The sequence below is a fragment of the Flammeovirga sp. SJP92 genome (assembly GCF_001583495.1).
Taxonomy (GTDB): domain Bacteria; phylum Bacteroidota; class Bacteroidia; order Cytophagales; family Flammeovirgaceae; genus Flammeovirga.
In genome coordinates, this window is record NZ_LQAQ01000090.1 from 173,015 (window position 1) to 230,685 (window position 57,671).

General features: G+C 34.8%; 39 protein-coding genes and 1 pseudogene (2 of these 40 running past the window's edge). 22 read left to right on the forward strand and 18 right to left on the reverse strand.

Annotation, left to right across the window (positions count from 1 at the left end):
- Window positions 1-2,478, forward strand: the 3' portion of a protein-coding gene (locus tag AVL50_RS19570; protein ID WP_062618176.1) for an ATP-binding protein. The gene continues 1,245 nt to the left of window position 1, outside the view; 2,478 of the gene's 3,723 nt are visible here — the last part of the coding sequence; its start codon lies off the left edge, out of view; it ends in the stop codon at window positions 2,476-2,478.
- A gap of 99 nt (window positions 2,479-2,577) precedes the next feature.
- Here AVL50_RS19570 and AVL50_RS19575 read toward each other — a convergent pair whose 3' ends face one another.
- Window positions 2,578-4,746 (reverse strand): hypothetical protein, encoded by a 2,169-nt coding sequence (locus tag AVL50_RS19575; RefSeq protein WP_062618177.1) that lies wholly within the window; start codon window positions 4,744-4,746, stop codon window positions 2,578-2,580.
- Between the two features lie 153 nt (window positions 4,747-4,899).
- Here AVL50_RS19575 and AVL50_RS33070 point away from each other — a divergent pair, with 153 nt between their 5' ends.
- The 7 genes from AVL50_RS33070 to AVL50_RS19605 all read left to right on the forward strand — a co-directional run bounded on the left by AVL50_RS33070 (window position 4,900) and on the right by AVL50_RS19605 (window position 10,837).
- Window positions 4,900-5,070, forward strand: coding sequence for a hypothetical protein (locus AVL50_RS33070; RefSeq protein ID WP_157491453.1), 171 nt, complete (start codon window positions 4,900-4,902; stop codon window positions 5,068-5,070).
- A gap of 388 nt (window positions 5,071-5,458) precedes the next feature.
- On the forward strand, window positions 5,459-6,349 hold the full coding sequence (locus AVL50_RS19580; RefSeq protein ID WP_062618178.1) for an MBL fold metallo-hydrolase: 891 nt from the start codon (window positions 5,459-5,461) through the stop codon (window positions 6,347-6,349).
- Window positions 6,350-6,376: 27 nt separating this feature from the next.
- On the forward strand, window positions 6,377-7,546 hold the full coding sequence (locus AVL50_RS19585; RefSeq protein WP_062618179.1) for a sodium:calcium antiporter: 1,170 nt from the start codon (window positions 6,377-6,379) through the stop codon (window positions 7,544-7,546).
- A gap of 109 nt (window positions 7,547-7,655) precedes the next feature.
- Entirely contained in the window at window positions 7,656-7,991 is a 336-nt protein-coding gene (locus AVL50_RS19590; RefSeq protein WP_062618180.1) for a hypothetical protein, read from the forward strand.
- Complete coding sequence (gene xseA / locus AVL50_RS19595; RefSeq protein ID WP_062618181.1) at window positions 7,978-9,339, forward strand: exodeoxyribonuclease VII large subunit; 1,362 nt, start codon at window positions 7,978-7,980, stop codon at window positions 9,337-9,339. Before AVL50_RS19590 ends, xseA begins: the two co-directional genes overlap by 14 nt.
- Before the next feature lie 45 nt (window positions 9,340-9,384).
- The gene (gene xseB / locus AVL50_RS19600) at window positions 9,385-9,588 is read left to right on the forward strand and encodes an exodeoxyribonuclease VII small subunit (protein ID WP_062618182.1); all 204 of its coding nucleotides are present in this window, start codon (window positions 9,385-9,387) and stop codon (window positions 9,586-9,588) included.
- Window positions 9,589-9,598: 10 nt separating this feature from the next.
- Window positions 9,599-10,837: an ABC transporter permease gene (locus AVL50_RS19605; protein WP_062618183.1), complete on the forward strand. Its 1,239-nt coding sequence runs from the start codon at window positions 9,599-9,601 to the stop codon at window positions 10,835-10,837.
- Window positions 10,838-11,061: 224 nt separating this feature from the next.
- Here the strand turns inward: AVL50_RS19605 and AVL50_RS19610 are convergent, their stop codons facing one another.
- From AVL50_RS19610 to AVL50_RS19620, 3 genes are all read right to left on the reverse strand, one after another.
- Complete coding sequence (locus AVL50_RS19610; protein WP_062618184.1) at window positions 11,062-13,473, reverse strand: thiamine pyrophosphate-dependent enzyme; 2,412 nt, start codon at window positions 13,471-13,473, stop codon at window positions 11,062-11,064.
- 175 nt (window positions 13,474-13,648) lie between these two features.
- Window positions 13,649-15,130, reverse strand: coding sequence for a transglycosylase SLT domain-containing protein (locus AVL50_RS19615; protein WP_062618185.1), 1,482 nt, complete (start codon window positions 15,128-15,130; stop codon window positions 13,649-13,651).
- Window positions 15,131-15,202: 72 nt separating this feature from the next.
- Window positions 15,203-16,744, reverse strand: a complete 1,542-nt coding sequence (locus AVL50_RS19620; protein ID WP_062618186.1) for a SpoIIE family protein phosphatase — start codon at window positions 16,742-16,744, stop codon at window positions 15,203-15,205.
- Between the two features lie 226 nt (window positions 16,745-16,970).
- Between AVL50_RS19620 and miaA the strand changes: the two genes are divergently transcribed.
- Entirely contained in the window at window positions 16,971-17,915 is a 945-nt protein-coding gene (gene miaA / locus AVL50_RS19625) for a tRNA (adenosine(37)-N6)-dimethylallyltransferase MiaA (protein WP_062618187.1), read from the forward strand.
- A 153-nt stretch (window positions 17,916-18,068) separates the two neighbouring features.
- Here miaA and AVL50_RS33405 read toward each other — a convergent pair whose 3' ends face one another.
- Entirely contained in the window at window positions 18,069-18,209 is a 141-nt protein-coding gene (locus AVL50_RS33405; protein WP_172826885.1) for a hypothetical protein, read from the reverse strand.
- Between the two features lie 284 nt (window positions 18,210-18,493).
- On the opposite strand from AVL50_RS33405, the gene AVL50_RS19635 reads away from it, so the two are divergent.
- The 4 genes from AVL50_RS19635 (at window position 18,494) to AVL50_RS19650 (ending at window position 21,102) form a co-directional block, all read left to right on the forward strand.
- On the forward strand, window positions 18,494-19,186 hold the full coding sequence (locus tag AVL50_RS19635) for a pseudouridine synthase (protein WP_062618189.1): 693 nt from the start codon (window positions 18,494-18,496) through the stop codon (window positions 19,184-19,186).
- Window positions 19,179-20,024, forward strand: coding sequence for a S1 RNA-binding domain-containing protein (locus AVL50_RS19640; protein ID WP_062618190.1), 846 nt, complete (start codon window positions 19,179-19,181; stop codon window positions 20,022-20,024). Before AVL50_RS19635 ends, AVL50_RS19640 begins: the two co-directional genes overlap by 8 nt.
- 160 nt (window positions 20,025-20,184) lie before the next feature.
- On the forward strand, window positions 20,185-20,709 hold the full coding sequence (locus AVL50_RS19645; protein WP_157491454.1) for a SiaB family protein kinase: 525 nt from the start codon (window positions 20,185-20,187) through the stop codon (window positions 20,707-20,709).
- A 12-nt stretch (window positions 20,710-20,721) separates the two neighbouring features.
- Window positions 20,722-21,102 (forward strand): DUF1987 domain-containing protein, encoded by a 381-nt coding sequence (locus AVL50_RS19650; RefSeq protein ID WP_062618192.1) that lies wholly within the window; start codon window positions 20,722-20,724, stop codon window positions 21,100-21,102.
- A 49-nt stretch (window positions 21,103-21,151) separates the two neighbouring features.
- Here AVL50_RS19650 and AVL50_RS19655 read toward each other — a convergent pair whose 3' ends face one another.
- Entirely contained in the window at window positions 21,152-22,498 is a 1,347-nt protein-coding gene (locus tag AVL50_RS19655; RefSeq protein WP_062618193.1) for a hypothetical protein, read from the reverse strand.
- A gap of 258 nt (window positions 22,499-22,756) precedes the next feature.
- On the opposite strand from AVL50_RS19655, the gene AVL50_RS19660 reads away from it, so the two are divergent.
- Entirely contained in the window at window positions 22,757-23,782 is a 1,026-nt protein-coding gene (locus tag AVL50_RS19660; RefSeq protein WP_062618194.1) for a rod shape-determining protein, read from the forward strand.
- Window positions 23,783-23,988: 206 nt separating this feature from the next.
- Here AVL50_RS19660 and AVL50_RS19665 read toward each other — a convergent pair whose 3' ends face one another.
- The 3 genes from AVL50_RS19665 to AVL50_RS19675 form a co-directional block, all read right to left on the reverse strand.
- Window positions 23,989-24,846, reverse strand: coding sequence for an IS3 family transposase (locus AVL50_RS19665; protein WP_216639051.1), 858 nt, complete (start codon window positions 24,844-24,846; stop codon window positions 23,989-23,991).
- Window positions 24,847-24,872: 26 nt separating this feature from the next.
- The gene (locus AVL50_RS33560) at window positions 24,873-25,268 is read right to left on the reverse strand and encodes a transposase (RefSeq protein WP_062617403.1); all 396 of its coding nucleotides are present in this window, start codon (window positions 25,266-25,268) and stop codon (window positions 24,873-24,875) included.
- A 145-nt stretch (window positions 25,269-25,413) separates the two neighbouring features.
- The gene (locus AVL50_RS19675; RefSeq protein ID WP_062618195.1) at window positions 25,414-26,379 is read right to left on the reverse strand and encodes a M48 family metallopeptidase; all 966 of its coding nucleotides are present in this window, start codon (window positions 26,377-26,379) and stop codon (window positions 25,414-25,416) included.
- Window positions 26,380-26,510: 131 nt separating this feature from the next.
- Between AVL50_RS19675 and AVL50_RS19680 the strand changes: the two genes are divergently transcribed.
- From AVL50_RS19680 to AVL50_RS19690, 3 genes are all read left to right on the forward strand, one after another.
- Window positions 26,511-29,108: a BamA/TamA family outer membrane protein gene (locus AVL50_RS19680; RefSeq protein ID WP_062618196.1), complete on the forward strand. Its 2,598-nt coding sequence runs from the start codon at window positions 26,511-26,513 to the stop codon at window positions 29,106-29,108.
- A 109-nt stretch (window positions 29,109-29,217) separates the two neighbouring features.
- Window positions 29,218-29,712, forward strand: coding sequence for a 2-amino-4-hydroxy-6-hydroxymethyldihydropteridine diphosphokinase (gene folK, locus AVL50_RS19685; RefSeq protein WP_062618197.1), 495 nt, complete (start codon window positions 29,218-29,220; stop codon window positions 29,710-29,712).
- 521 nt (window positions 29,713-30,233) lie between these two features.
- Window positions 30,234-30,695 (forward strand): hypothetical protein, encoded by a 462-nt coding sequence (locus AVL50_RS19690; RefSeq protein ID WP_062618198.1) that lies wholly within the window; start codon window positions 30,234-30,236, stop codon window positions 30,693-30,695.
- Window positions 30,696-31,442: 747 nt separating this feature from the next.
- Here AVL50_RS19690 and AVL50_RS19695 read toward each other — a convergent pair.
- Window positions 31,443-31,739 (reverse strand): DUF4469 domain-containing protein, encoded by a 297-nt coding sequence (locus AVL50_RS19695; RefSeq protein WP_172826886.1) that lies wholly within the window; start codon window positions 31,737-31,739, stop codon window positions 31,443-31,445.
- An 8-nt stretch (window positions 31,740-31,747) separates the two neighbouring features.
- Window positions 31,748-31,918 (reverse strand): annotated as a pseudogene (locus AVL50_RS33075) (hypothetical protein); the annotation flags it as partial.
- Window positions 31,919-32,139: 221 nt separating this feature from the next.
- On the opposite strand from AVL50_RS33075, the gene AVL50_RS19700 reads away from it, so the two are divergent.
- The 4 genes from AVL50_RS19700 to AVL50_RS19715 all read left to right on the forward strand — a co-directional run bounded on the left by AVL50_RS19700 (window position 32,140) and on the right by AVL50_RS19715 (window position 39,667).
- Window positions 32,140-32,718 (forward strand): DUF2971 domain-containing protein, encoded by a 579-nt coding sequence (locus AVL50_RS19700; RefSeq protein WP_062618200.1) that lies wholly within the window; start codon window positions 32,140-32,142, stop codon window positions 32,716-32,718.
- Window positions 32,719-33,467: 749 nt separating this feature from the next.
- Window positions 33,468-34,877 (forward strand): 23S rRNA (uracil(1939)-C(5))-methyltransferase RlmD, encoded by a 1,410-nt coding sequence (gene rlmD / locus AVL50_RS19705; protein ID WP_062618201.1) that lies wholly within the window; start codon window positions 33,468-33,470, stop codon window positions 34,875-34,877.
- A 502-nt stretch (window positions 34,878-35,379) separates the two neighbouring features.
- Window positions 35,380-38,157 (forward strand): bifunctional aconitate hydratase 2/2-methylisocitrate dehydratase, encoded by a 2,778-nt coding sequence (locus AVL50_RS19710; protein ID WP_062618202.1) that lies wholly within the window; start codon window positions 35,380-35,382, stop codon window positions 38,155-38,157.
- A 343-nt stretch (window positions 38,158-38,500) separates the two neighbouring features.
- Window positions 38,501-39,667, forward strand: coding sequence for a hypothetical protein (locus AVL50_RS19715; RefSeq protein ID WP_062618203.1), 1,167 nt, complete (start codon window positions 38,501-38,503; stop codon window positions 39,665-39,667).
- A gap of 411 nt (window positions 39,668-40,078) precedes the next feature.
- Here the strand turns inward: AVL50_RS19715 and AVL50_RS19720 are convergent, their stop codons facing one another.
- The 5 genes from AVL50_RS19720 to rpsA form a co-directional block, all read right to left on the reverse strand.
- A complete protein-coding gene (locus AVL50_RS19720) occupies window positions 40,079-41,593 on the reverse strand; it encodes an NADP-dependent isocitrate dehydrogenase (protein ID WP_062618204.1) in 1,515 nt (504 codons plus the stop codon).
- Between the two features lie 169 nt (window positions 41,594-41,762).
- Complete coding sequence (locus AVL50_RS19725; protein ID WP_062618205.1) at window positions 41,763-44,315, reverse strand: TonB-dependent receptor; 2,553 nt, start codon at window positions 44,313-44,315, stop codon at window positions 41,763-41,765.
- A gap of 456 nt (window positions 44,316-44,771) precedes the next feature.
- Window positions 44,772-46,211 carry a hypothetical protein gene (locus AVL50_RS19730; RefSeq protein ID WP_062618206.1) on the reverse strand — a complete coding sequence of 480 codons (1,440 nt, stop codon included), beginning with the start codon at window positions 46,209-46,211 and terminating at the stop codon, window positions 44,772-44,774.
- 24 nt (window positions 46,212-46,235) lie between these two features.
- Window positions 46,236-48,761 carry a TonB-dependent receptor gene (locus AVL50_RS19735; protein WP_062618207.1) on the reverse strand — a complete coding sequence of 842 codons (2,526 nt, stop codon included), beginning with the start codon at window positions 48,759-48,761 and terminating at the stop codon, window positions 46,236-46,238.
- A gap of 795 nt (window positions 48,762-49,556) precedes the next feature.
- Window positions 49,557-51,341 carry a 30S ribosomal protein S1 gene (gene rpsA / locus AVL50_RS19740; RefSeq protein ID WP_062618208.1) on the reverse strand — a complete coding sequence of 595 codons (1,785 nt, stop codon included), beginning with the start codon at window positions 51,339-51,341 and terminating at the stop codon, window positions 49,557-49,559.
- A gap of 257 nt (window positions 51,342-51,598) precedes the next feature.
- On the opposite strand from rpsA, the gene AVL50_RS19745 reads away from it, so the two are divergent.
- On the forward strand, window positions 51,599-52,207 hold the full coding sequence (locus AVL50_RS19745; RefSeq protein WP_062618209.1) for an NADAR family protein: 609 nt from the start codon (window positions 51,599-51,601) through the stop codon (window positions 52,205-52,207).
- Between the two features lie 128 nt (window positions 52,208-52,335).
- On the opposite strand, the gene AVL50_RS19750 is transcribed toward AVL50_RS19745, so the two are convergent.
- Window positions 52,336-55,611 (reverse strand): amidohydrolase family protein, encoded by a 3,276-nt coding sequence (locus AVL50_RS19750; RefSeq protein WP_062618210.1) that lies wholly within the window; start codon window positions 55,609-55,611, stop codon window positions 52,336-52,338.
- 164 nt (window positions 55,612-55,775) lie between these two features.
- Window positions 55,776-57,671, reverse strand: the 3' portion of a protein-coding gene (gene nadE, locus AVL50_RS19755; RefSeq protein WP_062618258.1) for an NAD(+) synthase. It continues 96 nt past the right edge of the window; 1,896 of the gene's 1,992 nt are visible here — the last part of the coding sequence; its start codon lies off the right edge, out of view — the gene reads right to left on this strand; its stop codon occupies window positions 55,776-55,778.

Here is a 57,671-nt window from a genome sequence, read left to right on the forward strand (position 1 = left end):
ATTGCACTTTTGATTTCAGTATTGACAGTATTTATCCTTCAGTTTTTCTTTGAGCCTTTCGATCTGATATTGATCAACCTTGTTGCAATATTTATTGGCGTTTCTTTAATGCTAAAATCACCAAATTATTATTCTACAGGAAGATTTCCGGCGATTATGTATCTCATTTCACATATAGTTCTGTTTTCAACTATGGGTGCTATTGTGATTGAAGGAGTTCAGACCAAGAAAGATGAAACATTCAAGCAGAAGTTCGCACTCAAATTGATGGACAATGATGACTTTGTGAAAACTCTTTTGGAGAAAACAATTGTACAGATACAAGAAGACAACAGCGTGATTGATGCTATGGCTTTCCTTAATAAACCATATGGTATTGAAGTCTCTAAAAATATCAAATTAGAATTAGTGGAATGGCTAGGCAATAGATTTGATATCAAAGTAAATATGTTGTTTGATAATGGTGAAAACGTATCAGGAGAATACGACTATGATCAATTACTTACTTCATTTCAAGAAAATAATGATGAAGCCATAAAGTATGGATTGAATACCAAAATGGATTTGCAAAAGGGTACATACAGCTACCTTTGTAATATTCCAATTGTAGATAAATTTGAATCGACGGATACCTTAGGTTATTGTTTAATTGAACTCTATCAGAAATCAATTGGCGGTAAATACTTTAGGTCAACGCTTTTAGACGAAGACTTTATTATAGGAAATTCACAAGAAGACTATTCTTATGCGATCTTCTTCAAAGGTGAATTAATATTCAGTGCTGGAGATTACAATTATTCGAATAACTTCCTTGAAGAATCCTTCAAAGAAGGAACCATTTATTTGCTTTCTAATGTGAAATTCAATGGATATGAACACTTATTATTGCCAAATACAAATAATAGGATCGTAGTAATTTCTTCCAAGGAATTTAATTACTTCAATTATTTTAAAGCTTTTTCTACGTATTTCACAGTTCTAGTATTTATTGTTTTTCTTACATTCAATTTTACTAATTACTTGAGGAACCCTTCTGAGTATTCCAGAAGTTTCTCAACTAAAGTACAGATTTACTTAAACCTCTCCATTTTCTTTCCCATCTTTTTATTGGCTATTGTAATGGGTTCAGTGATGGTAACTACGGCTAAAATGGAAGTGGAACGGCAATATTTAGAGAAAGCTCAAATTGTGGCAAGCAACCTTTTCAAAAACCATGAGTTATCAAAGAACTATACCGAAAATGAGGCCATAAAATTAGATGTGTTTATTGAAGAGTTATCTGATATTATGCAGGCCGATATTCGTTTTTACAATAAACAAGGGATATTACAGTCAGCATCGGATAATGAAATTTTTGATGAAAATATCCTCTCACATGAGATTAATCCTCAAGCATATGTGGGTATCGTTGAAGAAAAGAAAACAAGAGTTGTACTGAAGGAACAAATTGGTACATTAGAATATAATACATCGTATATAGGTGTAAAGGCATTCAATACAGGTAAGGTAATGGGAATTGTAAGTATTCCTTTCTTTAAGTCGCTGAATAGGCTAGATGATAGGTCATTAGAGGTAATTACGACCATCATGATGATTTTCACTATTTTGTTCTTGACTTTATTACCTATTGTCCATTATGCCGCTCAGGGGCTTTTAAGTCCAATTAAGCTGATTATTCCTGAATTGAATAGGATTACGCTGAGTAAGAAAAATGAGCCTATTCAATACAATGCCCATGATGAATTTGGACAGCTTGTGGGGGAATACAATAAGATGCTTGCAAAGCTGGAGGAATCTAAAAAAGAACTAGAACAAAGTCAAAGAGAGAGTGCATGGAGAGACGTTGCAAAGCAAGTGGCTCATGAAATTAAAAATCCTCTGACGCCAATGAAATTGTATCTTCAACAATTGGAAAGGGTAGCTCAACATGATGATAATCCAAAATTGATGAAAGCTACCAAAATGCTCATTAATCAAGTGGATACATTAAGTGGTATTGTTACCTCATTCTCATCATTTGCAACAATGCCTGTTCCTAAGCGAGAGGAATTCAATCTTTCCAAAGTGATTCAGCAAACAATCCTCTTACACTCAAGTAAATCAAATATACATTTTTCAAATACACAGGTTGGAGTGGATGTAATTGTTGAAGGTGATGAAAAATTAACTGCTAGGATTTTGAGTAATCTTATTCTGAATGGTATACAAGCCATAGATGACGGGAGAGACTCTAAGATCATTATAGATCTCTATGAAAATGGAGAAAAAGCGATTGTAACGGTAATTGACAATGGTAAAGGAATTCCAGAGGACGTTCAAAATAAGGTGTTTGTTCCAAACTTCACCACGAAGGAAACAGGTTCTGGTATTGGATTAGCTGTTGCAAAAAGGGGAATTGAACAAATGGGAGGAAGTATTTGGTTTGAAACTACAGAAGGTGATGGTACTTCATTCTTTGTAGAATTCTTGATGGCGTAATCAATCAAGAATTATACTTTGCTTAAAAAATAATTAACCCCTCTTTTTATGGAAAATGATAAAAAGAGGGGTTTTCTGTATAAATTGAGAATGACCTGATTAAAAACTAACACTAATACCTGGGCCGAGCATCCAGAAAAAAGTATCCGCTTTTAGAAAATAACCAAAACCAATATAGAGAGGTAAGGATAATTTTCGTCCTGGCCGTTGTAAAGGGTGGACACTGCCCAAGGCTACAATTCCCAAATCGCGATCAATATCTGCATTGTCGCTTAAATTAAAGGCATTGAGGGCAATTGAGCCAACACCAATTCTGTAAGGCCTCACCTTACCAATGGTACCTGGTTTGAAAAATTTGAATTGTGCAATTGCAGAAATACTAATACCGCTAATTCCAGAGGAAATATCGTCCTCATTAGTTTTCTTTACTAATAAACCTGCAGGAAAAGAGAGGTCCACATCAAACTGTGATTTTCTAGCTGCATAGATTTCAATTTTCTTTGTATAGATTTGTTCAGAATATTTATCCTTCTGATGTCTAATGTAAATTTCTAATTTAGACCAATCTTCCAATCGATGAGTTTTTATTCCCAAATATTTATTGAGTGTGATAAGAGGGTCAGTACAATTGTTTTTTTCATAGTTATGGTACCTCGGGGAAGAACTGCCAGGACATATTACAATATTTTCATCTTTTGCAATTTCAACAAGCTGACCAGCAGGGCCAATGACTCTTACATCTAGCGTTATGTATTGTTTACCATATAGTAATCCGTCGTCAATCCAGTCGGGATTGAAGCGTAGAATTACGTCAGTCATTGCTTTGAAATAAAAGATGGGCTTCTCAATTTCTGAGACTAGTTTTGGTGCATTGCCATAATCTATCGTCACAAAATCAAAATTCCTTGGAGATTGTTTTTCTTTAATTTTCAAAGAGTGTCCTGTAAACTCATCCCCATTGAATATTTTAAGTTCTTTTCTATTGATATTGATGGGTATTGAAATCTGCATGGTTTGCATGTCCTTTGTGATATTGACAGAATCGATGCTTAAATTTCTTAATCCATCAAACATAAAACGAGCATGTTGCATTTGTTCACCTTCAAATTTAATGGAAACAGTTTCTCCTGGGTAAATGTCCAAATTACTGGTCCAGTTTTTACCCGCATGTAGTACTTGTATACTTTTGATGATGGTTTTTGAGATGATACTGAAATTGGTAATAAATACAGGGTCATCACCATCTTTGATATAGAGGTAGCCATCTTGGAAGTTATGATAATCATAAACCCTCAATGCACACATCGTTCGATTATTGCTTAAATTATTTTTAGTGAAAAGCTCAGCGACTAATTTCCCTCCTTTTTCTTCTTGAGCCTCTATTCTATAGGTTTTATTCAATAATAGTTTTCTATTCTGCTGGATTTGGATCTCAATACCATCTTGACCGTGTTCCTCTGCATCATAAATTACTTCACTTTTATCAGTAGAAAGGAACGTCAATCGGGGTGCTTTTACAGTAAATCTAAGATTGAGGGGTAATGTTTCGTATTGTGGTTGCCCAAATAGAAAGTTAGGAGCAAAAGTTTCTAAAGATATTTCTGTTGAAAAAGTATTTAATGATTTGGGCAATACACCAAGGTAAATCTTATTCTCTCTTCTTGAAACTCTCCATGACATATATTCCTGTTCATGCCAAATATTATCCACTCTAATATTCATAGGTTGGTTGGTCAAGATCTCGTATTCTTTTTCCTCGCCTATATAAAGTTCTCTCGTTTCGTTTCCCTTTTTATCAATTACTTCAATAGAAGTGTTTGTGTAAGGCATTAATTGCTGTTCATAAGGTAACTCCTTTCCGTCAGCAGTCCACAGCGCTATTATAATTGATGGTCGTAATGTCGCTGTAGCCTTATTAAATTGAATCCGAAACTTATAAATGTTGTCTGCTACAGGAAGAGGATAATCAACCACTTTTATTTCAGAGGTTGGAATTAATTTTAGATCAACAATGTTGTCGTCATTTTTTAAATAGACCCTTACTTCAAAGACCTGATCTACACTATTGAAATGAAAAGGTAATGTTTTTTCGTTTCTTCTCTTTCGGTTAAGAACTATACCATGAGAGGTGAGATTGGTAATTGTGGTATCACTAATAATCTCAATATCTTTAATGTAATGATTTACTTTTTGAGCGTAAACATTATCTCCCAAACAAGAAAAAAAAAGTAAAGCGAATATGAAAAAAATCCTTTGCGAGTTATTCATGCTATTTAACTAATAAGCTCTAAAGTTACATTAAAGAAGCAATTAATTACAATATACAAAAAAGAATGAGGTTGGATATTATTGATTTTAAAGAATCTATTGTTAATTTAACATGACTTTAAACACAAGAAAATTAAACTAACAAAATAATCTATGGTAAAATCAATAATCGAAAAAATTAAAAAGCGATTTGGTAATGATATTGAACGCTATTCTTATTCAGAAACTTATAAAACTTTTACATCATCCAATAAAGTAAGTTTAAAAGGTATTGCCTCAATTGCTCATCTAACAAATATAGAAGAAGATGAAAAAATAAATTAAGAAACAAAATTGAATCAATTCTATATCACTCTCTAATGTTGATTTTAGTCAATTAAGGCTAATTATTGAAATAATGGAATTAAATCTCATATGAATTCTGTTAACTTACATTGAAGTATTTAATGCAATGTAAACTAAGTTTTTAAATAGTTGTAAATATGAAGATCTATGTTGATCGTTTTAGTACACGAATGAAACTACTAACGCTTAACATTTACACCAATGGGTTTCTGCCCAAATGGTTTGGTAGTACTTCCTGGGTCTTGAAGGGAAAAGCTTGAAAGTAAATCATAAACAATTTGTAAGAAAGTCGACTGAAAGTTGGCGTTAATTTAGTTCACAATATGCTTAAGTACTCTGAATAATAACTTATCCTAATTCATTTTTAATGTTAACTGTACATACTTTAGATTTAAACTTCCTGGAAAATGAAGAGGCTATTGCTTCTTATTTGATTGAAACTTCAAATGGTCCAATCTTAATAGAAACAGGTCCATTTTCCACTTTCAAAAATTTAGAAAACCAACTAAGTAAACGTGGGTATAAACCACAAGACATACAACATGTTTTTATTACTCATATACATTTAGATCATGCTGGTGCCGCCTGGAAATTTGCAGAATATGGAGCAAAAGTTTATCTTCACCCTTTTGGGGAAAGGCATATGGCCGACCCAAGTAAACTTATGGCTTCCGCGAAAATGATTTACAAAGATGACATGGATCGTCTTTGGGGGGACATGAAGTCTATTCCGGCTAATCTATTACACGCTACTGAACATGAAGAAGTAATTACTGTTGGTGAGGTAGAAATCAAATCTTGGCATACACCTGGACACGCCAATCATCATATAGCATGGCAAATTGGTGATAATCTATTTACTGGTGATGTGGCAGGAGTGAAAATTGAAAATGGCCCCGTGGTGGCTCCTTGTCCTCCTCCAGATATTAATTTGGAGAAATGGCAAGCTTCAATTGATCTAATTCGTAAAATATCTCCTTCTAATTTATACTTAACTCACTTTGGAGCCGTTAGTGATATAGAAAGCCATCTTATTGCACTTGAAAAAGACCTTTATGATACCGCAGAACTAATTAAAGGTTATATTGACCAAGAATTGTCCCTCCCAGAAATGGAAGAACTTTTTATTAATCATGTAGATAGTGCATTAAGGGCATTAAATTTGACAGAAGAAATGCTAAAACAATATGATGCTGCTAACCCACCGTTTATGAGTGTGGCAGGGTTATTAAGGTATTGGCATAAAAAATTGAACTAGAAACTTTTTAATAGGTTAAACAAAATAATGGAGATAATCTCAGGTCTTGTTATTATATTTTTTGCATGTATTATTATCTGGAAAGCATGCGATGGTTTTGAAGATGCATCAGGATTCTTAGGCCGTAATATGAAGGGAGGAGTAAAAGGAGCGACAATCGATGCTATCGGTAGTTCAATGCCAGAGCTTTTTACTACTTTTTTCTTTTTAGTATTGACGGGCGACGCTGCTGGCTTTGCAAGTGGTATAGGAACAACCTCAGGTAGTGCAGTTTTTAATATTATGATTATTCCAGCTGCAGTAATCATGAGTGTGATTGTAGTTAATAGAAAAGTTCAATACATTAATGTGAACCCTAAGGTGATTCTAAGAGATGGTATTGCTTTGATGCTTGCTATTCTATGTCTTATTATATTCGTTTCAGAAAAAACATTGGAATGGTACCATGGTGTATTCTTAATGTCATTATATGTCGTTTATGTGCTTTCTTTATTCTTTGTGAAAATGGATTCAGAAGGAGATGACGATGACGAGTATGAATATGAAGCAGGTTCAGGAGGTAGACTGAAAGCATTGTTGAAGTTGGATTTATCTCATGCCATTTTAGGGAATAATGATATGAGTTCATCAAGAGCTTGGGTATTGCTAATTTTGTCAACTTCTATTGTTGGAGCATCTTGCCACCTACTTGTAACAGGCTGTGAAATGCTTGGAGATGGTTTGAACTGGAATACTTATGTGGTTGCACTGATCTTTGCAGCAGCGGCAACTTCAGTGCCTGATACTATTATCTCGGTAAAAAGTGCGAACAATGGAGCTTACAATGATGCAATTTCTAATGCATTAGGAAGTAATATTTTTGATATCTGTTTTGCTTTAGGTATGCCATTGACAATTTACACCTTGTTTTATGATAAAAATATTGTGATGACAGGTGGAAATGACGAGATGGACTTTATTGGTCAATTTAGAGTATTGCTTCTTTTCATGACTTTCTTTGCAACAGTGATTTTTTACATTGGAGCTAAAAGGAAGAAATTGGGTGCAAAGAGTGGCTATTTTTTAATGCTCCTTTATGTTCTCTTTATTGTGTACACATTAGCATATACTTATGATGCATCATTTATAAAAGGTTTAAGCGAAGGCCTAATCAGTATTAATGATTTCCTTGTCAACTTAAGTCCTTTCCATAAATAGAAAGAAAACTTATTATGATATGAAGGTCAGTTCTTTAAAAAAGAGCTGACCTTCTTTTGTTTGATGAAAAAATGAAATTATTTATCTTTCGTTTTAAAGAATAAAAAAAATGAACAAAGATAGATTAGATCAGTTATTTGCTTTTTATAAGGAGGATCCCTCAGACCCATTTGTAATTTATGGGATTGCTACTGAATACGCCTCTGCAGAGAATTGGGAAGAGGCAATAAAGTATTATGAAATTCTTTTGAAAGAGCATGTAACCTATACTGGTACCTATTATCATGCAGCCTATGCTTACGCTGAAAATGATCAGCCTGATAAAGCGGAAGAGACTTATAAAGTAGGTTTGAAAGTCTGTATGGAGCAAAAAGATCATCATGCTCATAAAGAATTACAATCAGCTTATACTAATTTTCAATTAGAAGAAGATGACGAGTGGTAAAAGTGTTTATTCTCTTTCACAACTCAATAGAAGTATTGAGCTTCACTTGTCAAAAGTACCCTCTTCGTTTTGGATAAAAGCTGAAGTTGCTCAATTGCAGTTTAACGCTGGTTATGCCTTTTTGGAATTGATAGAAAAGAAGGATAATCAAATCATTGCCCGAAACAAAGCTACGATTTGGGGAGCGGAATTAAAGGTGTTTCAACATCGATTAAAATCTGTTTTTAATGAAGTGCTAAAAGTGGGAGTAAATATTTTAGTAGAAGTTTCTATAAAATATCATGCTGTTTACGGTCTTTCTCTTCAAGTGGAAGATATTGACGAGTCTTTTAGTATTGGAGAGTTAGAACGACTTCGAAAAGAAAGTATTGCAAAGTTAGAAAAGTTAGGTGCTTTTCAATGGCAGAAACAACTTCGACTAGCTACTGTTCCACAGAAGATTGCTATTATATCTTCAGAAAAGGCGGCAGGTTTTGAAGATTTCAAGGAGCATTTGTTGTTGAATGAGTATCAGTATAAATTTTCTGTACAGCTTTTCAAAACATCTGTACAAGGACAAAATGCCAGTGAGCAACTGATAACCGCTCTTCATCGTGTCAATGAAAAAGATTTTGATGCAGTGGTGATTATTAGAGGAGGAGGAGCCAGAGCAGATTTGGCGGTTTTTGATGATTATCATTTGTCTTACGCTGTCTCAAAATGTGAAATACCTGTTCTTACTGGTATTGGCCACGAAAGAGACCTCTCTATAGTGGATATGGTGGCGTATGAGCATTTTAAAACTCCTACTGCTGTTGCATCTTTTTTGCTTGATAAAGCTTCAGCTTTCGAAAAGAAAATTGATGTAAGGCTTGAGAATATACATCGTATTCTTTCAAATAAAATTCAAATAGGTAAATCTAGTTTGAAGTTCCATATCACTAAAACATTACCGGCATTTCAAAAAAGGATTGAACTGGAAGATTTCAAAATAGAAAAGCATTTGCTTAAGATTAAAGCATCTTCAACAGCAAAGATTAATTTTGAAAGATATAAACTGAAGCAAAAGGAATCTTACCTATCAAGAAAGTCAATAAAAAGAGATGATAGTCGTCTTGATGAGTTATGGAGGGGAATCCAGCATATCATACAAGACAAGATGAAAGATGAACATCATAAATTATCTCTGAAAGAAGTTAAAGTGAAGGCAAAAGACCCAATGGAGGTATTAGCATTAGGTTATTCGATGACTTTGAAAGATGGAAAACTGGTTAATCCAAGTGAATTAAAAAAAGGAGAAAAAATTCAAACCTATACGCATGATAAAATTATTGAAAGTATAGTCGATAAAGTAGACGAAAAATTGTAATATTTTTCGAGTACCCCTTAACTTGCATCATCAAATTTGAAGAGAATGTCAGAAGAGAAAGAAAATTTAACATACGAATCTGCCCTTGAGGAATTAGAAAGTATTCAAAAAAAATTGGAGTTAGAGGAGGTGCCAATAGATCAACTTTCAAAATTGGCAAAAAGAGCGAAATTCCTTGTGAATTGGTGCAAAGAGAAATTAAAGGATATTGATAAAGAATTATCAGAAATTTTTGTCGAAGACCAATAGAATTTTTTGAATGAAAGAAACGCAGAATTTACCTTATTTTATTTCCAAAAGGTTAAGTCAACATAGAAACAACTCATTTACAAAGCTTATATCAAAAATAGCTATTGGTAGTGTGGCATTAGGAGTAGGTGCATTGATTTTGGCATTTTCTATTTTTTATGGATTTAAAGAAGGTATTGAAGAAAAACTGTTCTTACACGTTGGGCATCTGAATGTAGAAAAGTTTACAATGAATAGGAGTAAAGAAGAACCTCCTGTGAACGTAAATAAATCTGTCCTGTATGAGGAGAAGGATGATTTGCCAGGTGTGAAGAACGTATATAGTTACGCACATAAATGGGGTTTACTTAAATCCAACGATGAGGTTTCGGGTATCCTAATAAAAGGACTATCCAAAGATTATGATGTATCCAGATGGGAATCTCAGATGGAAGAAGGTACTTTTCCAACGTTTGAAGAGGACAAGAGAGGCTCCAAAGATATTGTGATCAGCAAAGCTTTGGCTAATAAAATGCATTTGAAGGTAGGGGATGACATTATCATCTATTTTATACAGCAACCTCCCAAAGCTCGTAATATGAAGATATCGGGTATATACAATACTGGTCTTGAAGATTTTGACGAGTTGGTCGCTTACGGGGATATAAATTTAGTAAGAAGACTGAATAATTGGGGAGATTCTTTAGTGGGAGGTATGGAACTGATGTTGCATAATTTTGATACCATCGATAATACAGCAGAGTATTTGGATGAGAATTATGTTGATGTTCATCTGATTTCAAGAAGTGTGAAAGATAAATATGCTCACTTTTTTGATTGGTTTCAGATGTTGTATAATAATGTTTGGATTTTCTTAATTGTGATTACAAGTGTGGCCATATTTAATGTGATCTCTATTATGCTGATTTTGATTATGGAAAGAACTTCTATGATTGGAACGTTTAAAGCACTAGGAGCAACCAATGATTTATTGCAGAAGATCTTTATTTTTGATGGTATTCGAATGGCAGTTAAAGGAATGTTGATTGGTAATTTTATTGCTATTTCCTTTGGTATCTTGCAGAATCAATTTCAGTTGATACCATTAGAAGCATCAACTTATTACTTGGATCATGTGCCATTCAGTTTCCATTGGGATACTATTTTGATCATTAATATTACAATTATCTTGTTGACTTCATTCAGTTTGCTTGTACCTACTTCAATCGTTTTAGGTATATCACCGATCAAGTCAATTAAATTTAATTAGATCATTATCGTTTTTTAGAATTTTATCTTTTTGAAGAATAGAATTTAAATATAACTTTGTGATGTTAGGTAAATATGAGGTAAATCCACCTCGAAATGCAACTCATTTACTTGACATTAAACCACTTCTTAAGGGAGTGGTTTTTTTATGACAAAAAACGCCTGTGTATTTTTTTGATACACAGGCGTTGAAATATAATTGAATCAGAATATTCAGTGAGGCTATTAGTATAGCTCAGGATATTCGTTGGGTTTAACTTCTGACATAATCTCATAAGCCGCCTCGAAAATATCTTCAGCATTTGGCTTAGAGAAATAGTCACCATCAGATGCATAAGCAGGTCTGTGAGGCATAGCAGAAATACAAACAGGAGAAGAATCTAAGAAATCATAAGCTTTCTGTTCATCCACTACTTGTTGCATCATATAGCCTGTTCCACCACCTGGCATATCCTCATCTGCAAAAATGACTCTGTTCGTCTTCTGGATAGAAGCCTTAATGATGCCAGTTGTATCAAATGGTAATAAAGATTGAACGTCAATAACTTCAGCACTGATACCAATTTTCGCCAATTGATCAGCCGCTTCCATTACAATTCTACACATTGAGCCATAAGTCACAATCGTAACATCTTCACCTTCCTTGATAATTTCAGGCATTCCAAGTGGAGTGCAAACTTCATCAATATTTTCAGGCATCTTTTCCTTCAAACGGTAGCCGTTCAGACATTCAACAATCAAGGCAGGTTCGTCAGATTTCAACATAGTGTTGTAGAATCCGGCCGCTCTAGTCATATTTCTAGGAACTAAAATATTAATTCCTCTCATGCTATGAATCAATGCCGCCATTGGAGATCCTGAGTGCCATACACCTTCCAGTCGGTGACCACGAGTTCTAATGATCAATGGGGCTTTTTGACCGCCTTTTGTTCTGTATTCCAAACAAGCAAGGTCGTCTGTCAATGCAGTGATTGCGTAGTAGATATAATCCAAATATTGGATCTCAATGATTGGTCTTAAGCCACGAAGAGCGGCTCCAATACCTTGACCCAAAATTGTGGTTTCTCTAATACCTGTATCAGTAATACGGATTTCGCCATATTTCTCCTGAAGATCGGCAAAGGCTTGGTTTACATCGCCAATTTTACCTACATCTTCACCAATTGCAAAAACAAGAGGATTTTGCTCAAACATTTTATCGAAGCACGCTTGCATGATTTCTCTGCCATCTACCATAGGAGAGTTGGCTGTATAAATCGGAAGTACTTCTTTAACATGTTTTGCCGCAGCCTCAGATTCGCTGTAAAGATGACTGCTGTATCTTTCGTAGTTTTCTCTTCTTTCTTTCTTCACCCACTCTTGCATATCCGTTTTAATAGGCAAGTTTGTTTTACGAAGTTCTCTAAGAGATTTTCTAACTACAGAAATAGCATCTTTACGGATAGGGTTGATGGTCTTCTTCAATTCTTTTGCTAAACGAAGAATCTCATTATTTTCAGGTAATGAACTTACAGCTCTATTCATTAGTTCCATTGCTTCATCGTATTCCTTTGTCATACTCGCTTTGAAACTATCCCAGGCCGCTTTTCTTTGGCTTTTTACCTTATCTAAACTTTCCTTTTCAAGAACAGCAATTTCTTCCTCTGTAATAAACCCTTCTTCCATTGCCCACTCTTTCATTTTCTTAAGGCAATCATATTCTAATTCCCATTCCAAACGTTCTTTTGATTTGTAACGTTCGTGAGAACCTGAAGTAGAGTGACCTTGAGGTTGAGTGACATTCACTACATGAATTAAAGAAGGAACATGTTCTTTTCTGGCAATATCTACAGCTTGCTTGTACGTTTTGACAAGGGCAGGGTAGTCCCATCCATCCACTGTAAATACTTCAAGACCATTAGAACCTTTTGTTCTTTGGAAACCTTTTAAAGCCTCGCTGACACTGTTTTTAGACATTTGGTATTCATTAGGTACAGAAATACCGTAACCGTCATCCCAAACAGCACAGACCATAGGAACTTGTAGAACACCAGCAGCATTAATGGATTCAAAAAATGCACCTTCAGCACAGGATGCATTACCAATACTACCAAATGTTACTTCATTTCCTTTATTTGTAAATTTTTTTGCAGTTTCATTATCAAATAACTCGGGGTTGTTTCTATATAACTTAGAAGCGTAAGCCAAGCCTACCATTCTAGGCATTTGACCCGATGTAGTAGAAACATCAGCACTTGAATTTTTTTGTTTAATTAAATCTTTCCAAGAACCATCTGAATTAATACTTCTGGTAGAAAAATGAGAGTTCATACATCTACCACCACTTGATGGTTCGGCTTCTATGTCAGTATGTGCGTATAATTGAGCGTAAAACTCTTGGATAGTTAATTGATTAATTGCAAACATAAATGTTTGATCTCGATAATAGCCTGAGCGAAAATCGCCTTCTTTGAAGAATTTGGCCATAGCAAGCTGAGCGACTTCTTTTCCGTCTCCAAAAATACCAAACTTGGCTTTACCCATGAAGACTTCTTTTCGACCAATCAAACTCGCATGTCTACTCTCAATAGCTATTCTGAGGTCATTCACTACTTCCTCTTTCGAAAAAGTGTATTCTGAGATTTGCTTTTTTGTCATCTTTATTTAGGACGATTTTAACTTTTCGTCATTATTGATTCGATGCAAAAATAAGGAAAAATGTGGTGTTTTAAACCTAAAATTCCTAAAGTGTAAAAAATACGTAAATTATTTTTTAACTCTTTAGGAATTCAAAATTTACAACTACTTATAGTTGAGTGGTTTAGAAGAATTATTAATTATTTCTTAATAATTCAATATATCTACTATGTCTCTCTAAGATATTTGCAACGTAATGTACAGGTTCTTTGCCTCTAGCATAACCAAACTTAACAACTTCGTCTCTGTAATAATTCTTATTACTCTTCAATAATAAGTATTTTTCTACATTGTCGTTCCACACAAGAGGATCATGTTCATATTTCTTTGCTAAGCGTTGAGCATCTCTAACATGACCTTGTCCTGTATTATAGGAAGCTAGAACAAACTTCATTCTTTCGTTTTCATCAGGAATATCTTTCCAGTATTCTTCTAACCACTTTAGGTATTTTGTACCCGCACGAAGGTTTTGACGAGGATCACGAGGATTGTTGGCTCCATACTCTTTAGCAGTTGCAGGCATCAGTTGCATTAAACCAACGGCGCCCACCCAAGATTTTGCTTTAGGGTCAAACTTTGATTCTTGATAAACCAATGATGCTAACATTAGCCAATCCCATCCTAACACTTCAGCTTGCTCTTTTATGATCTCATCATATTTTGATAGAAGACCTCTATGATCAACACTACTAAAGAATTCACTATCAAAACGCTTTGATTGAGCTCTGACATTTTTAAAATATTTATTATAAATAACATAGAAATCCGTGGTGTTTTTCATACTGTCCAACCAGTGATTGACTTTCGCTTTTAATTCAGGAGACTGCTTCCTTGTAGCCCAAGCTATTCTTTGAGGGAAACTGATAGCTGTCTCTATATCAATATCAGGATAATAAGTATTATTAAGCTTCGCGATATTTTCATCCGCTACCGTTAATTCAATCTCCTTATTAGCAACCTTATGAATTAATTCTTCAGTACTAGTGTTTTTATCAGCCAAAATAATATTGATGTCTTCACCCAACTCACTTTCTAGGTTTTTCAACCTTAAATGATAAGGAGTGTTCTCTCTGACAGTTACTGTTTTACCAGCCAAATCAATCACATTTCGGATCAATTGCTTGTCCGTTTTATGTTTGGCAATTTTTCTCCAGTTATCAGGTTTTCTCTGTACCAATACTTGTTTGATTTGAGCCAAAGAAGAAGTGAAATCAACTTTTTCTTGACGTCTTTTGGTGATAGCAAGTCCATAGGCAATCAGATCGCCATCACCCTTTTGCAATGCAAGAGAAAGGGAATCTATGCTTTTATAGACTTTCACATGTAATTCTAAACCCAAATCAGCAGCCAATTTTGAAAGGAGTTCATATTCATACCCCATAGTCTGACCTTTATAAATGAAATAGGATGTTGAGCTATAAGCAGTCAAGGCTATTAGCTTTCCTCTTCTTTTTATTTCTGGGAAATCTTTATTGCTGAATTTTTCTTCTTCTATCTCAGTTTCAACAATCTCTTGATTAGCATTACCGCTATTTTCTCCATTTTTAGTTGTAGTACAAGAAAAATGGAATAATAAGAGTATTAAAAAGTATAATAGATTATGCTTACTATGATTCATTGATCATTTGCTAGTTTATAAAAAATATTTAGGGTAAATATAATCTATAAACTTCTATTCTCAATGAAATTCTTAATCCATAGTAAAACCCATTACTAACACATCATCAGTTTGTTCCTCACTTTTTTTCCAAGTAGAGAAGGTGTTTTCAAGGCTGACCAATTGCATTTTCATTTCCAATAGGCGGTTTTCAAATAAAGTATTTTTGAGTTTTTTAGGCATGAATTTCTTTAACTTCTCACCTCCAAACTGATCTTGAAAACCATCACTGTACATATAAAAACGCATATTGTCATGGTATGAGAATTCATGTTTTGTAAAAGGAGCAGGAAGTTGATCTGGATGAAACATTCCAATAGGTTGTCGGTCTCCTTTGATGCAAATTAACTCATCGTCAGTGGTATATAATAAAGGGTTTTTAGCTCCAGAAAAAGAACAGGATTTGTTTTCACGGTCAAATACAGTAAGGGCGAGATCCATTCCATCTTTGTTGCTAGTGGTTTCTTGCCTTAATTTTTTTCGAATGGTTAGATCCAGTTCATTTAAAATCTCTGCAGAATCAAAAATTTGTCTATTGATAACAATATCGGTTAAAGCTTCAGAGCCCAGAAGAGACATAAATGCTCCAGGGACGCCATGTCCTGTGCAATCGACAGCGGCAATCACAGTATATTTTTCATGTTTGTAGAACCAATAAAAATCACCGCTAACAATATCTCTTGGTTTAAAAAAGATAAAGCCATCTTTCACAATTTCAGAAAATCGGTGGATGGAAGGAAGAAAACATCGCTGTATTTGCTGGGCATAATTTATACTTTCGACAATTGCATGATTCATGGATTCAATTTGTACATTTTTCTTTTTCTCAAGTTCCACATAAGCATCTTCAAGTTTTTTATTGCTTTCCTTGAGCATGTCATTCATCACAGAAATTTCTTCAGAGTTTTGTCGTACTTCTTCTTCTGCGGAAATAAGTTGACCGTTCGTTTCTACCAATTCATGGAGGGTTCTCAATTGCTGATCTACAAAAAACTTAGAAAGGAAGAAGAGCATTGTAGAAATCATTGAGAAATTGATCATCAATAGCATATTGAATACATGATAATTCTTTAATGACTTTGGTGTAATATGCTCAATATCATGATCAATGAGAATAACAATCCCCATGAGGAAAACGAAGATACACAGCCAATAATAGAGCGATTTTCCTTTATAAAACGCAAGGGTTGAAGTTAAGGCAAATAAAGACCAAATCATTACTACTCCTGTGGAACGTGTTCCTCCTAAAATTATTTGAAAGACAAAAGGGAGAAGTATTGAGAAAAAAGTCTGTAGTGCTTTACACGATCGTTTAAAATCTTTTGTAGCCCAGAAATAGAGATTGAAGATACTGAAAACCACATAGCCACATGGAATATAACCGGCAATATTGAGATTGAAATAAAATGAAAGACCACCCCAAGTTGCACCTCCAAAAGTCATCAGAATTGAAAATAAAAGGAAGTTTCTATCTGATTCTCTTTGGGTTACTTCTTCAAATATATCTAAGACTCTTTTTTTAGTAGATTGAAACAACGAGTAATTTATTAAAGGTATTTCAAGTTTTGTGGACATCTGTTATTCTTAAATAATGGCCTATCTTGTTTCGTCAGAATTACTAACAACTCTTGATAAATAGATAGGGTCAATAAATGTTATTGTAAATTTACATTGGTGTAAAATCACTGAAATACATTTAGATTAGCATTTTTAATATTAAGTCATTAGCAAATGAGATTTTTGACTTAGTAGTTATATATAATTTCGTGTTTTTTTTTATCAATAGATATCATTTATAAATATGTCACAAGAAAAATCTTTGAATTCTCCATTAGTAGTGATCACAGGACCTACCGCAAGCGGTAAAACGTCGTTGGCAACACATTTATCTGCGGAGATAAAGGGAGAGGTGATAAGTGCAGATTCTAGACAGGTTTATAAAAGAATGGATATAGGCACGGGTAAAGATATTTCTGAATATACGGTGAACGGAAAACAGATTCCATACCACCTGATTGATATATGTGAACCTGGAGAGACTTTTAATGTTTATCAATTTCAGAAATATTACACCAATGCAATTCATACGATTCAAAGAAACAATGCAGTGCCCGTTTTAAGTGGAGGGACAGGTCTATATATTGAAGCGGTGACATTAGAAGGCTATGAACATATTTGGATTCCAAGAAACGAAGAACTACGAGCTACATTAGAAGGGAAGTCCGTTGAGGTACTTTCAAAGATCTATCATGATTTGAAAACGGATCAAAGTAATACTAAAGATATTGATCATAGAGAAAGGTCATTGATTAGAGCTATTGAAATAGAAACGTTCTTTAATGGTGATCAGGTTTCAGAAGATCAGCCAGTAGAAATCCCAATGTTGCCCACTTATAACTTTGCAATGCTTATTGATAAAGAAACAAGATGGAGGAAAATCGAAAAGCGTTTAGATGAGAGGTTTGAGGAAGGGATGATTGATGAAGTGAAATCTTTATTGGAGGAAGTAGGTGCAGAAAAATTGAAAAGTTTTGGTTTAGAATATAGACACATCACAGAGTACCTTTTAGATGAGATCACTTTTGAAGAAATGAGAGAAATACTGATGGTTTCAATTCGCAAATTCTCTAAACGACAAATGACTTGGTTTAGAAGAATGGAAAAGAAAACGAAGATCCATTGGATTCCGGTGGAATGGGAAATGGAAAAGAAGATTGATTTTGTTAGAAAGGAAATTCAGCTCTAATTTATACTCTTTCTCCTTTCATTCGATCATTCTATACGATTATGTGGGGCCTGCACATTAAGTAGTAGGACAAAAATATCCATTTACTTTCGTCCTGGTCGTTGTATAAAAAAGAGAGTCGCTTTGTATGTAACAAAGTGACTCTCTTTTTGGTTATTTTTTCTTTTTCGGTATATAAATCGTCATATCATCATCTACCTTAATTGCCTTTTCAAAATTATTTTGTTGCTGGTAAGATGTATTGGACTGTTGTTGGTTAAAATAAGGATTATTTTGAGCTTGTTGCTGTTGCATCTTCATTAATCTCTTTCCTAAAATGCCCATTAGAAATTTAATAATGACTTTAGAGTATCTTTTAAAAAGAAATACAAATGCAGCGACAACAATTAATATTTTTATTAGCATAAGTATAATTTGTATAATTTAATTTCGTAATGTTTCTGTATTAAAGCTCCAATAATGAAAATATTGAAGACTTAAGCGTATATTTGTCTTTTTGCAAATATAAACACTTTATTATAACGGAAGATAAGGTGTGTATGTTTAATAATTGAAATTTCTTTAGGTTAAATTAATAAATGTTGGAAATCTTATATCAAGATGAACATTTTGTAGCAGTCAATAAACCCTCAGGGTTGATGGTGCACCCCTCTGAACTGACAGGACGTGAAGGAGAGTTTGCAATGTATCAATTAAGAGATCAGCTGGGGCAATATGTTTATCCTTGTCATAGATTAGATAGAGCTACCTCTGGTGTTTTGATCTTTGCATTCAGTTCAGAAATGTGTCAGCAGTTTCAGGAGTTGAACAATGAAAATGGAGAGGTGAAAAAAGAGTACCTTTCCATTGTAAGAGGACACTTGCTAGAAGGCAAGATGCTGACTAAAGACATCAAAAACAGGTACGATAAAGTATATAAATCAGCCAAAACATATATTGAACCATTGGAAAGAGTGGAGTTGCCAATTCCGGTGGGACCTTATCAAACTTCAAGATATACTTTAGTATTGTCTCGACCTTATACAGGAAAAACACATCAAATTAGACTTCATCTCCGTGGAGAAAATCACCCTATCATTGGGGATAGAAGATATGGAGATCACCGTCATAATAATATGTTTTTAGAGAAATTTCAGTTGGACCGATTATGGTTGCACGCTTGGAAATATAGTTTTGTCCATCCCCTAACACAAAAGTTGACGGAGATTAAAGCAGAATTACCAAGCGATTTTAAAGAGGTATTAACATTAATAGATATTAATTATGAGTAAGGTACTCGTTGGTGTATATAACGAATTGGAAGTGGCAAGGGTAACAGATTTTGGTTATTTCTTTGCAACGGATGATGGAGACGTTTTTATGCCCAAGCGATTAGCAAAAGAAGAGCTGAAAGTAGGAGAGACTACAACCGCTTTTATTTATACAGATCAAGATAGAAGATGGGTAGCAACGCACGAAAAACCAAAAGGGATTGTCGGTGACTTTGTTACTTTGCCTTGTAAAGATACAAACCGTATGGGTGCGTTCTTGGATTGGGGAATATCGAAAGATCTTTTTGTACCTTTTGCAGAACAAGAAGAGGCTTTAAGAAAAAAGAAGTATTATACAGTATATATTGATCTAGATAGAAAAACAGGAAGGGTTTTTGCTTCCACAAAATTATATAAATATTTATCCAGAGATACTTCATCTTTTTACACTGATCAGGAAGTTTTTTTATACATAGCTCATGAAGTAGAACTTGGGTACGAATGTATTGTCAATAAAAAATGGAGAGGTTTACTGTACAAAAATAAAGTTTTCAAAACTTTGAAAGAAGGAAGTAAAGTGAAAGGCTTTGTTTCTGCCATACGCCCTGACGGTAAGCTCGATCTAACTTTATCAAAATCTGGCTATCAATCTGATGATGTTGACAGAAAAGGAAAAGAACTAATACTTTTAATGAGAAAGAAAGGAGGTTTTATGCCTTTCAACGACAAAAGTCATCCGAAAGATATCATGCGTGAATTTCAGATGAGTAAAAAGCAGTTTAAGCAGATTTTAGGCTATTTATACAAGATTGGGGTCGTTGAATTTACAAATGAGGGGACAAAATTGGTAAATATTTAAATTTTGTAATTATTTTTAAAGAAACATTTTGAATATCAAATTAAGATGAAGTAATTGTATAATTATAACATTTCATTTTGATATGAGATGAGTACATAGTTAAAAATTGGATAACACTCTATTGAAAGTGCATTCAGAAGTCGATACACTATACCAAAAAATGCGAGGTGCGAATGGAGAAGAACTATTTGCATTTAAAGGCATAATGAATGACGATATTCTTGGAGAGATTTTAAGTAGAGTGGAAGATACGTTGTCTGAGCATGAATCATTGATGAAGCTTCAACGCCGAATTAATGTCATTGCTGTAGAAATACTTCAAAATATATTTCATCATTTTGAAGGAGTTGATTCCACTACTGTTAGTGATCCTTCCCACAATATTGTCATGTTTTTGCTGTCTAAAGGAAAAGATGCCTACTACATCATAGCAGGGAATTATGTTCCTATAGAAACCGCAGAATTTTTAAAAGAGAAAATAGATTCTATTAACAATCTATCTGTAGAAGAACTTAAGAAGCGTTACCGCAAAGTTCTCAGTAATGGTGATTTTTCAGAGCAGGGAGGAGCAGGCTTAGGGATAATTGATATTGCTCGAAAGTCAGGTCAAAAGCTTGACTATGATTTTGTCACTAAAGATAATAGAAACTCATTTTTTACAATCAAAGTAAGCGTACCCGTATAATCGCACTAGAAGATGAAAGATTTTCTTAAAAAAGATACTCCAAAGACACCTCTCATACAGATGGAATATGAGAGTGGTTATTTTTTAATATCAGGTAGATCGATTCCTGAAAATTCAATAGAGTTTTACAGACCATTATTTGAATGGTTGGATGAATATAATACTAAGCCACAAACGAAAACTCAATTCGATGTGAGGTTAGAATATTTTAATACAAGTTCTTCAAAATGTCTTGTAGAAGTTTTTAGAAAGTTAGAATTTTTAAAAGCTAGTGGGCATGACGTTGAAGTAAATTGGTATTACGAAGAAGATGATGAAGATATGCAGGAATCTGGAGAAGATTTCAAAGAAGTGATCAAGTTGCCGATTCACATGCATATTTTAGAAGAATAAAAAAAGGAGAGTCTTAATTGCTCTCCTTTCTTTTTTATAGAATATTTTCTTAGATCTTAGGATCGTTTTCAAACGCTGTATTAATCAAATCATCCACAAAGAACTTAGCCTTCTTAGGAAGTGAAATTACCATCTTTCCTGATTGATATAAATGCAATTGATCAAAAACCTTAGCTATCTTGTCCAATTCCTCTCTCTTGAGACTGATTTTCATTAACTGATTCTCAAAAGAAGGCTTATTTTTATAAATAGCATCCAAAAGCTCATATTGGGGATCAGTGAAAATTAAATCACCTATTGAAGATCCAATATTATCCATTTCGTTTCTTTCAATCTGATCCATCAAATAGAAAACTTCAATGTCAATCTTACCGTCTTCATTTTCCTCTTCGTCTTCAATTAAAAATTGATTTTCATAAACCAATAAGATATGAGTGATCAATTCTTGTTGACTTTCAGAGAAGTACTTCTTGATGCTTTCCCATTCAATTTCTTCCGTAAAAGCTTCTTTTAAACTATTGAGTTGCTTTTTGTTATATTTTGAATCACCAATCTTCACAAAAGTTTTGTTATTGAAGACCGCATCCAATAATTTCAATTCAGCCTTCGAGAAATTATTATCTGCAAAAATTGAATTGTCCTCATTTGTACTATTGCTTGATGATTCAATCTCAAATAACTCTTGAATACTGAAAGTGTGGAATTCATTCGGCTCTTCATCATTAAGATGAGAACATTTTTCAAGAATATTTAATATAAATTGTTCCTGATCAATGTCTAATGGAGTGTTTTCCGGATACTCTAAAGTGGTGATGATTTCACGGACATAATCCAATTGAGCAAGATTGAATGTTAAGTTTCCAACTTTTACTTCTTTCTTGTTTTTGGTTTCATCCTCATGAATGATAGACAAAAATTCAAATTCATGATCTGTAAGTGTTGTGGCAGAAGTTAAATCACTATCACCAAACTCTCTTTCAATTTCATTCATCATGAAAAGAACACTGATGTTTTTGAGAGAGTCAATCAACTCCCAGCGGTTTTCATCCTCGTATTCCCAATCGGTCTCTATTTCATCAAGTTTTTCGCTTAAAGCTTTAAAAAATGAAAGCTGTTCTGCTTTTTGGATTACTTCTTGAATAGCATTGTAAACAGGAGTTCTTTTGCCTTTGCTGAAGTCAATATTGTCAAGTATTTCTTTTACTTGGTTGATTTCGGCTGAAGTAAAAGGAGGAAATAGAGAAGAATTACTATCTTCGCTCTGATCATAAATAGATTTAAAGAATTCAAACTCATTGAGAGAAAAAATAAAATCGCTTGCTTCAGGAGTAATATTATGAGCTTCCAGATCTAGGCGGTCACTTTTTTCTAATTGGTAGATTTCTTCAATGTGCATTCTGATGAATTTTACGTTTCGTTCTTAAATACCTCCAATAATAAGGAGATAGAATTAAAATACATAGAGAAATTACAAAACAGATGTAAAAAAACGAATGTAATTTGTACTCTTACTTTCTATTTAGATGTAGTTTTTGCAGATTTGCAAAGTTAATGAATAAACTGACCTTAAAACTGTGCATAACTTCATTAAAAGTGAGGTGATTGTGATCTTTTTTATTGGACCAATAATAGAAATATACTGAAATAATAATATATGGGATTGTTTGATTTCTTTTCTAGCGACTTGGCAATTGACTTAGGTACAGCCAACACACTCGTTATTCAGAAAGACAAGGTAGTAGTAGATGAACCTTCAATCATTGCTTTAGACCGTCAGAATGGAAAAGTCATTGCTGTTGGGACCAAGGCCATGCAAATGCACGAGAAAACGCATGAAAACATCAGAACTATTCGTCCTCTTCGCGATGGTGTAATTGCTGACTTCCACGCAGCAGAGCAGATGATACGTGGTATGATCCGTATGATCAACCAAGGTAAAAAATTCTTTACGCCTTCTCACAGAATGGTGATTTGTATTCCATCTGGTATCACAGAGGTGGAAAAACGTGCCGTACGTGACTCTGCAGAGCACGCTGGAGCAAAAGAAGTATATATGATTCCTGAACCTATTGCGGCTGCAATTGGTATTGGTATTGATATCGAACAACCTGTAGGTAGCATGATCGTTGATATCGGAGGTGGTACAACGGAAATTGCTGTCATTGCACTTTCTGGTATTGTTGGTGATCAGTCTATTAGAACTGCTGGTGATGTATTCACAAGAGATATCTTGGATTACATGCGTCGTCAACACAACTTACTGATTGGCGAGCGTTCTGCTGAAAAAATTAAAGTAGAAGTAGGTTCAGCTTTAACAGAGTTGGATGAAGAAATCGAGCCATTTGAGGTAAGAGGTAGGGACCTTATGACTGGTATTCCTAAGGTGATTACGGTTACTTACTCTGAAGTAGCTTATGCCATTGATAAATCAATTTCTAAAATTGAGGAAGCTGTATTAAGAGCTTTAGAAACTGCACCACCAGAATTATCAGCAGATATTTATGATAGAGGTATTCATTTAACTGGTGGAGGTGCATTATTGAGAGGATTAGACAAACGTCTTTCTATCAAAACAAAACTTCCAGTGCACGTGGCGGATGATCCATTGAGAGCTGTAGTACGTGGAACTGGACAAGCATTGAAAAACTTAGATAGTTACAAAGCAGTATTGATGACTTAATCATTAATAGCTGATTGTAATGCCCTGAAAAAACGATACAGTTTTTTAGTGAATTAATTTTGATATAAGACTCAATAATTTAAAAATTATTGGGTCTTTTTTATAGGTAGCCTTCAGTTTTTATTTCGCTACCGCGAGTTCCTCAAATTTATTGATGCAAAATTGATTCGCTTCGCTGTCAATTTCACCTCAATAAATTTCGAGGCTTATTGTGTGACTTTTACTGTCCGATAAGTCCTTCGTTTCTTACCTCTTGTTTTATGCATCTGAATAGGAGTTCTCATATAACATGACATGTGTGGTCTTATAAAGTTATATGTTTTTATACATTCTTTTAAATAGGCTTCAAATACGATTTCATAACTGACATATTTACTTAAGTTAAAGTCATGCTTTATTGTTCTGTTAATGCGTTCTGCAATAGCATTTTTATACGGATCATAAGTTTCTGTCATACTTGTTATGATTTTCGATTTCCTAAGTAACTTCTGATAGGCTTTACTACAATATTGGACTCCTCTATCAGAATGATGTATCAATGTTTCTCCTTTATATTCACGTTGTTTTATCGCCATTTTCAAGGCTCTAATTACTCCCTCTTTATCTAAAGACCTAGATAAGTCGTAACCCATTATCTTCTTTGAATAGGCATCCGTTACTAATGCCAAATACCAAGGGTTGTCTCTTGTTCCTACATAAGTAATATCTGCTACTACAACCTGTTCAGGTCTATTTATCTCAAGACCATCTACCAAATCTGGATAAGTTTTAAATCTATGGTCTGAATCAGTTGTGACATGATAAGCTCTCTTAGCTTGTATTTCTAAGTGGTTAGCTTTCATAATTTGAAGTAGCTTATCACGACCTACACCTAAAGACTTTAATTGAGGATAGAGTAGTGAATACAGCATCCTATGCCCACTATTAGGAAGTTTTATCCTCTCGTTTTGTATTAGTGCTACTACTTGCTCAGAAATTTCCAGATCTTTCTTCTTACGATGGATGGAGCGGTAGTACACTTGACGATCTTTCCCAAGTAACTGACTTGAATATTCAATACTTATAGAATATCCATTTCTGAAATCATCAACTACTTGGGTGAAGAGTTTTTTCTTATGTCAATTTTATACTCTTTTTCGGCCAGGTCAATCATCATATCGAAAATGATGGCCTTATGATCTGCTTTCTCAGCTTCTGCTTCTAATCTATTGATTTTCTTTTTGGCGGTTTCCAATTCCAGTTTGAGCTCTAACAGTTCTTGTTCAGGTGTTTTCTTCTTCATGGTACTGACTTTATGGTTCCAGTCAAAGTTACCATATTTTTGTAACCAAACCTTTACTGTTCTATCTCCCTGTATTCCATATTTACGTGTAGCTCCTTTTAAACTTAATTGACCACTTTCAACTTCTGAGACAATTTGAAGTTTTAAGGACATTGAATAATCCTTCTGAGTTCTTTTAACATATTGACTTTTATTGTCTTCCATAATAACGATTGTTTTAGTGTATCGTTATTTTAGGACTTTACAGATTTTATAGAAGAAAAGCCCTGAAATTAAAGTTTCAGGGCTTTTTTGTTGAATGTTTTATTTGCTTTAAAATTGATACACTGTAAACTCGTTATTGTAAGTTTTAATCCTTGAAAATTCCCTTTACGAAATCTTTCGCATCTTTTACTTTCTCATTGATAGGGTCAGTATACTCTTTAAAGTCTTCTTTGAAGTCGTAAGTCTTGCCATTTTCAGTTGTGATAGGAGAGTTGTCATAATTCCCATTTAAGATATTTTCATAATCTCCACTCTGTATCCATTTCAATAATTCAGCAATACGAGTAACTGGAAAAGGGTGGGACTGAAAAATGGTATTCAAGAATTTATGTGTTTTGTTTACAAGCCCCGATTGTTGCTCATACTCTTCTGCTTGTTTGATAAACTCCCCAAGGTTCATTTCACTGATCATGCCACCACCTGCAAGTTTCATCAATAAATGAATGCAAGTTTCAGGATTTTGAGAAACCAATAATCCTGCTCTGTCTGCAGAAAGTTCGCTCTTACGTTCCCACTCTTTCAATGCCATAATTATTCCAAGGATAACAGTTTTTCCTAAAGGAATACCAAGGTCAACAACTGATACTTTCAAAAGCACACTTAATAAAGTGTGATAGAGCACATGACCAGAAACAATATGACCTAATTCATGACCAATTACCGTTAATAATTCTTCTTCATTGAGCGTTTCAACGATGCTTGAATTAAGAACAATAAAGGGATTGTCAACACCAATTGCACCTGCATTTAAAATGGGACTTTGTGAGACATAAAGTTCTGGAACTTCTTTTATATCGAGAATTTCACAAGCTTCAATCAGTAAGCGGTGAACATCTGAAAATTGATTTTCATTCACACGTACAGAAGAAGCAAGTGTCATCATTCTTAATGACTTTTCAGTGGTATTACTGATGATAAATTTAAGCAGTGTATCAAAGCCAGTCATTTTTTGTAATGCAGATAATGCCAGCTTGTCAGTCGGATGCTCCCAAGTGTTGGGATTAATGCTTGGGAACTTTTTTTTATGGATTTTTAGTGCTTCTGAGCTCATATAGATTCTTTCTTATTGCTTTTTTATTTCCAATTTATCATTAATATTTTAAAACTTTTCTATTTGAATGTGATATTTCAACCATAGGAATATAAAAAGTGTTTATAATAGGTATATTTGCTTTTTAAATAGTGTCAATAGAGATACATTTTTTCACTGTAGTAATTACTCAATTGAGAAATAACTTAAACATATTTATCATCTTCATCTCCACCCTTTTATTGGTTTCCGGCTGTGTTTCTTATAAGAAATTAGAGCAGGATAGAAGCCTTTTGGTAGATCAGAGTATTGAAGGTGCAAAAGCTGTTGATAAATCTACACTTGATTCTTACATCCGGTTAAAACCCAATCGATCTTTCCTGAAATCAGAAATCCGTTTACCGCTTTACTTCTACATGAGGGGCGAAAAATACTATAAAAGAAACTATCAAAAAGATAGTATCAAGTATGCGGATATGACGGAATATTATGACGAGGTTGTCAGAGCATTAGAAGACGAATGGAAAGAGGATGTGATCTATAATAGAACGGTATTAGACAGCCTGTATAATGAGAATGTCTATTTAGTTTATAAAGACTTAAAAAAGGCAGAGAAACAGGCCGTAAGAGATTCTGTTCGAGGTATCAGAAAGTTGAGGAAAATCAAGTCTAAATCTATTAGTAAGACAGAAAAAATTGCAGAGAGAGTGGAGAAAGGAAACTGGTGGATGAGATCGGCTGGTGAACCTCCCGCTTATTTTGATTTAGAGGAATCTCAGAACAATCAGAAATTACTAGAAAGGACACTTCATGCTAAGGGTTTTCTAAATGCTTCTGTAGATTTGGACGTAGATACGGTCATGTATAAAAATTATCCTCTGATTACTGAGAAATATATCATTAATGAAGGGGAACAATGGAAAGTGCATTCTGTAAAGTATAAAACACCGAGTTATAGTATTTACAATGAATTGTTGACTTACAGCAGAAAAAGCTTTTTAAAAGAAAATGGACCTTACTCAGAAACGAGCCTTCAGCTGGAAAGAAATAGACTTTCAAAAGTCTTAAAAAATGGCGGTTATTTTGATTTTGCATCAAATTATATTCACTATGAAGTAGATACTAATAATGTTCACGGAGAAGTGGATATTTTAATCTTAGTGGACCCTCCCAAGACGGGTGAAAGGCATACTAGATATTATATCAATGACATTACTTTTGAAACGGACCCCAATGATCCTGCACTTGCAGATACTGTAGAATATGAAGATGTAACTTATATTCAACATGCCAAAAAATACAAACCTAAAATTCTAGATGGTAAATTGGCACTCAAAGAAAGTACACCTTTCAATGAATTATTATCCAACGATACTAGGCGATTTTTAAGTCAGATGGATGCCTTTAAGTTTGTGAATATTGAGTACGTGAAAACCGGAAAAGATTCACTGAATGTATTCATTTACCCTAGTTCTTTTGATAAATATCAATATGCATTTGAAACAGGTTTAAACGTAAGCCGATCTTTACCAGGACCATTTGCCAGCGTTTCCCTCAAGTCAAGAAACATTTTCAGAGGAGCAGAATCGTTGGAATTTAGAGGCCGTTTCTCTTTAGAGGCTCAGGCCAGTGTTTCCGAAAGCAGCAATGATATTTATAATGGTACAGAATATGGATTTAGTACTATTTTAAATATTCCAAGACCATTAATTCCTTTTTATAATAAGGTTAACGAATCGTATTATATCAGAAATGCGAAAACAAAAATACTAGCGGATGTCTCTTATGTGAGCAGGCCAGAATATACCCGTTTGAATTTAAAGGGACTTTTTGGTTATGACTGGAGAAACCGTAAGGAAGATCTATTTGAGTTGTCATTAGCCGATCTGAACGTTGTAAGAACGCCATTTTTGAGCAATGATTTTAGAATTCGTTTACAACAGTTAGCAGAGCAAGGCAATACCCTTCATTATTCTTTTGATAATTCCTTTGTATCGAGTACGCACTTAAGTATGTCGCGTATGAGAGGGGATTATATGACGAGTTCTTCAAAAGCGTCTTATGTGAAGCTCTTTGGAGAAGTCGGTGGTAATATGTTGGATTTAGTAAATCAATGGACAGGCAGTGAGGCAGGTTCAATTTATGGCCTTCGTTACTACAAGTTTTTCAAATTTTATTATGACTACCGCAAAGTGACGCCTATTGGGAGTAAGAAAAAACATTTCTTTGCTTCAAGAATTCATATGGGAGTCGCTAAATCCTATGGAGAAGTTGGTGCATTGCCGTATGAAAAATATTTCTTCTCTGGTGGTGGTAACAGTAATAGAGCTTGGAGGCCAAGACGTTTGGGACCAGGATCATATACACCACCACAAAATAGTGATGGAACTTTCAACTATAGTTTTGAACAGCCGGGTGATATGATCATTGAGCTGAATGTGGAATGGAGGTACAAAATATCCAAATTATTCCAATGGGCATTTTTTATTGATGCTACCAATGTATGGTTATTAGAAGAAGACAATACTAGACCGGGGGGTGATTTTGATGTCACTCGATTCTGGAAGGAGTTTGGAATAGGAGCAGGACTTGGTGCAAGAATCGATTTCTCCTTCTTGTTGATTCGTTTAGATATTGGGACCAAGATTTATGATCCAGCTCGAAGAGAAGGAGATCGGTTTGTGGCAGGGTATGATTTTCTTGGAAAAGGAACAACGGAATTTAATATTGGTATTGGATACCCTTTCTAGCAAGCCCAAGGGTAAAAGTAAATTGTTGTTATCATTTGCCAGTTGACGAAAATTGTGGTTTACAATGCACTTAATTCTTATTTTTGTGCGAAATTTTTAAAAAGAGTAAATGTCAGAAAAGAATATTGTCCTTTTATTAGGAGCCAATCTTGGAGATAAAGAAGAAACGCTCCGTAATGCTGTAATAGAGATCAATGAAGGTGTTGGAGAGGTAGTGAGCATTTCACATTTTTATGAAACAGCGGCGTGGGGAAAAGAAGATCAACCAAGTTATTACAATCAGGTTTTAGTATGCAAGTCGTCCTTAGATCCTCAAAATCTATTGAAGACGACGCAAAATATAGAACAGAAATTAGGAAGGGTTAGAAAAGAAAAGTGGGGTGCAAGAATTATTGATGTCGATATATTGTTTATTGAAAGGGAGAAGATTTCAGAGGAAAACTTAAAAGTACCACACCCTTTTATACAAGAGAGAAGGTTCACATTAGAACCACTAAAAGAAATATTACCTCACTTTGTTCATCCGGTTTTAAATCAAACATTAAGTGATTTGCTTTTGAACTGTAAAGATCCTCTTCCAGTAAAAAAGTTGTCAATGAAATAGGTTTGTCTTTAGATAGAATAACTTATATGAGCCATAAAATCTTCATAATTTGAGGGTTTTATGGCTTAAATTTTATGTTCTTATTGCTCGTGATATATAATAACTATCCCAGCATTTGAAAGGAGTTTCGTGCACCATAGTATGGGTAGGTGATAATTCAACCTTATAAAGACTTAAGTCATGAAGGTAACACTTTAGTGTTGTTAGAGTCAATATCACTAGCCTATGATTTCAATCATGGAGCACGATATTGAAAGAAGAAAAAATTAAGAGGAGTAAAGCTCTAAAGTGAAATATCAAAAGGTTACATCAATTTTAACTGAGGATTGATCTAAATATAGGGTATTATAATGTATCAAAGTCTAACAGATTGAATACAAATAAACAGTAGAGTTACTTTTAATATTTCAATTATTTTTGGTCCTTTGTAAGACAAAAAATAAAGTAAACTAAGTACTGATCTATTCATAAAAAATTTAAGCATTATTATTCTATAAGTTCTTCTTTCATTGACTTCATGTATGTCAAGAAAGGCGATATTAAATCAAAACTATGAGATAGGTCCTTTAATCATTGCGGGTGCTATTAATGAGATAAAAATACAGGATTTTAGAAATGATGTTACTCCAGGTGAAATTAACTTTCCGATATTTTCTTTTCCAGGGCAACGGATCAAAAAGTCTCCTGAACTAAGTCCAATTCATCAAAAACTTATTTTTGATCAGATAAGTAATTACTTTAATCATTCAGGCAATGTGTTCAATATCACATGTAAAGTGGTAAGAGGGTATAAGGAGTTTTCTGCTACGGTATCACATGAAAGAGAATATGTTCATTTTGAAATACAGTTAGAATTATTTAACCTAGATGGAGAACTCCAAAAGTTATGTTCTTCCACTGCGTATTATAAGGTGACATCAATGGATGCTAAGGAGAAGTTCTCAGAGCAATTATATCAGAAAGCAAAAAATCCCAAACTTTAGTTTTTCGACTAGGGTTTGTTTTTTTATCAACCTTATTTAAGAAGGGGAGTGCGATAGAACATCTCAACAGTACTACATTAAAGTAGTATCAGTCACTAAGTCATTTATTCGAGAAAGAAACTATAAAGAGTACAAGTATCCGGTGTACCATGTTAAGGGCATCTCTTAAACATGTTCTAAAACGATGAGCAGGTGGTAGAGTCCTTTTTTCAAGACTTCAGTCTTGAAGACCTCCAAGCGAAGACATCACTTTAGTGTTGTTGGAGTTGGTATCACCAGCCCATGATTTCAATCATGGAGCACGTTAAAATTGAAATTAGTTTTTTTCTGTGTTCAGTCATATGTCCCAGCATGTACGGAAGTAAGTGTTAGCGTGTACACATCGTAGGTCCCAGCATGTACGGAAGTAAGTGCTAGCGTGTGCACATCATAGATCCTAGCATGTACGGTATGTAAGTGCTAGCGTGTGCACATCGTAGATCCTAGCATGTACGGTATGTAAGTGCTAGCGTGTGCACATCGTAGATCCTAGCATGTACGGTATGTAAGTGCTAGCGTGTACACATCGTAGGTCTTAGTATGTATGGTATATAAGTGCTAGCGTGCACACATCGTAGTTCCTAGCATGTACGGTATGTAAGTGCTAGTATGTATACCTCTGTACCTTCTTAAAAGCATTAAAAGCCCCTTTTATATCCGAATGACATAAAAAGGGGCAATTCCAAAAAACTGCATTTCAAAGACATTTTAGTTGATAATTAGCACAGTTGTCAATTTTTCAGAACGAGGTGTTTTGAGTAAAGCATTTCGATTACGTTGAGTGACTAACTCGAGTTCATAATTGACTTTACTTAATGCAGGCGTCATAAAGATAACTGCTTTATTTTCATTATTGATCAGTTGCGTTATTTTCGTACGGCTTTGATTATCAAGGTTGATAAAGAATAGTCCTGCTTCATCCTTGAATTCTTCAGAAATTTTAATTTTTATACGGTCACCATAGACGGTTATATGAGCATTGACTTCCCCCTTAAAACTGTCCATTACCTTCATTAAACAGGACATGTCTGTTCTTGACCTAGGGCTGTAACTTTAGTGTCATCAATCAAATCTCTACTATTTGAAGATAGATTAATGCTAGCATTCAGTTGATGTATTTTAGGATCGAAAACCTCATCATAAAATATACCGCTCACGCTCAGTCTTGCTTTGATGAAACATGTATTAACATTGTAGCTTGTACCAAACCTTCTCCCTTGATACGGTCTGCACGATTAAGAAATTCAATAATTGTTTCAGCTTGGTATTCCAAAACCTCTTTTTAAATTTATGAATTTAGAGAGGGTAGCTAAAAATTTGTATCTTTTTTTGTTGCTATTTCAGAAATTTATGAAGACTTTTTAGAAACAGAAATTAAGAATGGAAACACCAATTAAATTCTAACATGATGAACACTATTTTATACAAGTATCGTAGTTTAGACAACTTCAAGTTTTTAGTAGATATTTTTTTAAATAAGAGGCTTTATGCTGGGGATTATAAATCGATGAATGATCCAATGGAAGGGGTGTACCGCTTTAATAAGCATAAAGTGTCAGCTGAATTTAGAGCAACGATTCTTGGGGATAAAAGGGATCTTAGATTCTGCTCACTTTCTGCAGATGCAGATAATAAATTGCTATGGGCGCATTATGCCAATGGCCACAATGGGATTTCTATTGGGGTATTACCTCAAGATATAGATGATTCAGATATTAGAGCAATGAATTATAGTCCTGATCCTTTAAAAATTACAGAAGAGAGTGAGCATGTAGATGCCAGAAAAGTTCTAAGTTATAAAAATGAAATTTGGGTGTATGAGAATGAGGTTAGAGTGTTTACCATGCGAGACTTTGTTGAAGTGAAAATTGTAGAAGTAATATTTGGTAAAAGAGTTAGCCATAGTGATAAACAAATGCTCAAAAAACTTATCAGTACTATTGATAATCAAATAGCTTTTAGAGACGAGGATGAAAGTAAATAGTTAATACCTATTATTTTCATGAGCTCAGAAAACTTCGAAGGGTTCTTGTGATGTAAAAGAGGAGTTTTCTTTATTAAAGATAGTCTGTTTGACTAACTTTAAAGTATTCTTAACTGAAATTGATGAAGACTATTTTAGAAATAGGAATTAAGAATGAAAACACCAATTAAATTATAATATGATGAACACTACTCTATGACAAGTATTGCAGTTTATACAACTTCAAGTTTTTAGTTGATATTATTTTTAATAAGAGGCTTTATGCTGGGGATTATTAGTTATCAAAAAGCAAATAATTTTGATATAAGTACAAATTCAAAATTATCTAATACTAGTTTATTGTTTTGCGATTACTTCCTTCAAAAAACGTATTAATAGTGGTTCTATTAAAAGTTTTTTAGCGTTGTACTCACAAAAAATAAATTTGAATTAACTATGATTTATTTTTGACTTAGTACTTAAAATAGAGTAGATCCTTTAAATCTTTGAACTAGTTATTCATTGAAGTAGGTAATAAATTTAAAAATAAGCATGAATTCCCATCAGATCCTTTAAAAAAGAAAAGAGAAGATGAAGAAATTTCCTTTAAAGAATTAATTTTGCAAAAACTGTCTAAAGGTAAATCTGAATTAAAAGATTTAATATCGAATCAGTTTTATAACCAAATGTCAATTGCAGGTATTGGTATAGAAATACTAATACTTTAAAGCGATTGAAATAGAGGTGATTATAGGGAATTACATACTTTAATGGGAAGAAGAAAAAAAAATATAGTTTTAGAAAACGTCAATATCATTGATGTTGGAAGTGAAGGAAAAGCAATTGCAAAGACAGAAGACAATATGACTGTTTTTGTAACAGGTGCTGTAACAGGTGACGTTTGTGACCTTCAAGTCACTAAAAAAAGAAGAGCTTATATGGAAGCTCGTCCAATTCAATTCCATGAACTATCTGATCAAAGAATTGAGCCTTTCTGTGAGCACTTTGGTACTTGCGGAGGATGCAAGTGGCAAATGTTGGATTACAAATGGCAGTTACACTATAAGCAAAAGCAAGTAGTGGATCAATTGTCAAGAATTGGAAAAGTGGAACTTCCTGAAATTACGCCAATTTTTGCTTCTGAAGAAACTTTTGAATACCGTAACAAAATGGAATTTACCTTTACGGGTAACCGTTGGTTGACAAAAGAGGAAATGGAATCCAATACTGAAGGAATTGAAAAAAGAGGCGTAGGACTTCACTTGCCAGGGATGTGGAACAAGATTCTACACCTAAACAATTGCTACCTTCAAAATAAACCATCTGATGATATTAGAAAATCGGTGTATGATTTTATCGTGAAGAATGATTACACTGTTTATGATCAGAAAGAAGAGGACGGTTTCTTAAGAAATATGGTGATCAGAACGTCTTCAACAGGAGATATTATGGTGATGTTATTGTTCTTCAAAGATGATGAAGAAAAACGTAATGCCCTTTTAGACCATATCAAAGAACAGTTCCCGGAAATCACATCATTACTTTATGTGATTAATGGTAAGAGGAATGATAGCTACCATGATCTAGATGTAATCACTTACCATGGTTTACCTTACATTGAGGAAGAAATGGAAGGCTTGCGTTTTAGAGTAGGACCAAAGTCATTCTACCAAACGAACTCAAAACAAGCTTACAATTTATATAAAGTTGCCCGTGATTTTGCAGAGCTGACTGGTGAGGAAAAAGTATATGACCTTTATACAGGTACAGGTACTATTGCTCAGTTTGTTTCTAAAAAAGCAAAAGAGGTAATTGGTATTGAGTATGTGAAGGATGCTATTAAGGATGCGAAAGTCAATACGGACTTGAACGGTATTGAAAACTGTAAGTTCTTTGCTGGTGATATGAAAGATATTTTGGTGCCTTCTTTCATTAAGAAGCATGGTGAACCTGATGTCATCATCACTGACCCGCCAAGAGCTGGTATGGATGAGAAGGTAGTAGCTCAAATCTTAAAGGTGGCTCCAAAACGTATCGTTTATATTAGTTGTAACCCAGCAACGCAAGCGAGAGATTTGGCATTATTAGATGAAAAGTATAAAGTGACTAAGGTAATGCCGGTAGATATGTTCCCGCATACTTATCATGTTGAGAACGTTGTCGCTTTAGAATTAAAATAAATAAGGAAGAGAAGTTTGAAAAAAGCTTCTCTTTTTTGTTTTTAATAAAAATTAAAAGACTTTATTACTAAATTTGAATCAGAATCAAGGAATAGGTGTAAGATATGTAATACATCTTAAATTTTGGTTTGATTTAGTAGATTTTTTACGTAAATTTACGTAGTAATACTTAAGAGAGCATTCAAACAAACTTCAATTTAAGAATTGAGTCAATTATGAATTGATTTGATGTTGGTTCTCTATAAATGAATATTGCTTCAAAATTGTAATAATTTATTAATGCAATTTTAGGGTAAATTCTAAAATTAGAATAGGATATTAAGTGGTATGATATCTTAATATACTCGGTTGGTGGATAAAATATTAAATTTTATTTGTATTTTTGCACTGCGAAATCGCAGATAAATATATTTATCTATCGAATAATCAGTAATATACATATTTTACTAATTTACATAAAACAAACTTATAAACTACCTTTTACACCACAAAGAGAATTTTTATGAGCAGATATAACGAATACCTCAAGGAAATTGAAGAGAGAAAAGCACAAGGACTTCACCCGAAACCGATCGATGATGCAGAGTTGCTTTCTGAAGTAATTGAACAAATCAAAGATACTGGAAACGAACACCGTGAAGGTTCTCTTAACTTTTTTATTTACAACACATTACCTGGTACTACGAGTGCGGCAGGTGTAAAAGCGAAGTTTTTAAAAGAGATTATTCTTGGAGAAGCAACTGTAGCTGAAATTTCTTCTGAGTTTGCATTTGAGCAATTGTCACACATGAAAGGTGGTCCTTCTATTGAAGTACTTTTAGACCTTGCTTTAGGTGCTGATGCTAAGATTGCTGAAGAAGCTTCAAAAGTATTGAAAACACAAGTTTTCTTATATGAAGCGGATATGGAGCGTTTAGAGGTTGCTTTCAAAGAGGGTAACGCTATCGCAAAAGATATCTTAGAAAGCTATGCTAATGCTGAATTCTTCACAAAACTTCCTGAAGTGGATGAAGAAATCAAAATCGTAACGTTTATTGCAGGAACAGGTGATATCTCTACAGATTTACTTTCTCCTGGTGCTGACGCTCACTCTAGATCAGACCGTGAATTACACGGACAATGTATCTTCGAACACAACAAAGAGCAACAAGCGGCACTTTCAGCATTAAAAGAGCAACACCCTGACAAGCGTGTGATGTTAATTGCTGAGAAAGGTACAATGGGTGTAGGTTCTTCAAGAATGTCAGGTGTAAACAACGTGGCATTATGGACAGGTATTCCTGGTAGCCCATATGTTCCATTTGTCAACATCGCTCCAATTATTGCTGGTACAAACGGTATTTCACCAATCTTCTTAACTACAGTAGGAGTAACAGGTGGTATTGGTATTGACCTTCAAAACTGGGTGAAGAAAAAAGATGCTGATGGTAATACAGTATTAGACGCTGAAGGCGAGCCAGTTTTAGAGCAGGCTTACTCAGTAGAAACTGGTACGGTGCTAACAATCAACACTAAGACTAAAAAATTATACAACGGTGATCAAGAATTAATCGACATCTCAGCTTCATTAACTCCACAAAAAGTAGAGTTTATCAAAGCAGGTGGTTCTTATGCAGTTGTATTTGGTAAGAAATTACAATCTTTCGCAGCTAAAACATTAGGAGTTGAGGCTCCAGTAGTATTTGCTCCATCTAAAGAAATCTCTGTTGATGGTCAAGGTTTAACAGCTGTTGAAAAGATCTTTAATAAAAATGCAGTAGGAACTACTCCAGGTGTTACTTTACACTCAGGTTCAGATGTTCGTGTAGAAGTGAACATCGTTGGTTCTCAAGATACTACTGGTTTGATGACTTCTCAAGAATTAGAGTCAATGGCTGCTACAGTTATTTCTCCAATCGTTGACGGTGCTTATCAATCAGGTTGTCATACTGCCTCTGTTTGGGATAAGAAAGCACAAGCAAACATTCCTAAGTTGATGAAATTCATGAACGACTTCGGTTTGATTACTGCTCGTGACCCTAAGCATGTTTACCACTCAATGACAGACGTTATTCATAAAGTATTGAATGACATTACTGTTTCTGATTGGGATATCATCATCGGTGGTGACTCACATACAAGAATGTCAAAAGGTGTTGCATTTGGTGCCGATTCAGGTACAGTAGCATTAGCTTTGGCAACAGGTGAGGCAACTATGCCAATTCCTGAGTCTGTAAAGGTGACTTTCAAAGGTGAAATGAAGCCTTACATGGACTTCCGTGATGTGGTTCACGCTACACAACAACAAATGTTGAAGCAATTTGGTGGTGATAACGTATTCCAAGGTAGAGTAATTGAAGTGCACATTGGTACTTTGACAGCTGACCAAGCGTTTACTTTCACGGATTGGACTGCAGAGATGAAAGCGAAAGCGTCTATCTGTATTTCAGAAGATGAGACATTAGTAGAATCATTGGAGATTGCGAAGTCTAGAATCCAGATCATGATTGAGAAGGGTATGGACAACGAAAAAGGAGTGCTTCAAGGATTGATCGATAAGGCGAATAAGAGAATTGAGGAAGTGAAGACAGGTGTTAAACCTCCATTGACTCCAGATGCTGACGCGAAGTACTTTGCTGAAGTTGAAGTGAACCTTGATGAGATTGATGAGCCAATGATCGCTGATCCTGATGTATACAACGAGGACGTATCGAAGCGTTACACGCACGATACAATCAGACCTCTTTCTTACTACGGTGGAGACAGACAAGTAGACTTAGGTTTCGTAGGTTCTTGTATGGTTCACAAAGGTGATATGAAGATCCTTGCTCAAATGTTGAAAAATATTGAAGAGTTACACGGTAAAGTTGAATTCAAAGCTCCTCTAGTAGTAGCTCCTCCTACATACAACATTGTAGATGAGTTAAAAGCTGAAGGAGACTGGGAAGTACTTCAAAAGTACTCTGGTTTTGAATTTGATGATGATGCTCCAAAAGGTGCTGCTCGTACGAAGTATGAGAACATGCTTTACTTAGAGCGTCCTGGATGTAACCTTTGTATGGGTAACCAAGAGAAAGCGGAGCCAGGTGATACAGTAATGGCGACTTCAACTCGTTTATTCCAAGGTAGAGTTGTAAAAGATTCTTCTGAGAAGAAAGGGGAGTCATTATTATCTTCTACTCCAGTGGTAGTACTTTCAACTATTTTAGGTAGAACTCCTGATTTAGCCGAGTACCAAGCAGCAGTAAAAGGTATCAACTTAACGAAGTTCAAGCCATCATCTAAGTTGTTAACTTCTTAATTCTATTGAATTAAATTTAATTTGTAATCAGAATTAATGATTGCATATTTATATAAGTCCCGGTAGAAAGATTATTTCTTTTTGTCGGGATTTTTTTGTTTGAACTTTAGTAGCGAGTTTAAAATCATTGAGGCGAAAGGAATTTAGCTTTTGACTTCAAAGCCTAGATTTTTTGCTTCGTTTTTCATCAATGGAAAAATGAAGAAGAAAGAAGCTTGTAAGTAGATCATGAAAAGCTTGTAAAATATTGATTGAAAGTTGACAATAATTTAGTTTATATTGTATTAATTGATTTAATATACTTGAAACGTAAACTATTATAAATACACTTTTTTAGACTAAAATGAGAAAACTATTATTTTTTGTATCACTTTTATTGCCATCTATTGTATTTGCACAAGAACATTTGGAGGATGTTACACAAACCGTGGCATCAAATGCATTACTAATTGATCAGTTTACCCTACTGACGCCTATGAGCATTAATCCTTATACATCAATTTTTGTAACAGCCCTTTTTTCAAAAATGGGTTACCATAATGACTTTGTAGCCACAAACCCCTTTTTTGATAACTGGGTTATTCTTATCACATTTGGTATCTTATTTTTATTTACGTCTATCATGAGACCTTCCCTTGGTTCAAATCAAATTACAGGTATTCTTGTAAAAGTAGACGAGTATTTAGAAAGTAAAGCTGCTATTGTTATTAATATCTTAGTGATACTATTCCCAGTCTTATTAAGTGATGTTCCAGGAACTGAGGAAGTAGTATTCCGAGCTAGCTTCCTAACAGTGAGTCTTAAAACATTGATGGTTGTAATTGTATCCACTTATGCGTTAACTGTACTTATGACTATCCGCTTTTTTGTGGACACATTAATTTATTTGTCACCGATCCCTTTAGTAGATACTGGGTTGCAAATCTTTAAAATTATATTGTCTGTAGTACTTGTTGTTATCGGAATTGTGAGTCCAACATTTTCATTTGTTATTCTTCTCTTGATGCTTTTAGTATCACTTTTTTTCTACAAAAAGGCTAAAATTCAGCTGAATAAAATGAAATACTTTTTAATTCTTCCAGTGATTAATTTATTCATCAAGAAAAGTATTAAGGATAAAAACATCAATGATCTGTCATTGCCTGTATTTTTAGGAAAACAAACTTCTAAGTTCTCAAAAGGTAAAATTGTCAGGTTAGAAAAGGAAAATGATGTATTCTACCTTGTGAAAGAACGATTTATTTTACCTAAAGTGAAAGAGAAAATTCTTCTAGAAGATTTCACTTTGATACAAAACAGATTTGATATTGCTTTAACGGATCAAGAGAAGACCTTTGAAATATTTATAAATAGGTCTTATCATTCATTGGTAGAGGAGATTTCAGTGGCATTAAATGTACCTGTAATTCAGGAAGAAGAAATCAACGAAGTAAGCGGGAATAGCTTATTGAAAAAAGTAAAAAGCTTATTTAGTAAAAAAGACTTATCTCAAATGAAGTCAATGGCTTAGATAAGTACCAAATCAAAATTATCTGTGATCTAGCCAGTGCAGCGGGCTTTCTACCTAATTTGTTTATAGCACCTCCCTGGCCTTGAAGGGAAAAGCGTTAAGAATTTCATGTATTGAGCCGTTAAAAATGATTTTCTTGTTTGAGCAAAGCGAGTTTAAAATCATTGAGGCGAGTGGAATGAAATTTAGCTTTTGAATTCAAAGCCTTGAATTTTTTGCTTCGTTTTTGTTTCAAGACAAAATGAAGAAGAAAGAAGCTTGGAAGTAGAACATAGAAAACTTGTAGGAATACCAATTGTTAGCGTTTTAAATAGATGAAAAAATCTCGATGAATCAATGTGTATCATAATTCATCGAGATTTTTTTCAATAAAACATTGTGAGGATTAATATTTGTCTGAGAGTAAACGAGTTATTCTCCTTGACCTAAAGAGAACCCTCTTACATCATCAAATTCATAAAGATTTTCCGTTTTAATAACGTCATAACCCATGTGATGTAAAATGGATTGGAGTGCTAAAATATGCTCAAAATCAATGAGCTTATAATCTGGTTCATCTTTATTGATTTTGGCGTTGGTACTTACAAATCTACATCTCCAATGGTCTGTACAATAGGTCTCACTAAGTCCTTCAGGATACACTTTTACACCTCTATTTGTGATCATTTTAAGTTTTAATTGATAAATATTTAGTTTGGAAAGTGCAAAACCAAGTTTGTTTGGGTCGTCTTCTTTCCAGTCAAGAAAAACATCAACTCCAACCAATTCTTTGTGCTGCTCTTTTCTGCTATAATCTGGAATTTGAATGCTATCTTCTCCACTTTTTATATGGCTTGCCTTTAAAAGATTGGGTGTGCGACCCAGGTTAGAGATAATGATATTTGAAAACTCTTCTGTCCCTACTTTTTTTCTACTGACGCCTTCTCTATAAATATCTGCGGTATGATAACCTTGCTCAATGGTACATAACCAAGCATTTTTGATTTTATCTCCAATCTCAGGTTGTCCAATATGTGCCAGCATTGAGATCGCTGCATTTAAAAGCCCTGAAGGATTTGCCCTATTTTGCCCTGCAATATCAGGGGCAGAACCGTGGATGGCTTCAAACATGGCGACTTCTTTTCCGATATTAGAAGAACCACACATTCCTACTGAGCCTCCAATTTCAGCTGCGATGTCTGAAATAATATCACCATATAAGTTTGAGGTGACAATGACATCATAGTCTTCAGGTTGGGCGGCAAGTTTCGCTGATCCTATATCAATAATTTGGACATCATTTTCTATTTCAGGGTATTCAAGAGCTATTTCATCAAAAACTTTATGAAATAAACCATCTGTGATTTTCATGATGTTGTCTTTTACCATGCAGGTAACCTTTCTTCGATGATAGACTTTGGCATATTCAAAGGCATATCTTATAATTCTCTCACAGCCTGGTCTTGTGATTAGTTTCAGACATTGATACACATCTTGTGTCTGTCTATGTTCAATTCCAGCGTATAAATCTTCCTCATTTTCTCTGATGATGACTACATCCATATTGGGGAAATGAGTAGGAATGAATGGAGAGTAAGCTTCTACGGGCCTTACATTGGCAAATAATCCCAGAGTTTTTCTTAATGTCACATTAAGGCTTTTATATCCTTTTCCTTGAGGTGTTGTAATAGGTGCCTTTAAAATTACTTTATTCTTTTTGATGATGTCCCAGGCGTCGTCATCTATTCCTGCTGTTTTGCCAGAAAGATAGGCTTTCTCACCAAGTTCAATAAATTCGGGCTCAATTTCAGCTCCAGCTTTTTCTAGTATTCTTAAGGAAGCCTTCATGATTTCTGGTCCGATACCATCACCAGAGGCAACAGCTATCTTAACAGGGGTCTTGATTTTCTTTTCTTCTTTTTTACTTATTAATTCTAAAGTGCTCATGTGCAATAGGTTTTAATGGTTACATGACAAATATGAAGAATTTTAATCATAAGTTTTTATTTATACTTTTTATGATAAGCATAATATATTTTTATTTATATAAATTTAAATCAAAAAAAACCGCCTTCATTTATCATGAAGACGGCTCTGAAAAGGAGTGTGTATTATTTTAGAAACTTAGCTTTAAGCCCATGCTATAAGTGGTTCCGAGTCCATAGTAAACTTCTGCTGTTTGCATACTATGATCAAATCCATCTGTTGCATCTGAAATATATTTTTCACCAAAAATATTATCCACATTGGCGGTGAAAAGTGTATTTACATTACCGATATCGAATCTGTAACTTAGGTTTAAGTCAACAATGTTATAATCTGGAATTTTCCATGAGTCACTTTTATCATCTTGATTGCCTCTTCTTGTAGGATCAAAGTCTGAATAGTTATTGCCAAAGTAGTTATAGTCAACCCCTAATTTAAAGCCAGTAAGGAATTCATAAGATAAACCTACTGCAGCGGTGGTTTGTGCTGCATTACCTACTTTCAAACCAGCAATATATACGTTTACAGTATCTACTGGATTCTGGTTTTCATCAAATATAACAACACCTTCAACATCATTGTCCCATGTCCAATCTCCGATGGATGCCATTGCAGTAATGGTTAGCTTTTGGGTAGGCTGAAAACGTGCGTCAAACTCAAAACCCATGTGAGTGGCATTTACCCCTAGAAGGTTCGCGAAACTATCATTTTGTTGGCCGTTGTCGGGATCAGCAGGAATGGTTCGAGTAAAGGCACGATCCATCCATTTTGTATAATAGAAGTTGCCATTCAAGGCCCATTTAGAATGTCTATATCCATAACCAACTTCTACAGAGTAGATCTTCTCATTAACCGCATCTTTATTACCTTCATTTCTAAAGTTAGGAAATACAGTTCTGAAGAAAGGAGCTCTTGAAAGATATCCCGTATTTAAAAAGACATTGTTATGTTCGTCGATATTGTAGTTCAAACCCCCTTTAATACTATAACCTAAGAAATTGAAACTGTCTGATTTTTGATTTTCAGGAGTGTAATTAAAGTAATCATATCTATAGTAAGTGGTATTAGAAAGTGCTGCTGAAACAAAAGCAGCAAGATTGTCATTGGAATATTCTAATTGTGCAAAACCACCGACCCAATATACTTCACCATCATTATTATAACCTACTTTCTGTCCCTCAACGGCTTGCTTATTAGGTTCGTTAATGTCATTATCGGAAGCAAAGAAACTACCACCTAGAAGGTCTACAACTTCTTGATAATGTAGTCCTTTGTAATATCTAAAGTCTACACCACCTAAGAAAGTTAAACGATCGGAGAGTTGGTTGTCATATACAGAAAGGATTCCATACCAGTTGTGATTATTGACCGATGCTCTTAAAATAGTTTCAGAACCTGTTCCATTTAATGTGTCACCAGCTACGTTTTCAGCTCTGATTCTTTCCCAGTCAAGTAAACCATCGTTTCTTCTGTAATTGTCATCAAAAACTTTACCTGCACCGAGTGTTCCTGTTCCTCCACCTCGGCCAATGGAAACATAAGCTGAAGTAGATAAATTAGAATGGTCATTGATGGTCCAGTAGTGGTTTAATGATATTTGAGGTTTATGGTAATAATTAGTATTTAGATTATACGTTTGTCCATCTAAGTAACCCCAGTCAGGATTGGCTTGGATACCATAATCATCATAAAAATCTATCGTTTTTCTTGTTCTACGTTGTCCGTGTGATTGAGGTGCTCCAAATGCAGTAAATGAAAGTAAGTGATTGGAATTGATTTCCTTTGAAACGTTTAAGAAGTAGGAGTAACCCTCAAATTGAGTGGCATCTACCCATCCAAGGCCAGTAGTTCTTGATCCCGAGAATGTAACAGCCCACCCATTGTTCATCTTACCAGTTGAGAGTGTTAGACCAATTTTTTCTCTTCCATTATTACCCACTCCATAGTAAATATTTCCACCTTTTTCTGCATCGGTAGTTTTAGTAAGAATATTAATAGTACCACCAATGGAAGGGACGGCTACTTTTGAAGCCCCAAGACCTCTTTGCACTTGCATAGATCTTGTTACATCCGAAAGTCCGGCCCAGTTGGACCAATAGACATTGCCATTTTCCATGTCATTTACAGGAACGCCGTTGATCAATACTGCTACATTGACATCACTGAATCCCCTAAGGTTGATTCGTGAATCTCCAAAACCACCACCTTGTTTGGTAGCATAAACACCTGGTGTAGATTTTAAAATTTCGGGGAATTCTTTTGTGCCAAGCTTTTCTTCAATAGCTTCAGACTTTACAGTTGAAACCGCCACAGGAGTTTTACGGTCAATGGCAACGGAAGCAATGACTTCTACCTCTGCCAAACCTATTGCATCTGAACCCATGTATTGAGTCCCTAAGTCTTTTTCACCTCCATTTAAAGTAACTTTTTGCTCGACAGACTGTAAGCCGACAAAAGATATAATTAATGTTACATCACCTGTTTTTGAAGTTTTGAGGGAGAAATTACCATCGAAATCTGATGTAGTACCAATTGTTGTGCCTTTAATTACTATCGATGCACCAATTACAGGCTGGTCAACATCTTGTTCAATAACAGTTCCTTTAATAACAGTGGTAACTTCTTGGGCATAAAGCGAAAGACTTGCTATTATGGAAAGAAGCAGCAATGTAGCCTTTTTCATATGAAATAGTTAATTAAGAATTGAAGAGTAATTTTAATAGTTAATTTCTGAAAATTTCCTCTTTGAAAATTTTAACCTAATATAAATATTAAAAAGTAGTTCTTTGTTAGGAGGGTGTATTGTTTGCGGAATAATAAAACGATAACATGATATAGTTACATGTTGGCTGAGATTTTTACTATAATAATTGGTATGTAATGTAAGTAATTGATAATAAAGAAGGTAAAACAGGGGAGTAGTGTCAATTTAAAAAAGTTCTTCAGATGTAACTTTCATTGAGAAATACTTTTAATTAGTCACTTAACATTGATAATGTAAAAATGTGTATTCCTTAGTATCCTTATTAAATGGAACAAAAAAATCCCTGGAACTTCAATTTCAAATTCATGAAAAAGATTTTCCAGGGATTTAGAGCTTGTTTGGAACATGCTCTTGTATATCTATACTATAATCAGATTATTGGCGTACCCAAGTCTCTGAAGCTGCATCATAGATGAAGTTTCTAGATACAGTGTTAGTACCATTGTCATAATACTGGTAGAATACACTTACTTCTTGATCGGCAACATTAATGTCCTCATAGTTCTCTTTCAAGATATGATTAATTTTTGCATCAATCACGTTTTCAACAGCTGTACCTTCAGGGTATTCGCCTTCTACGTTATCATAGTAACCGAAGTTGTTGTATTTGTCATCACCAGTTAACTTGTAATCTTCCGTTTCAAGTTCAATAACGATAGCTTGTGATAAAACCCAAGTTGTTTCAGCATGCTTATACTTGAATTTGTCCATATTAGAAATTTCTTCTGCATAAGGAGCAACTTGCTTCCACATGCTATTCATAAATGTATACTCTACAATATGCTCGTTAGTACTACCGCTGTAGTAGTCATATTTGATTCTTAAATTATCACCTTCTTGAGCGTAAGGATATTTGTTAGTTAAGAATCTCGGTAGGTAATTCTCCTGAGGTGTTGAGCTTGAGAAGTTAGGGTATTTGAAACCAAAACTATCATAATCAGCTTGTTCTAAAATGTAATAGTCTTGTGTTAAATCTTCTTCTGCAATCATTTTCCAAACTTGTGCTTCCTCATTCTCGAAGAAGTTAGTGTGCTCTGTGATATCACCTCCAATTTCACCTACTTTATAAACAGCTGCACTTTGTGTGTCTTTTACTTGATCAGGATACTTAGTATTAAAGATAGTTGTAACTTTTGCTTCAATATCATCAGCAGGTAAGAAGTGATAAGCACAACCTTTTAAAGTATCTGCTTTGAACACTAGTGTATCTGTATAAGATTTACCGTCATACACATCAAAGATTACAGCAGTAGATTTTGTTCTGTCAGCTTTACGTTGTGTCACAAGAACATCACTGATCATCGCTTCAATTCTGCTTGAATAAGTGTAACCTTGGTAAGAGCCTTCATCAAAATCATCATCGCTGAAGTTGGGATATCTAAAACCTAAGTAATCATAATCAGCTTGTTCTAATATGATTTCTACATCAGCATCTTCAAATTTCAAAGTGTCGATTAACCAACCTTCACCTTCTTTACAAAACTCATTACCTGCAATTTCATAATCTGAATCAGTAAAGAAGCTTTTTGGTGTCATGTTTTTTGCTTCAACTGTGTAAGACACCTCTACCACTCTACCATCTGTATGACTATTTGCTTGATAGTTCTCATCAAGATATGAAGGGATAAATGCTTGAGCTTCTTTCATACTGAAGAATACTTGATCATCAGCAGAGATTTCAATAGAAGCAGGGATAGCATCGTTGTCTCTTTGATCACGAAGATCATCTTGAACTGAGTCATGTAAATCCTTGTAAGGGTCACATGAATAAAGACCAGCAGCAACGGCTAAAATATATAATATTGATTTTTTCATTTTTCTAATTAATTGGCGTGTTGATTAGAATTTAAGTTTCATACCCATATTCCAAGTTCTACCTGAACCATAGAACACTTGTGCAGTTTGAGCAGTGTGATCAGAACCATCACGAGCATCAGATACATATTCAACATTCAATAAGTTGTCTACGTTACCGTAGATTGTAGAGTTGAAGCTTCCGATTTTGAAGTTATATCTAACGTTTACGTCAACAATGTTGAAGTCTTTCATCTTCCAAGCTTCGCTTCTGTCTTCAGAGTCATTACGACGAGTAGGATCAAACTCAGCGTAGTTGTCACCAAAGAAGTTGTAGTCAGCTCCGATTTTCAAACCTTTCACTAATTCGTAGTCTAAGCCAAGAGCAGCTGTAGTTTGAGCGGCGTTACCAACGTGTAAATCTTTGATAAATACATTTACTGTTTCAACAACTTGATTGTTTTGGTCATAAATTGGAATATCCACTAAGTCATTATCCCATCTCCAATCACCAATTGATAGCATACCAGTAAATGATAATTTGTGGTTTACTTTATATCTAGCATCAAACTCAATACCTTGGTGAGTTGCATTTACACCTAATAAGTTGGCCGTGAATTCTTGGTTTACGCTTCTTGTGAATGATCTATCTTTCCATTGTGTATGGTAAACGTTTACGTTTGCATTGAACTTAGCAGAACGGTAACCGTAACCTAATTCGAATGATAAGATTTTTTCATTTTCAGCTTCTTTGTTACCGTCGTTTGTGTAGTTAGGGAATACAGAACGGAAGAATGGAGCTCTTGAAATGTAACCTGTATTGAAGAATACATTGTGGTTGTCAGTCAAGTTGTAGTTTACACCACCTTTAACATTGAAACCTAAGAAGTCATAGTTGTCAGACTTTTGTTGGTCTGGCGTATAGTTGAAGTAGTCGTAACGGATGTATGTAGTGTTTGAAACTGAACCTGAAACGAATGCAGATAAACGATCTTTAGAGTATTCTAACTGACCAAATGCACCTAACCAGTATACTTCTCCATCATTATGATAAGCAACTTTATCACCAACAACTGCTTTTTTGTTAGGGTTGTTTACATCGTTAGTTTCTAAGAAGAAATTACCTCCTAATAGATCTTCAGCTTGACGGTAGTGCTCACCTAAGTAATAACGAACGTCTAAACCTCCCATAAATGTAAGGGCATCAGTAAGTTTGTTGTCATAAACTGATAGTGCACCAAACCAAGTGTGGTTGTTAACAGATGATCTAAGAATAGTTTCAGCACCTTCGCCATTTTCAGCTAAAGCAATGTTTTCATCTCTAATTCTTTCAAAATCGATCAAACCAGCAGAAGTTCTGTATGCTTCAGTATCTTTTGAAGTACCAAGGAAACCAGTACCGCCACCGTTACCGATAGATACATAAGCTGAAGTTGAAAGGTTAGATTTTTCATTAATTGTCCAATAGTGGTTTAATGAAATTTGAGGTTTATGATAGAAGTTTGTATTCAAGTTATACTGTTGACCATCTAAGTAACCCCAATCTGAGTTGTAAGTGATACCACCATATTTTTGGTAATATTCAATTTCTCTGTAAGTTCTTCTTTGACCGTGAGTTTGAGGAGCACCAAATGCTGTGAAAGATAGCATGTGGCTTTTGTTGATTTCTTTAGAAACGTTTAAGAAGTAAGAATATCCTTCGAAATCTGTTGCATCAACAAAACCTTGTCCTTTTGTTCTTGATCCTGCAAAAGTTACGGCAAAACCATTATCCATTTTACCTGTAGATAATGTTACTCCAATTTTTTCTCTACCATTGTTACCAATACCGTAGAAGATGTTACCACCTTTCTCTGCGTCAGTAGTTTTAGTAAGAATGTTGATAGTACCACCAATAGAAGGTACAGCAACTTTAGAAGCACCTAAACCTCTTTGTACTTGCATTGATCTAGTTACGTCAGATAAACCTGCCCAGTTTGACCAATATACAGTACCACTTTCCATATCGTTAACAGGAACACCATTGATCATTACGGCAATGTTTGCAGAACTAAAACCACGAAGGTTAATTCTTGAATCACCGTATCCACCACCTTGTTTTGTAGCATAAACACCAGGTGTAGATTTTAAGATCTCAGGAAATTCTTTTGTTCCTAATTTTGTCTCTATTGATTCGGGATTGATTGTTGATACCGCAACAGGAGTTTTACGATCGATAGCAACTGAAGCAATCACCTCTACTTCTGCTAATCCAATAGCATCAGATTTTAAATTTAAGTTACCGAAGTCAATTGTAGTACCATTAAGGGTAACTTCTTTTTCGATTGAAGTGAAGCCAACAAATGAAATTACAACTGTTTGGGTTCCACTTTTTGAAGTTTTTAATTTAAACTCTCCATCGAAATCAGAGATTGTACCAGTAGTTGTTCCTTTTAGTACAATTGAAGCACCGATAACAGCATCACCAGTAGCTTCGTCGATAACTTTACCTTCAATAGTTGTTGAAACCTCTTGTGCGAAAAGAGATAATGAAACTATGAATGATAGAAGTAACATAAACGACTTTTTCATAAAAGAATAAGTTTGTTTAATTAGATAAATAAATTTGAATTAGATTTCGTGGGCAAAGCTATGTTATATTTTCACAATAATTACCATAATTAATACAACTTATTCTATGATTAATTACATAGTGTTGATAATGAGGTAGTTATAACTACTAAACAAACGTTAATTCATGTGTGCGTAACATTGAAATTTTAGTAAATTAATATAATTTAATTCAAATGTCATCTGATTAATTCTATTTATAGGAGTTTTTACGAAATAATATTCTGCAGAATGGTTAATTATAATGTTAAATCATTATTTATTAACATAATGAGTAAATATTCATTTAAAAACTATTAAAAGTCGCTTTTTTACAGAGGGAAAGTATTTGTAATTACCTCGATTTTAACACTCAATTGTACTTGATTTATTTGTAATAGTTTGAATTTGAGGGAAATATATAATGTATTACTTGTTTTCTTTGATAAGAAACTCTTAAAGCAGTTTTTAAATACAATAAATCATAGTGAAATCAATCATTTGGATTATTTGAAGATAAATAAATTGGTTTTTTCTATAAATGTTACTAAGTGTATGATAAAAATATGATTATGGAGTCTTTTAATGTTCGTTGTTAAACAACTGTAAAAACTATACTGTGTTATCTTCTAGAGTTTTTAATTTGATGTTAACAGTGGAAATAAACGTTTCTGTTTGGAGGTGAAAAATATTTGGGCAAAAAATAACCCTCCCAGTTACCGTCGTAACTAGGAGGGACCTATAGCTTATAAAAGACTAATAATTAAGAGATCTTAATTATTTGTTGTCTTTCATTTGACTTTTCAAGTTTGCAAGAGCATCTAAATCACCTAATGAAGTAGTTGCCTCTTCGTTTGAAGCTGCAGCAGGCTTAGCACCTTTTTTAGCAGCACCACCTTTCTTAGGAGCGGCAGTGTTAGCAGCAGATTCGTTGTAAACGTGAACGTGAGAAAGGATGATCTTCTTGTCCTCTTTAGAGAATTCTAAAACTTTGAAGTCTAATGACTCACCAGTTTCAGGATTAGATCCGTCCTCTTTCTTAAGGTTCTTAGAGATTGAGAATCCTTCGATACCGTAAGGTAACTCGATCACACCACCTTTATCTGACTTAGAGATAATAGTACCTTTATGTACAGAATCAGGAGTAAATACTGTTTCGAAGTGTTCCCAAGGGTTCTCTTCTAACTGCTTGTGACCTAACGCTAAACGACGCTCTTCAGGGTTGATTTCAAGAACAACAACATCTAATTTTTCACCTTGTTTGATGAATTCAGATGGGTGCTTGATTTTCTTAGTCCATGAAAGGTCAGAAACGTGTACTAAACCGTCGATACCTTCTTCTAACTCAAGGAATAAACCGAAGTTAGTTAAGTTACGAACAACACCTGAGTGCTTAGTACCTACAGCATACTTCTCTAAAAGATCTTTCTTAGTCCAAGGATCTTCAGTTAATTGCTTGATACCTAATGACATCTTACGCTCGTCACGATCGATAGTTAATACAACTGCTTCGATTTCGTCACCAACTTTGATGAAGTCTTGAGGGTTACGTAAGTGTTGTGACCATGACATTTCAGAAACGTGGATCAGACCTTCAACGCCTGGCATGATTTCTAAGAACGCACCGTAATCAGCAACGTTTACGATTTTACCTTTAACTTTAGCTCCAACTTCAACATCAGCACCAAGAGAATCCCAAGGGTGTGAAGTAAGTTGTTTCATACCTAATGAGATACGCTTCTTATCATCATCAAAGTCAAGTACAACAACGTTAACTTTTTGGTCAAGCTGCAATACTTCCTCTGGATGAGAGATACGTCCCCAAGAGATGTCTGTAATGTGAAGAAGACCATCTACACCACCTAAATCGATGAATACACCGAAGTTTGTCATGTTTTTGATCACACCTTCCAAGATTTGACCTCTTTCTAGGTTGTTCAAGATGCGTTGCTTTTGCTCCTCCAAATCCTTCTCGATAAGGATCTTATGAGAAACTACAACGTTATCGTTAGCGTAGTTAATTTTAACTACTTTCAATTCCATCTTCTTACCTACAAATACGTCGAAGTCACGGATAGGCTTCACATCAATTTGAGAACCTGGCAAGAACGCCTCGATTCCGAAAATATCAGTGATAAGACCACCTTTAGTTCTACGCTTAACAACACCTTCGATAACAACGTCGTTATCAAGAGCATTTTGGATATTCTCCCAAGCGCGAACGATTTTTGCTTTTCTTCTAGAAAGAACAAGTTGACCGTTGTTGTCTTCTTGTTGCTCAACAAATACCTCAACTTCATCACCTACTTTTAGGTCTGGAGTGTCACGGAATTCGTTTGAAGGAACTAAACCATCAGATTTGAAACCGATGTTTAATACTACATCACGGTCAGTAATAGATACTACAGATGCTTTAACAACTTCTTTTTCATTAAGTTGGTTTAATGTACCTTCGTACATTTTAAGCATTTCTTCTTTTTCTGCTGCTGAGTAACCATCGCCGAATGCCGATTGTGAGTTTTCAAACTCGTCCCAGTTGAAGTCTTGTGATTGTTCTGACATAATAATTATGAGCACTGTTTACGCTCTTACGCTAGTGCTATGACGCAAGAGATTTATGATTAAATTATTAATGAAAATCCAGAGCTTGTACGTGGATTAACAACTGTCTTACAGAGCTAGTACGTGTAATTCAGCACGCAAAGGTAGGAAATTAATTTTGTAATCGGAAGAATTGAAGAGGATTAAAGCGTTAAGGAGTAATAATAAAGCAAGAAATATCTAACTTTGGGTATTCATAAACTAATCATAAACATAAAATGAAAGCAAATTATAGTTTGGAATGGCTTCAAAACAAAGTCAACAATAATGAATCTGTAAAATATCTCTTCTTTTGGGGACATACTAAATCAAAAAATCAGGAAGTAGGTAATTTCTGTTTTAGTCAGTGGTTTGAAAGTGACTTTGAAGTGGATGGTATTACATTTAAATCTACTGAGCATTGGATGATGGCTCAAAAGGCAAAACTATTTAATGATACGGAGATTTATGATCAAATTATCAATTGTAATAAGCCTGGTGAAGCCAAAGCATTAGGAAGGAAAGTAAGAAATTTTGATGAATCTTTATGGAAACAGCATCGATATGAAATTGTCACCAAAGGAAATATTTATAAATTCACTCAAAATCCAGCGTTAGGTCAATACTTATTAAGTACTCAATCGAGAGTTTTGGTAGAAGCAAGTCCTGTAGATACTATATGGGGTATTGGTTTGACGAAAGATAGCGAGAGTGCAAATGATGTAAATAGCTGGAGAGGATTAAATTTGTTAGGTTTCGCTTTGATGGAAACTCGAGACTTTATTAATGAGATAGGTTTTGATATTGAGAAGGTGAAGAAAGCTCTTTCTGAATCCGTGACGAAATAAAGAAGTATTCCATCATTAGCCCACGACTTAAATTGTGGACTGATGATGGTTAAGAAATATCTTCAATAATAAATGCCCCTTTGTCTGAAATATTCAACAAAGGGGCATTTTTATATTAATATCAAATCTTAATGCAAGCTACAGCCACATTTCGGAACTGTAAAACCTTGTGAGGCTTCATGCCAAGGGAAAGAAGCATTATAGCTTTCCTCTTCCCAATAGAATTTATGACGCTCCTCGCCATTTAAATTATGCATTGTTTCAGCATCATAAAGCTCACCATTGATCATTACTTTATCAATGAATTCAGAATTATGGATATCTTCCAATGGATTTTTATCCATGATGATAAGGTCAGCCAATTTTCCTTCTTCTAAAGAACCAACATCTCCATCTAAACCTAAATAATGAGCACCATTATAAGTAGCAGAACGGATTGCTTCCAAAGGAGACATTCCACCTTGTGCTAACATCCAAAGTTCCCAATGAGCACCAATACCTTGAATTTGACCGTGTGCCCCAAGGTTCACTTTCACACCTTTGTCAGATAACATTTTTGCAGATTCAGAAGTGGCGATATGACCAATTTTGTATTCGCTTTCTGGAACCATCGTTCTATGTCTTGATCGGCTGTCAATGATTGCTCTTGGAGTAAAGTTCAATAATCTTTCTTTCTCCCAAACGTTGGTATGTTGGTACCAGTAATATTCACCGTTGATACCGCCATAGTTTACAATCAAAGTAGGAGTATAGCCCACTTCTGTTTTTGCCCAAAGATTTTGAACATCATTGAAAACAGGAGTGATTGGAATATTATGTTCAACACCTGTGTGACCATCTAAAATCATGGTCATATTATGGTAGAAAGTAGAACCACCTTCTGGAACCACCATGATTCCTTCTTCTTCCGCTGCTTTGATGACTTGTTGTCTTTGCTCACGTCTTGGTTGATTGTAAGACTTTACAGAAATTGCTCCCCATGCTTTTGTTCTTCTGATCGCCGAACGAGCATCTTCTAATGAATTGATATTGGCTTTGAAGTCACCATCAGCACCATAAAGGATTACACCTGTAGAGTAAATTCTAGGTCCAACCATTGCACCTGTTCTTACCATTTCCGATTGGTTGAATACCATTTCAGAGTTAGCAGATGGATCGTGCGTTGTAGTGACCCCGTAAGCAAGATTGGCATAATAAGGCCAGTTTTGCTGTGCACTCATTCCTAAACGGAAAGCACCCAAGTGAGCGTGAGCATCCACAATACCTGGCATAATTGTTTTTCCTTTACAGTCGATCACTTTAGCGCCAGATGGAACTTGAACATTAGTTCCAATAGCTACAATTCTATTTTCCTTAACAACTACAGTCGCATTTTCCAGTACCTCATCTTTAGCATTTACCGTGATCACTCTTGCATTTGTTAAAGCATAAGTGGTAGAAGGTTTAGCACTTTCCAATTCAAGGTTTATTTCGATACCTTCCGACTTAGGTTCTACTGCTTTCTCATTTCCACCTTCTACAAAAGAGAAGACTTCTTGAAGTGATGTAGTGAAATATTCATTACCCAATGACCAATGTAATTTTTGGCTATCACCTGACCAATGAATATTATAACCCGCATCTTTAGCTACTTGGGCAACAGGAACTGCTTTTGTGCCAGACGATAAATCAATTGCTTTACCTGCCATTGGCATTGGAGCAATATAGACTTTAAATAACTCTGTAAATGCAATCCATTTGTTGTCAGGAGACGGAACGAACTGATTCGTATATTTTGTAGTGAAATGCACTCTTTTGTCTTTGCCATTTAGATCAACACTTTTGAAAGCTTTCTTTAAACTACCAAAGAAGAAACCACCGGTTTGATAGAATACACGATCGCCTGAAGTATTAAACTGAGGGAAATCGCCTTCTTCAACGACCCTTTTCAGCGTACTAACATCATTGATGTTAACGGTATAAATACCTGTTTCTTTAGTATAAGCAAAACCTTGTTGGTTGTTTCCTCTTTCTTTCACAAAAACAATAGTAGAATTGTCTTTAGAGAATTGAGGTTTTCTATAAATTCCTTTAGGTAAGTCTAATGTAATAGGATTGACTTTCTTAGCCGTTAAATCAATTACATGTACTTTGCCTTTTTCGCTGTCTGACCATGAAACATAAACCATTTTAGTTCCGTCAGGTGAAATATTAGGCTCGTATTCAAAAGCATCATTTTGAGAAGTCAGACGAATAGGTTTGCCTTTTGGTAATTTCTTCTCATAAAGGTAACCTGCTGCATGGAAATAGATCTTCTTTCCGTCTTTTGAAGTAATGACATTTCTTAATGCTTTCGCTGTAAAGTTCTCAGGAGCCACTTCCTGTTTGAAACGCAATGAAGCTGTAAATTCTTGGTGAACTTTTGCTTTGAAAGGAATGATTTCTCCTTTTCCAGTAGCAACATCTACTTTCCAGATTTTACCGCCTTTACCCCAAAGCACAATGTATTTGTCATCAGGAGTCCAAGCATATTTTGGAGAAGGACCGAAAATAGCCCATGCTTCTTGTTGATCTTTTTCTAATTGATCAAAAAGAGGACGTTGACTGTTCATCTCAAAATCATGGATAAATAACACAGACTTGTCACGAACTCTTCTAATAAAAGAAAGTTTTTTGCCATCATGTGAAGGCATTGGGCCAATCGCACCGCCAGGACCGCTAACTACAGTTTTGATTTCGCCATTAATTCTATTGTAAGACTTAATGATGTAAATCTGACTGTTAGGATCTTTGTTGTATTGGAAGAAACCACCTGGATAAACGTCTTCAACATAATACATATATTTTCCATCCGCAGAAACGACAGGTTGGTTGATATCCTGTTGCTCATTTTTACGAGGAACTAATTCGATACCTTCACCACCAGAAATGTGATACATCCATAGTGCACCAGCTCCCAAAGACCTTGTGAAAGTATAGTGTTTACGAGCAATAATATACTGTCCGTCTTCACTCCAAGTAGGATTGTTGGTCAATCGGAATTTTTCTTTAGTGACTTGCTTAGGATTTTGAGCATCGCTGTCCATTACCCAAATGTTGTCACCACCGCCAGCATCCGAAGTGAAAACGATTTTCTTGCCATCAGGAGAAAACTTAGGTTGTGATTCCCAAGCCAAACCACCACGAAACAATTTTGCTTCACCTCCTGTGATCGGCATTGAGTAAATATCACCTAACATATCAAAAACGATAGTTTTTCCGTCAGGGCTGATATCCAAATTCATCCATGTGCCTTCATCTGTTTCGAAGTCTACACTTTTAACCTCACGTTGAGGTTTCGTAATATCCCATTTCTCTTCTTTTTCCTGAGCGAAAGTCGCCAAAGCAAAGAGCAGGATTAATAAATTGGTTAATTGAAATTTCATTTATAATAATTAGAAGTTAATTGAATTGTTTCCGTAGGGGCAGACCTATGTGTCTGCCCGTCCAGAGTCCAAGCGTCTACCAATGCAAAAAATGCAGGTGTCAGCCCTTATTGTATTAATGTACATTCCCCATGAATTGGTAAAAAAGAGAATGATGTTGTTTTTTATTTCAAATCAGAAAGCTCAGATGCAAACCCACCACTTAAAATAGGGAATCTGCACCAAGTCTTAGGATCAAGGTTTTTATCGTCTAAATGGAAAGAAGGAGCATAACGCTCACGTTTCCATTGATTTCTACTCCAAAGTCTAAAGAACTTTGTAATCCATTGATGTACCGCTTCTCTAGGAGTATCAGGATGATTGGCTTGCACAAATAGAAGGCATTCTTGAGGTGATTTCTTATCACGAATGGCTAACTTTTCAATTTCTTCCAATACATCATAAGGCATTAAATCCGCTTCATCTGTTTGTTTAGAATCCGCAGGACGAAGCTCTGCAGTTGGCTGTTGTTCATTGACGAAAGAAAGGGCAGGGATATTCCATTTACCATCCAAACCGTCTTTTTCCATCCATCTCAACCAGCTTCTCAAGTAATTTTTATCAATGCCAGCAATCGGGCTTAAACCTCCACTCGTATCACCATCCATAGTAGCATAACCCACGGCAGCTTCAGAACGGTTGGAAGTAGAAAGGAGTAAGGCTCCGTTTATATTCGCTAACATCCAAACTGAAGGGGCACGTACCCTCGCTTGTATATTTTGTAAAGTAATATCGTCTTGTTCCCAAGTCAATTCACGGTCGATCGCTGTTTCAATGGCGTTCAAATACCCTTTGAACATTGGGTTGACATTCACATTATAGAATGTTGCTCCAACTGCTTCCGCTAATGACTTTGCAGCGTTGAAAGTGACATCGCCACTGTTTTCAGTCGGTTGGTAAGCTGTAGTCAACACTTTATTACAAATTTCTTTGATGGAGTTGCAGTCCTTTAAAGAAGCGAAATAGCCTAATTTTTCTTTAAACCCTTCCAATCCTAAATCTTCAACGCCCATCTCAATCATCAAGTGAATCAATGTCACTATTGCAGAAGAATCGGCACCGCCAGAAAGAGAAACAACGAATCCTTTTGAATAACTTTTTCGCATATAATCAAAAAGACCTAAAGCTACTGCTCTTCCAAATTCTTCCTCTTTAATATACTTTGAATGCTCCCAGGATGCTTCAGAAGGTGAATGCTTTTCAGGTACAGTTTGAGGGATGGTAAAGTCAGAATTGATCACTTCAATATTGGAAGTTCCTGTATTAGAAGTATGACTTTGAATTTGAGCTAAACGAGCAATGTCTAAATCAAAAGTAGCTGTAGTGACTTTACAGTTTTTGAAAGAGAAACGCTTACTGATGGCCAAAAGATTCCCAGATAAAGCAATCATTACACCACCGTCATAGATCGCTCTTCCAGATTCATTTCCTAAAAGATTGGCATAAATATATCCCACACCATACGCTCTTGAACCTTCCAAAACAAAACGCTTACGAACATCCAATTTATCAAAAGCAAAGTGACTCGCTGAAGGGTTTAAGATAATATCAACCCCATTTTGATAAAGAGAACGACCCGGGCGATTGGCTACCCAAGCATCTTCACAAATTTCAAAACCAATACGAACACCGTTGACATCGAATAATAAATCCCCGATAGGGAAAGTAGAAGCCCCTAAAGTATTTTCGTAAGATTTATCTAATTTGATTTTTGAAACTTCGCCACCTTCCCAAGGCGTAAACCATCTTGGTTCATAATGAATGCCGTTTCCTGCTAAATGTTTCTTGGCTACAAAACCTAGAATTTTCTGGTCTGCAATTAATGCAACAGTATTATATAATTTGTTTTTATGACGTAATGGAAGTCCTACAGAAATAACAATGTCTTTGGTGTGAGGCAATAAATCACCTAGTAATTTTAGAGACTGTTGTTCTGTATTGGGAGAATAAAAAGCATCTTCACATCCGTAACCTGATAAACATAATTCGGGAAGGCATAAGATACTTACATTTTCTTCTTT

Excerpts from the sequence above, each read along its gene's own strand:
- AVL50_RS19575 (WP_062618177.1), bottom strand. The coding sequence starts at position 4,746 with ATGAATAACTCGCAAAGGATTTTTTTCATATTCGCTTTACTTTTTTTT.
- AVL50_RS33070 (WP_157491453.1), top strand. The coding sequence starts at position 4,900 with ATGGTAAAATCAATAATCGAAAAAATTAAAAAGCGATTTGGTAATGAT.
- AVL50_RS19580 (WP_062618178.1), top strand. The coding sequence starts at position 5,459 with ATGTTAACTGTACATACTTTAGATTTAAACTTCCTGGAAAATGAAGAG.
- AVL50_RS19585 (WP_062618179.1), top strand. The coding sequence starts at position 6,377 with ATGGAGATAATCTCAGGTCTTGTTATTATATTTTTTGCATGTATTATT.
- AVL50_RS19590 (WP_062618180.1), top strand. The coding sequence starts at position 7,656 with ATGAACAAAGATAGATTAGATCAGTTATTTGCTTTTTATAAGGAGGAT.
- xseA (WP_062618181.1), top strand. The coding sequence starts at position 7,978 with ATGACGAGTGGTAAAAGTGTTTATTCTCTTTCACAACTCAATAGAAGT.
- xseB (WP_062618182.1), top strand. The coding sequence starts at position 9,385 with ATGTCAGAAGAGAAAGAAAATTTAACATACGAATCTGCCCTTGAGGAA.
- AVL50_RS19605 (WP_062618183.1), top strand. The coding sequence starts at position 9,599 with ATGAAAGAAACGCAGAATTTACCTTATTTTATTTCCAAAAGGTTAAGT.
- AVL50_RS19610 (WP_062618184.1), bottom strand. The coding sequence starts at position 13,473 with ATGACAAAAAAGCAAATCTCAGAATACACTTTTTCGAAAGAGGAAGTA.
- AVL50_RS19615 (WP_062618185.1), bottom strand. The coding sequence starts at position 15,130 with ATGAATCATAGTAAGCATAATCTATTATACTTTTTAATACTCTTATTA.
- AVL50_RS19620 (WP_062618186.1), bottom strand. The coding sequence starts at position 16,744 with ATGTCCACAAAACTTGAAATACCTTTAATAAATTACTCGTTGTTTCAA.
- miaA (WP_062618187.1), top strand. The coding sequence starts at position 16,971 with ATGTCACAAGAAAAATCTTTGAATTCTCCATTAGTAGTGATCACAGGA.
- AVL50_RS33405 (WP_172826885.1), bottom strand. The coding sequence starts at position 18,209 with ATGCAACAGCAACAAGCTCAAAATAATCCTTATTTTAACCAACAACAG.
- AVL50_RS19635 (WP_062618189.1), top strand. The coding sequence starts at position 18,494 with ATGTTGGAAATCTTATATCAAGATGAACATTTTGTAGCAGTCAATAAA.
- AVL50_RS19640 (WP_062618190.1), top strand. The coding sequence starts at position 19,179 with ATGAGTAAGGTACTCGTTGGTGTATATAACGAATTGGAAGTGGCAAGG.
- AVL50_RS19645 (WP_157491454.1), top strand. The coding sequence starts at position 20,185 with ATGCGAGGTGCGAATGGAGAAGAACTATTTGCATTTAAAGGCATAATG.
- AVL50_RS19650 (WP_062618192.1), top strand. The coding sequence starts at position 20,722 with ATGAAAGATTTTCTTAAAAAAGATACTCCAAAGACACCTCTCATACAG.
- AVL50_RS19655 (WP_062618193.1), bottom strand. The coding sequence starts at position 22,498 with ATGCACATTGAAGAAATCTACCAATTAGAAAAAAGTGACCGCCTAGAT.
- AVL50_RS19660 (WP_062618194.1), top strand. The coding sequence starts at position 22,757 with ATGGGATTGTTTGATTTCTTTTCTAGCGACTTGGCAATTGACTTAGGT.
- AVL50_RS33560 (WP_062617403.1), bottom strand. The coding sequence starts at position 25,268 with ATGGAAGACAATAAAAGTCAATATGTTAAAAGAACTCAGAAGGATTAT.
- AVL50_RS19675 (WP_062618195.1), bottom strand. The coding sequence starts at position 26,379 with ATGAGCTCAGAAGCACTAAAAATCCATAAAAAAAAGTTCCCAAGCATT.
- folK (WP_062618197.1), top strand. The coding sequence starts at position 29,218 with ATGTCAGAAAAGAATATTGTCCTTTTATTAGGAGCCAATCTTGGAGAT.
- AVL50_RS19690 (WP_062618198.1), top strand. The coding sequence starts at position 30,234 with ATGTCAAGAAAGGCGATATTAAATCAAAACTATGAGATAGGTCCTTTA.
- AVL50_RS19695 (WP_172826886.1), bottom strand. The coding sequence starts at position 31,739 with ATGGACAGTTTTAAGGGGGAAGTCAATGCTCATATAACCGTCTATGGT.
- AVL50_RS19700 (WP_062618200.1), top strand. The coding sequence starts at position 32,140 with ATGATGAACACTATTTTATACAAGTATCGTAGTTTAGACAACTTCAAG.
- rlmD (WP_062618201.1), top strand. The coding sequence starts at position 33,468 with ATGGGAAGAAGAAAAAAAAATATAGTTTTAGAAAACGTCAATATCATT.
- AVL50_RS19710 (WP_062618202.1), top strand. The coding sequence starts at position 35,380 with ATGAGCAGATATAACGAATACCTCAAGGAAATTGAAGAGAGAAAAGCA.
- AVL50_RS19715 (WP_062618203.1), top strand. The coding sequence starts at position 38,501 with ATGAGAAAACTATTATTTTTTGTATCACTTTTATTGCCATCTATTGTA.
- AVL50_RS19720 (WP_062618204.1), bottom strand. The coding sequence starts at position 41,593 with ATGAGCACTTTAGAATTAATAAGTAAAAAAGAAGAAAAGAAAATCAAG.
- AVL50_RS19725 (WP_062618205.1), bottom strand. The coding sequence starts at position 44,315 with ATGAAAAAGGCTACATTGCTGCTTCTTTCCATAATAGCAAGTCTTTCG.
- AVL50_RS19730 (WP_062618206.1), bottom strand. The coding sequence starts at position 46,211 with ATGAAAAAATCAATATTATATATTTTAGCCGTTGCTGCTGGTCTTTAT.
- AVL50_RS19735 (WP_062618207.1), bottom strand. The coding sequence starts at position 48,761 with ATGAAAAAGTCGTTTATGTTACTTCTATCATTCATAGTTTCATTATCT.
- rpsA (WP_062618208.1), bottom strand. The coding sequence starts at position 51,341 with ATGTCAGAACAATCACAAGACTTCAACTGGGACGAGTTTGAAAACTCA.
- AVL50_RS19745 (WP_062618209.1), top strand. The coding sequence starts at position 51,599 with ATGAAAGCAAATTATAGTTTGGAATGGCTTCAAAACAAAGTCAACAAT.
- AVL50_RS19750 (WP_062618210.1), bottom strand. The coding sequence starts at position 55,611 with ATGAAATTTCAATTAACCAATTTATTAATCCTGCTCTTTGCTTTGGCG.